This is a genomic window from Pseudomonas sp. BJa5, from assembly GCF_030272875.2.
GTDB lineage: Bacteria > Pseudomonadota > Gammaproteobacteria > Pseudomonadales > Pseudomonadaceae > Aquipseudomonas.
On record NZ_JALRNG020000033.1, the window covers coordinates 1 to 56145 of the forward strand.

The following is a 56145-nucleotide window of genomic DNA, read 5'->3' on the forward strand; positions in this document are numbered from 1 at the left end:
GATTCTCAAGGAGTTTTCCGTTTCGACTGCGCCGGAAGTGGGGCGAATTATAGAGAGATAAAACGGGGCGTCAAGGGTTTATTTCAAACTCATGACAACAAGCCGCTGACGCGCCGTTCCTATATAGAAGGGAATGCCGTTACAGCACACCCGCACCACGCAGGCGCTCGATATCCGCGCCTGCCAGCCCCAGCACTTCGCCCAGCACCTGCTCGGTATGCTCACCCAACAGCGGTGGCGCATTGCGATACTCCACCGGCGTCTCGGACAGGCGAATCGGACTGGCCACCTGCGGTACATGCCCGGCCAGCGGATGCGGAATCTCGATCGCCAGCCCCCGCGCCTTCACTTGCGGGTCGGCGAACATCTGCGCCAGATCATTGATCGGCCCACATGGCACACCGGCCTGTTCCAGTTGCGCCACCCACTCGGCAGTGGTCTTGAACACCGTTGCCTGGCGGATCAGGGGAATCAGCTCGGCCCGGTTGGCCACCCGCAGCTTGTTGGTGGCAAAGCGCGGATCATCCGCCCACTGCGGCTGACCGGCGACTTCGGCGAACTTGCGGAACTGCCCGTCGTTGCCCACTGTAAGGATGAAGTCGCCATCGGCCGTAGGAAAGTCCTGGTACGGCACGATATTGGGGTGCGCATTCCCGAGACGCTTGGGAGGCGTACCGGTGGTGAGGTAGTTCATTGCCTGGTTGGCCAGGCAGGCTACCTGCACGTCGAGCAGCGCCATATCGATGTGCTGGCCGCCACCGTCGTGGTCACGATGGGCGAGGGCGGCCAGGATCGCTACCGTCGAGTACAGACCGGTGAGAATGTCCGTCAGCGCTACACCGACCTTGACCGGCCCGGCACCTTCGTCGCCTTCAGGGCGCCCGGTCAGGCTCATCAGCCCGCCCAGCCCCTGAATCATGAAATCGTAGCCCGCACGCTTGGCATAGGGCCCGGTCTGGCCGAAGCCGGTGATCGAGCAATAGACCAGCTGTGGGTTGATCGCCTTCAGGCTTTCATAGTCCAGCCCGTAGGCGGCCAGGCCGCCCACCTTGAAGTTCTCGATCACCACATCGGACTTCGCCGCCAGCTCGCGCACCAGACGCTGGCCCTCGGGCTGAGTGAAGTCGATGGTCACCGACCGCTTGTTGCGGTTGGCCGAGAGGTAGTAAGCCGCCTCGCTGGTGTTCTCGCCGTAGGCATCCTTCAAGAAGGGCGGGCCCCAGGCGCGCGTGTCATCGCCGGTCCCCGGACGCTCGACCTTGATGACTTCGGCCCCGAGGTCAGCGAGGATCTGCCCGGACCACGGCCCGGCCAGCACTCGCGACAGATCCAGTACCCGCAGATGAGATAGCGCGCCCATGGGCTGGCTCCTTGATCAGTAGAAGGCCTGGATGCCGGTTTGCGCACGACCGAGGATCAGCGCGTGGACGTCGTGGGTACCTTCATAGGTATTGACCACTTCCAGGTTGACCAGGTGACGGGCGACGCCGAATTCGTCGGAGATGCCATTGCCACCGAGCATGTCACGGGCCAGGCGGGCGATATCCAGGGCCTTGCCGCAGGAGTTGCGCTTCATGATCGAGGTGATCTCGACGGCGGCAGTGCCTTCGTCCTTCATCCGCCCCAGGCGCAGGCAGCCTTGCAGAGCCAGGGTGATTTCGGTCTGCATGTCGGCCAGCTTCTTCTGGATCAGCTGGTTGGCAGCCAGTGGGCGACCGAACTGCTTACGGTCCAGGGTGTACTGGCGAGCGGTGTGCCAGCAGGCCTCGGCGGCGCCCAGCGCACCCCAGGAGATGCCATAACGGGCCGAGTTCAGGCAGGTGAACGGCCCCTTCAAGCCGCGCACATCCGGGAAGATGTTCTCTTCCGGCACGAAGACGTTGTCCATGACGATTTCACCGGTGATCGAAGCGCGCAGGCCGACCTTGCCGTGAATGGCCGGGGCACTCAGACCCTGCCAGCCTTTCTCCAGCACGAAACCGCGGATATCGCCGGCATCGTCCTTGGCCCAGACCACGAACACATCGGCGATCGGGCTGTTGGTGATCCACATCTTGTTGCCGGTCAGGCGATAGCCACCGTCGACTTTCTTTGCCCGGGTGATCATCGAACCCGGATCGGAGCCATGATCAGGCTCGGTCAGGCCGAAGCAGCCGATCCACTCGCCGCTGGCCAGCTTGGGCAGGTACTTCTGTTTGGTGGCTTCAGAGCCGAACTCGTTGATTGGCACCATGACCAGGGAAGACTGCACGCTCATCATCGAGCGGTAGCCGGAATCGATACGCTCGACTTCGCGGGCGATCAGGCCGTAGCACACGTAGTTCAGGCCGCTGCCGCCGTATTGTTCGGGGATGGTCGCGCCCAGCAGGCCGACTTCGCCCATTTCGCGGAAGATCGCAGGATCGGTCTGCTCATGACGGAAGGCCTCCAGCACGCGCGGGGCCAGCTTGTCCTGGGCGAACTGATAAGCGCTGTCACGCACCATGCGCTCTTCTTCAGTGAGCTGTTGGTCCAGCAACAGCGGGTCGATCCAGTTGAAGCTTGCTTTACCGGCCATGAGCGAATCCTCGAAAAATGAGACCAGAGTTGTTGTGCATTGATCCTAGGCCTGTTCCGGTGACGAGACAAACGAGGAATACGCATAGTCTTGTGATAATTTCTCACTCCGTAATGACCGGAAAGGCCATCTTTACGCCAGATTAGTGAGGTTGACGTACATGCGCCGCAAGATCCCCAGCACTGCAGCCCTGGTCTGCTTCGAGGCGGCGGCCCGCCACGAGAGCTTTACCAAGGCTTCCCAGGAACTGTCCCTGACCCAGGGCGCCGTATGTCGGCAAATCGCCGGTCTGGAGGAGTTCCTCAATGTCGAGCTGTTTCGCCGCTCGCGCCGCGGGGTGAAGCTCACCGAAGCCGGGCTTTCCTATAGCCGCCGTGTGGCTGCACAGCTCGATGCCGTGGAGCGCGACACCTTGTCGGTGATGGGCCAGCAGGGCGCCAATGTCATCGAACTGGCGGTGGTACCGACCTTCGGCACGCAATGGCTGCTGCCCAGGCTCAAGGACTTCCAGCAGCGTCACCCGGAGGTCACGGTCAACCTGACCAACCGCACCCGGCCCTTCCTGTTTGCCGATACCGACTTCGACGCCGCCATCTATTTCGGCGACGCCGACTGGCCCGGTACTCACTCTCATCGGCTGATGGGCGAAAACCCGGTGCCGGTCTGCAGCCCGTCCTGGCTGGACGGGGAAGGGCAGCTCGATGCCGGACGCATCGCCCAACTGCCGCTACTGCAGCAGACCACGCGGCCCTACGCCTGGCGCCAGTGGTTCAACAGCCTGGACATGAACGTGCCACGGGACATGACGGGGCCGCGCTATGAGCTATTCTCAATGTTGGCCCAGGCCGCCATGCACCAGATGGGCGTGGCCTTGATTCCGCCGTTCCTGATCCAGCGGGAACTGGCAGAAGGGCGCCTGGTGGTGGCCAACCGGCATGCGCTGTCGAGCATCAAGGCGTATTACCTGATGATCCCCGAGCGCAAGGTCGAGTCGGCCTCGCTGCGCGCCTTTCGTGACTGGCTGGCGGCCGAAGCCGACCGCTATGCCGCCGAACACAAGGATGACAGCTATAACCTGACCCCGTAGTCAGCAAAATTGCAACCCTACAGATATAAGGAAATGTCGCATTTCATATAACTGTTTCCCCACCCCTGCCGACACCCCTTAACCCTGCTGATTATGCGGCTTTCACAGCATAAATCGCGTTTTGAACAGCGCATTCAGCGAATTCGGCGGATTTTTTTCAAAATTTGCCGTAATCTCCCTGAAGCCCGCAGTTGACGGGCTCCAGGCATGTTCTTGCGACATTCGGTCACAGGGTGACTTGTAGTTTAGATCTCGTCACCCTTCAAAACTGGTTGAAGACGCTCAGGAATCACCTGCAAAATGCCGCGCCCCGCCTGAATTCGGCGGGATCGTGCTGATCGGCCGCCCCAGCTGCACCATCCGCAGTGCGCTGGTTTACCTACAAAAGATCACGCAGGAGATTTGACGTGCACATTGGTGTTCCTCTCGAAACGCAGACGGGCGAAACACGGGTTGCTGCAACCCCCGAAACCATCAAGAAACTGGTGGGGCAGGGGCATAAGGTCACCGTCCAGAGCGGCGCCGGCATCAACGCCAGCGTTCCGGACAGTGCCTATGAAGCAGCAGGCGCCATTATTGGCAGCGCCGCCGATGCGTTTGGTGCTCAACTGATTCTTAAAGTTGTAGCACCCAGCGACAGCGAACTGGCCCTGATCAAGAGTGGCACCGTCCTGGTGGGGATGCTCAACCCGTTCAACAACGCCATCATTGCCAAGATGGCCGAATGCGGCATTACCGCCTTTGCCCTCGAAGCCGCGCCGCGCACCTCGCGGGCGCAGAGCCTCGACGTGCTGTCCTCGCAGGCCAACATCGCCGGCTACAAGGCCGTGCTGCTGGCTGCCCACCACTATCCGCGCTTCATGCCGATGCTGATGACCGCCGCCGGCACCGTCAAAGCCGCGCGCGTGCTGATTCTCGGTGCCGGCGTGGCCGGGCTGCAGGCCATCGCCACGGCCAAGCGCCTGGGTGCGGTGATCGAGGCCTCGGACGTGCGTCCGGCGGTGAAGGAGCAGATCGAGTCGCTGGGCGCCAAGTTCATCGATGTGCCGTACGAGACCGATGAGGAACGCGAGTGCGCCGAAGGCGTCGGCGGCTATGCCCGTCCGATGCCGGCCAGCTGGATGCAGCGTCAGGCCCAGGCCGTGCACGAGCGCGCCAAACAGGCCGATATCGTCATCACCACCGCACTGATCCCCGGCCGCAAGGCGCCGACCCTGCTCAGCGCCGAAACCGTGGCGCAGATGAAGCCAGGCTCGGTAGTCATCGACCTCGCGGCCGCCCAGGGTGGCAACTGCCCGCTGACCGTCGCCGACCAGGTGGTGGTGGAGCAGGGCGTGACCATCGTCGGCCCGACCAACCTGCCGGCGCAGGTGGGTGCCGACGCCTCGGCGCTGTATGCACGCAACCTGCTCGACTTCATGAAGCTGCTGTTCGACAAGGACGGCACGCTGGTGATCAACCTCGAAGACGATATCGTCGCCGCGTGCCTGATGTGCCGCGACGGCCAGATCATCCGCAAGAACGGATAAGGAGCCAGACAATGGAAGACATGCTGATCTCTCACGGCGTCTATAACCTGATCATTTTCGTGCTGGCGATCTACGTCGGTTATCACGTGGTGTGGAACGTCACCCCGGCACTGCATACCCCCCTGATGGCGGTTACCAACGCCATTTCCGCCATCGTCATCGTCGGCGCCATGCTGGCCGCCGCCCTGACCGTTACGCCGCTGGGCAAAGTCATGGGCACCCTGGCGGTGGCCCTGGCAGCGGTCAACGTATTCGGTGGTTTCCTGGTCACCCGGCGCATGCTGGAGATGTTCAAGAAGAAAGCCGCAAAGGCTGAGGGGAAGCAGTAATCATGAGCATGAACCTGGTAACACTTCTCTACCTTGTCGCCTCGGTGTGCTTCATCCAGGCGCTCAAGGGCCTGTCGCACCCGACCACGTCGCGACGCGGCAATCTGTTCGGCATGCTCGGCATGGCCCTGGCGATCGTCACCACCGTCGGTCTGATCTACAAGCTCGGCGCGGAACTGGCCAGCGATGGCATCGGCTACGTGATCGTCGGCCTGCTGGTGGGCGGTACGGCGGGCTCGATCATGGCCAAGCGCGTTGAAATGACCAAGATGCCTGAGCTGGTAGCCTTCATGCACAGCATGATCGGTCTGGCCGCGGTGTTCATCGCCATTGCCGCCGTGGTCGAACCACAGTCGCTGGGCATCGTCTCCAGCATCAGCGATCCGATCCCGACCGGTAACCGCCTGGAGCTGTTCCTCGGTGCTGCCATCGGTGCGATCACCTTCTCCGGTTCGGTCATCGCCTTCGGCAAGCTCTCGGGCAAGTACAAGTTCCGCCTGTTCCAGGGCGCACCGGTACAGTTCAGCGGCCAGCACAAGCTGAACCTGATCCTGGGCCTGGCGACCATTGGCCTGGGGCTGATCTTCACCTTCACCGGCAGCTACAGCGCCTTTGCCCTGATGCTGATCCTGGCGTTCGTCATGGGCGTGCTGATCATCATCCCGATCGGCGGCGCCGACATGCCGGTGGTGGTGTCGATGCTCAACAGCTACTCGGGCTGGGCGGCGGCCGGTATCGGCTTCTCGCTCAACAACTCGATGCTGATCATTGCCGGCTCCCTGGTCGGTTCGTCCGGTGCCATCCTCTCGTACATCATGTGCAAGGCGATGAACCGTTCGTTCTTCAACGTGATCCTCGGCGGCTTCGGTGGCGCGGCAGATGCCGGCGGCCCGGCGGGCGCCCAAGAAGCCCGTCCGGTGAAATCCGGCTCGGCCGACGACGCGACCTTCCTGCTGAGCAACGCCGATTCGGTGATCATCGTCCCTGGCTACGGCCTGGCGGTGGCCCGCGCCCAGCACGCGCTCAAGGAACTGACCGAGAAGCTGACCCACAACGGCGTGACCGTGCGGTACGCGATCCACCCGGTGGCAGGACGCATGCCCGGGCACATGAACGTACTGCTGGCCGAAGCCGAAGTGCCGTACGACCAGGTGTTCGAGATGGAGGACATCAACTCCGAGTTCGGCCAGGCCGACGTGGTGCTGGTGCTCGGCGCCAACGACGTGGTCAACCCGGCCGCCAAGAACGATCCGAAGTCGCCGATCGCCGGCATGCCGATCCTCGAAGCCTTCAAGGCCAAGACCATCATCGTCAACAAGCGCTCCATGGCCAGCGGCTATGCCGGCCTTGATAACGAGCTGTTCTACCTGGACAAGACCATGATGGTCTTCGGCGACGCCAAGAAGGTCATCGAAGACATGGTCAAGGCTGTCGATTAAGACAACTCCAGCCTGTGACAATAAGCCCCAGCGCGGTACCGGCTGGGGCTTTTTCGTCCCCAGCCAGCCGACAGAAGGCTCTATTTCAAGGCTTCGCATTCGACCTTGGTCGTGGGACGCGGCGTTGCTAAATCACTAGACTGCGCATCTAGCTTTAGTAGCCCGAGATAACAATCCATGTACCGTGATCGTATCCGCTTGTCCTCCCTGCACAGCAAGGTAATGAGTGCGGCTGATGCCGCTGGCCTGATCCAGGACGGCATGACCGTCGGCATGAGCGGCTTTACCCGCGCCGGCGAAGCCAAGGCCGTGCCCCATGCGCTGGCCGAACGCGCCAAGCAGTCGCCCCTGCAAATCAGCCTGATGACCGGTGCCAGCCTGGGCAACGACCTCGACAAACAACTGACCGAAGCCGGTGTACTGGCCCGTCGCATGCCGTTCCAGGTCGACAGCACCCTGCGCAAGGCCATCAACGATGGCAAGGTCATGTTCATCGACCAGCACTTGTCGGAAACTGTCGAGCAACTGCGCAACCAGCAACTGAAGCTGCCGGACATCGCGGTCATCGAAGCGGTCGCCATCACCGAGCAGGGCCACATTGTGCCGACCACCTCGGTGGGCAACTCGGCCAGCTTCGCGATCTTCGCCAAACAGGTGATCGTCGAGATCAACATGGCGCACAATGCCAACCTCGAAGGCCTGCACGACATCTATATCCCGACCTACCGTCCGACCCGCACGCCGATCCCGCTGGTAAAAGCCGATGACCGCATCGGCAGCACCGCGATCCCGATCGACCCGGCCAAGATCGTCGGCATCGTCATCACCGAGCAGCCGGACTCGCCGTCCACTGTGCTGCCGCCGGATGACGAAACCCAGGGCATCGCCAACCACCTGATCAACTTCCTCAAGCAGGAAGTGGCGGCAGGGCGCATGACCAACAAGCTCGGCCCGCTGCAGGCCGGTATCGGCAGCATCGCCAACGCGGTGATGTGCGGCCTGATCGACTCGCCGTTCGAAGACCTGACCATGTACTCCGAAGTACTGCAGGACTCGACCTTCGACCTGATCGACGCCGGCAAGCTGAGCTTCGCCTCGGGCAGCTCGATCACCCTGTCGACCCGTCGCAACGCCGATGTGTTCGGTAACCTGGAGCGCTACAAGGACAAACTGGTCCTGCGCCCGCAGGAAATCTCCAACCACCCTGAAGTGGTGCGTCGCTTAGGGATAATCGGCATCAACACCGCCCTCGAGTTCGACCTGTACGGCAACGTCAACTCCACCCACGTCTGCGGCACGCGGATGATGAACGGCATCGGTGGCTCCGGCGACTTCGCCCGCAACGCCCACCTGGCGATCTTCGTCACCAAGTCCATCGCCAAGGGCGGCGCGATCTCCAGCGTGGTGCCGATGGTCAGCCACGTCGATCACACCGAGCACGACGTCGACATCCTCGTCACCGAGCAAGGCCTGGCCGACCTGCGTGGCCTGGCGCCACGGGAACGTGCGCGGGTGATCATCGACAACTGCGTGCACCCAGACTACCGCGAGGCGCTGAACGACTACTTCACCCGCGCCTGCGAGAAGGGCGGGCATACCCCGCACATCCTGCGCGAAGCCCTGGCCTGGCACGAAAACCTGGAAGAAACCGGGCGCATGCTCGCCAGCTAAGCCACACAGTACTCAGCCGACGACGTGCAATGCGCGTCGGCTGAGCAACTGACACAGTTAAACTTTCACAAACTGTTCTACTGTACCGGTGATTTCACCCCGGTTTTCCGCTCGCACCTTCCCCAACCTGACAAAAACGCACCATACAGGTGCAGACCAGTACAGTTACGCCTGTTTCGAGTGCAACAGTGCCTCAAAACAGTTAACTGGACCATCACAATGTAGGTGAACTGTATCTACTGTTCTGGACGACAGAGGAGGATCATTGGCATCAGTTAAATCACTACCTAATGCCGCCACAAGCGGAAGGATGACACATCATGGAACGTACCCTCAGTTCCGGTCTCGTTTTCGAAAGCTCCACCGAACAATCCAAAGCTGCACTGCCACTGCGCCTGCTGGCCAACCTGATGCTCTGGCAACGCCGCATCGCCAGCCGCCACCAGCTGGCTCGCCTGGATTCGCGCCTGCTGGCCGACGCTGGCATCAGCGAAGCACAGCGCTACGAAGAGCTGAGCAAGCCGTTCTGGCGTTGATGCAGGGCTCGCCGGCCAAGGCCGGCACCTCGAATTCTCCAAAACCCGTCGCAGGTGACTGCTGACGGGTTTTGTCGTTCTGGAGCCGCGGAATAGAGCGGCTGGCAACGTGACAGGTACAGTTTTAAAAGAGTTATTTTTGACAGGTACAGTTGATAAAATTCGCTATTATCCTGTCTAAGCCACAGACACAATCGCGTGATACCCTTGAAGCACCCAGTTTGGTAAACAAGTAGCGTAACCAGCTGAGTGTGCGTCCGACACACAGAAACAGCTTAATCAGGAGATCGACCATGTTCCGTTCCCGCTTGTTTGGCGCCGCCGTGCTGCTGGCCCTGGCTTCCACCGCCAACGCCACCAGCTTCGTGGTGACCACCGATGCCGTGGTAGGCGCCGTTGCCGCCTCCACCGACGCCACCTCCGATGTGTCCTCGTCGTTCCGCGACGACAAGATCGTGCGCGCTGCCCGTGACGACGCTGCCAGCTTCGTTGCCAGCCAGGGCGATATCCGCGGCGTGAAGCTCGAAAGCGCGTTCGCCCACATCCGCCAGCAGGCCCCAGGCTTGCAAGCCAGCGACGCCCAACTGGCCCAGGCCATCCTGGCACTCTGAAGGTGCCCGCCGCCGGTTTCAGCATGTAACACCATGCAATGAAACCGGGCTCCCTGCGCTGGTCCCGGCCAGCGCATTGGGATAGCCTTTGCCGCCGGATCAACCTGCCTGCGAGCGTCATGCGTTATCTGTCACCAGCAAGGTGACCTCGGCGCCCTTCGATAACAAACTGTTGCTCGATGCCCATGATGACGCCGCCGTGTTCCTCGCCAGCGACGGACAACTGCGCGGTGCCCTGCTGCAGGCCGCCTTGAGCCGGTTGCGCCTGGACCACCCCCAACTTCATGGTGGCAACCTTGAACTGGCGCAAGCAATTCTCGTCCAATGATTACCCTGTTCCTTCCGGAGATGTTCCATGCGTAACCCGCTGATTGCCGCCACCCTAGGCCTTCTGTTGCTGGCCGATGTAGCCCAGGCGCAAACCCTGGTGGCCACCAGCAACATTATCGTGCGCGCTTTCGGTCGCTCGATCGACTTCACCTCCGATACCACCACCTCGATCCGCGACTCCAAGGTCGTGCGCGAAGCCCGCGACGATGCGGCCAGTTATGTCGCCAGCCGCGGTGAAATCCGTGGTGCCCAGCTGGAAGCCGCATTCGACACCCTGCGCCAGCGTGTGCCTGAAGCACGCGAGGCCAGCGACCAGGTACTGGCCGAAGCCATCCTCGCCCTGTGAAGACCCTGCGCGCCTGGCTGCTGGGCGGCCTGCTGATCCTGTTGGGCGGCCCCGCACTGGCCGACCTGCGACTGCACCTTGAAACCGACGGGCTGACACCCGCCCAGCAGGACGCCAGCCAGGCGCTGCTGGATGAGGCGCTGCGAGCGCTGCCGCCCAGTTTCAAGACCCGCCTGGACCGGCGTATCCGCGTCAGCTGGGGCACGAAAATGCCCGAAGACGCTTACGGCCAGGCATCGCTGGTATCCACCCTCGAGCTCAACCGTAAGTTGCTGCCCGCACTCACCGATGGCAGCGCCGCCACCAGCAAGACCGGCCGCCCCCATGGCACCGTGCGCCAGGAACTGCTGGCCACCGTGCTGCACGAACTGACCCATATCTATGACCGCGCCCGGCTCTGGCAGGGTGACGAGCGACGCCTGATCAGCCAGTGTGCCCGGCAGTTGAACAGCCTGGGCAAGGTCGGCCTGCCGGAGCAGTGCCGTGGCCAGACTGAACGACGCTTCACCCTCAGCGACGATCCGCGCCTGCTTGACCTGGCCGGCTGGCCGCAGTACGTGGGCCGGCGAGGGGAGCGCGAACAGCACAACCGCCAGGTGGCGCGCAGCCCCGACAGCTATGAGCTGAGCAGCCCCAAGGAATTCGTTGCGGTCAATATGGAGTACTTCCTCCTTGACCCCAGCTTCGCCTGCCGGCGACCTGCACTGCAGGCCTACCTCAAGGCGCATTTTGACTGGGCGCCGGAGCATCCGGCCTGCCCGCAGGCACTGCCGTTCCTCAATGCCGGCAACGACTTTGCCAAAGCGCCGTTAGGGGAGATCGATCCGGAGCGGGTCTACTCGGTGGACTACCTGCTGGCCGAGGCCAACCAGAACTGGGTCAGCCGCTGGGGCCACAGCATGCTGCGCCTGGTGATCTGCGCCCCGGGACGTCCGCGCGGGCCGGACTGCCGCCTCGACCTCGACCAGCACCTGGTGCTGTCGTACCGGGCCTTCGTCAACGATGTACAGCTGTCGAGCTGGGACGGACTGACCGGCGCCTACCCGTCACGCCTGTTTGTCCTGCCCCTGGCCCAGGTCATCGACGAATACACCAAGACCGAACTGCGCAGCCTTGCCTCGATCCCGCTCAAGCTCGATCGCAACGAGGTGGAAAGCCTGGTTCGCCAGGCGGCCGAGATGCATTGGAGCTACGACGGCAACTACTACTTCCTGTCCAACAACTGCGCGGTGGAAACCCTCAAGCTGCTGCGCAGCGGCACGGACAACCCGCGCCTGGCGGACCTGGACAGCATCATGCCCAATGGCTTGCTGGAGGTGCTGCAAGGACGCGGGCTGGCGGATGCCAGCGTGCTCGACGATCCGCGCGAGGCGCTGCGCCTGGGCTATCGCTTCGACTCCTACCGCGACCGCTACCAGGCGATGTTCCTGGTGCTCAAGCAACAGTTGCCGATTCCCCAGGACAGTGTCGAAGCCTGGCTGGAGCAATCTGCCCGGCAGCGCCAGCAATGGTTCCCACAGGCCGACCTGCGCACCAGCGCCGCCTTGCTCCTGCTGGAACAAGCCAGCCTGCGCCGGCAACTGCTGCTGGCCCAGGACGAAGTCAAACAGCGCTACCTGACCGGACGGGAGGCCAACGACGCCAGCGTGTCCAAGGCCAACAGCACCCTGCAGCAGATCCTCGCCAACAGCGGTTTTCTCAGCCGCCCGGCAGAGCTGCTCGGCAGCAAGGGCTACGGATTGCCACAAGCGAGCGAGCGCACGCTGCTGATCAACGAGTCCAGCCAGCGGCAGAAGCAGTTACAGACCCTCAGCGCCGACCTGGACAAAGAGGTACGCGCGCTGCTCGGCCCGGAGCGGGCGGCGGAAATTGCTGCGGTCGAAGCCAACATCAAGCAGGTCGGTGAACACCTGCGTGCCCTGCACAAGGCCGCTGGCGGCTTGCAACTGCCCTGAGGCTAGAGGGTTTCCCCCGGCTCACCTGGCAGTTTCTCATCCAGGTGTAGCCAGGGTAGGCGATTGGCAGTCCAGATATGCCGCTTCGGCTCGGCCAGCTCCGGCCGATCCAGAGTGGTGACGGTAATGTCGATGGTTTCCGGGCTCAGGTCCGTGGTCAGCGCCACATGCGCCCCGCAGCGGCTACAGAAGTACCTCACGCAGCTGGGTGAGGAGTCATAGCGTTGCGGTGTGCCGCTGAGCCACTGGAAATCTGCACAGGGCAGGGTCAGCCAGGTGATCAGCAGGCCGCCACTGACCCGTCGGCAGACCGAACAATGACAGTGGGCAACATCCGACAACGACCCTTGAATCCGGTAGCGCAGGGCGCCGCAATGGCAGCCCCCTTCGTAGGTATTGCGCATCGCTTCCTCCTCCAGGCCGCAGGCCGATAGCCAACAATGCGCCTCTCGTCGCCTTTCGGCCAGCGAAAGCTGGCTGAAAGCTTGCCGACTTAGGATTGCCTCCACTACCGGCACAGACCGGTCAGCCAGGGCGCCTGCTTTCTCCTGCAGCGCCCGGCCCAATTAACAACAACAATGGTGATTCCGATGTCCGCTTACAACCGCCTCTTCGCTGCACACCCTCCGCGACTCCCTGCACCGCGCCTCGCGCGCTGATCCGCCCGACTCGTTCCCCCTTTTCGACGCGATACGCCTGGAGTACGCCCATGCTGACCTTCCTCGGCTTTGCCATGGTCATCACCTTCATGTACCTGATCATGACCAAGCGCCTGTCGGCCTTGATCGCCCTGATCCTGGTACCGATCCTGTTCGCCCTGTTCGGCGGCTTCTCGGGCGAAATCGGCCCGATGATGCTGCAAGGCATCACCAAATTGGCCCCGACCGGGGTGATGCTGATGTTCGCCATCCTGTATTTCGGCCTGATGATCGACTCCGGCCTGTTCGACCCGGCCGTGCGCAAGATCCTCAAGCTGGTCAAGGGTGACCCGCTGAAGGTCTCGGTCGGCACTGCCGCGCTGGCCCTGATCGTCTCGCTCGATGGCGACGGCGCCACCACCTACATGATCTGCGTGGCCGCCATGCTGCCGCTGTACAGCCGCCTGGGCATGAGCCCACGGATCATGGCCGGCCTGATCATCCTCGCCGGCGGGGTGATGAACATGACCCCCTGGGGCGGCCCGACCGCCCGCGCCGCCAGCGCCCTGCATGTCGACCCTTCGGATATCTTCGTGCCAATGATCCCGGCCATGCTCTTCGGCGTGGTGGCGATCCTGGGTATTGCCTACATGTACGGCAAGCGCGAGCGTGCACGCCTGGGTGAACTGCACCTGCCGGGTGACGAAATCGACCACAGCGAAATCAGCGTGTCGCAGTTCCCTGAAGCGCGCCGGCCGAAAATGCTCTGGTTCAACGGTGCCCTGACTGCCGCCCTGATGGTCGCCCTGATCGCCGGTCTGCTGCCGCTGCCGGTACTGTTCATGGTCGCCTTCAGTATCGCCATGATCGTCAACTACCCCTGCCTGCAGCAGCAGAAGGACCGCGTTGCGGCTCACGCCGGTAGCGTGCTGGCAGTGGTCGGGCTGATTTTCGCCGCGGGTATCTTCACCGGCATCCTGTCGGGCACCGGCATGGTCGAAGCCATGTCCAAGAGCCTGCTGGCGGTGATCCCGGATGCCCTGGGCCCGTACCTGGCGGTGATCACCGCGATCGTCAGCATGCCGTTCACCTTCTTCATGTCCAACGACGCCTTCTACTACGGTGTTCTGCCGGTACTCGCGGAAGCGGCCAGCCACTACGGTATTTCACCGGTGGAAATGGCCCGTGCGTCGATCGTCGGCCAGCCGGTACACCTGCTCAGCCCGCTGGTACCCTCTACCTACCTGTTGGTGGCCCTGGCCGGTATCGAGTTCGGCGATCACCAGCGCTTCACCCTGAAGTGGGCAGTGCTGGTCTGCCTGTGCATAATGCTCGCCGCGCTGCTCATGGGAATTTTCCCCCTGTTCAGCAGCCTATAAGACAACAGGTTCATCCAATCGCAACGCGCCCCTTGCCCGGGCGCGTTGCACTTATCGCGCGAAGGAATACACATGGAATGGCTGACCAGCCCAGAGATCTGGGTTGCCTTTTTTACCCTGACGGCCCTTGAGATCGTTCTTGGCATCGACAACATCATCATGATCTCGATCCTGGTCAGCCGCATGCCCAAGCACATGCAGCAGCGCACCCGGATTTTCGGCCTGGCCCTGGCCATGGTCACCCGTATCCTCCTGCTGCTGTCGATCACCTGGGTCATGCGCCTGACGGCCGACCTGTTCGTGATCTTCGAGCAGGGTATTTCCGGTCGCGACCTGATCCTGTTCTTCGGCGGCCTGTTCCTGCTGTGGAAAAGCTCCCAGGAGATCTACCACGGCCTGGAAGGCGAAGATGAAAGCCAAGAGGAGCCGACCGGCAAGGGTGGCAAGTTCCTCTACACCATCATCCAGATCGCCATCATCGACATCGTGTTCTCCCTCGACTCGGTGATCACCGCGGTGGGCATGGTCTCCCACGTACCGGTGATGATCGCTGCGATCATCGTGGCCGTCCTGGTGATGATGCTCTGCGCCGGCACCATCAGCAATTTCATCGACAAGCACCCGTCGCTGAAGATGCTCGCCCTGTCGTTCCTGATCGTGGTCGGTACCGTGCTGATCGCCGAAGCCTTCGACGTGCACGTGCCAAAAGGCTACGTCTATTTCGCCATGGCCTTCTCCCTGGCGGTCGAGGCCATCAACATCAAGATGCGCTCGGCCATCGCCCGCAAGAAAAACCAGGAGCAGGGCGAGCCTGTGAAACTTCGCAAGGACATTCCTGGTCAGTAAGCAACATGCACCTGCAAAAAGGGTCCTGCGGGGCCCTTTTTGCTTTTCTTTCATGACGGTTTAGTTTCAAAGGCCGCGCCGGCTATGCGATGCTGGCGCCCTGGCTTGTGGCCAACTACAGCTTAAGTGAGCACTGGAAAAAACGCCTGCAATCAGGCCAGGCTCACGGCGCCATCCATTGGCCCCGCTTGGGGCATGTATAACAGGGGCCTGTTCAATGCTGACCCTGCTCAATCTGCTCTCCGCCGTGGCGTTGCTGATCTGGGGCACGCACATCGTGCGCACGGGAATTCTGCGGGTCTTTGGCTCCAACCTGCGGCGTGTGCTGAGCCAGAACATGGCCAGGCGGCCGCTGGCCTTCGTCGCCGGTATCACCGTGACCGCCATGGTCCAGAGCAGCAACGCCACGGCGATGCTGGTGACGTCCTTCGTCGGCCAGGGCCTGATGTCTCTGACCCCGGCCTTGGCGATCATGCTCGGCGCCGATGTCGGTACCGCGCTGATGGCGCGGGTTCTCACCTTCGATCTGTCGTGGCTGTCACCGCTGCTGATATTTCTCGGGGTGATCTTCTTTCTTTCCCGCAAGCAGACCCGCGCCGGCCAGCTGGGTCGCGTCAGCATCGGCCTGGGCCTGATCATCCTCGCCCTGCAACTGATCGTCGAAGCCGCAGCGCCCATTACCCAGGCCCAGGGCGTGAAGGTGCTGTTCGCCTCATTGACTGGCGATATCCTGCTCGATGCCCTGGTCGGTGCGCTGTTCGCCCTGATTTCCTATTCCAGCCTGGCGGCCGTGCTGCTGACCGCCACCCTGGCCGGTGCCGAGCTGATCAGCCTGCCGGTGGCCATCGGCCTGGTCATTGGCGCGAATATCGGCAGCGGCCTGCTGGCGTTTCTCAGCACCAGCATGCAGAACGCGGCCGGGCGCCAGGTGGCCCTGGGCAGCCTGCTGTACAAGCTGATCGGCCTGGTGCTGATCATCCCGGTGCTCAACCCGCTGGTGCGCTGGATGGACGGTCTGAGCTTCAGTCCCCAGGAACTGGTGATCGGCTTCCACCTGCTCTACAACACTTTGCGCTGCCTGCTGATGTTGCCAACCGTGACGCCGATGGCACGTGTCTGCAGCTGGTTGCTGCCGGAACGCGCCGAAACCAACGGCCGCGCCCGCCCCCGTCACCTGGACCCGGCAGCCCTCGGCACCCCCAGCCTGGCCCTGGCCAACGCCGTCCGCGAGACCCTGCGCGTAGGCGACCTGATCGACAACATGCTCGATGCCATGCAGGGCGCGCTCAGTGGCACCCACACGGCCATGACCCAGCAAGTACGCAGCCTGGGCGAAGATGTCGAGGCATTGAACAACGCCATCAAACTGTACCTGGCGCAGATGCCCCGCGAAGACCTCAGTGACCAGGACAGCAAGCGCTGGGCCGAAATCATTGAACTGGCGATCAACCTGAAGCTTGCCAGCGACCTGATCGAGCGCATGCTGCGCAAGGTCCAGCAGCAGAAAACCGCGCAACGCCGGGAGTTTTCCGATGTCGGCCTGGAGGAACTGAGCGGGCTGCACAGCCAGTTGCTCGCCAACCTGCGCCTGGGCCTGTCGGTGTTTCTCAGCGCCGACCCGGAGAGTGCGCGCCAGTTGCTGCGGGAAAAACGTCGTTTTCGCGCCCAGGAAAGGCGCCTGACCCACGCCCATGTCAGCCGGCTGCAACGTAAAGTGGTGCAAAGTATCGAGACCAGTGCCTTGCACCTGGAGCTGATTGCCGATATGAAGCGTTTGAACTCCTTGTTCTGCAGCAGTGCCTACGTTGTATTGGGCGGCTCCGATACCGGTGGCCTGCTGCTCGACAGCGTGCCGGACGATGCCCATTCACCTTGACCGCTACTCTCAACGAACTCCCGCAAGGAAGCTCGCCATGCGTTGCCTGATGTTCCTGTGCCTGCTGCTGGGCGCCATGCCCGGCTTTGCCCTCGACCGCTCAAAGGTCGAAGGCTACCTACTGCCCAACGGCCTGCAGGTGCTGCTCAAACCAGGCTATGAACGCAACCATGTATCGATCCGCCTGGTGGTCGGTGTCGGCTTCGACGACTTCCCCTGTGAGCAGCAGGAACTGCCGCACTTGCTGGAACACCTGCTGTTCAGTGGCATCGACGACGCCGGCGAAGGTGGCCTGGAAAAACGCATGCAGGCCCTGGGCGGGGAGTGGAACGCCTACACCAGCAGCGCCGACACCACCTTCGTCATCGAAGCCCCCGCGCGCAACCAGCGCAAGGTGCTCGACCTGCTGCTGGCGGTGATCAAGGACACCAGGTTCGATGAAAAGGCCCTGGCGCTGTCGAAGAAGATCGTCGAGCGTGAGGACGGCGGCCACTATTCGCACCTGCAGCGCTGGCTGGATCGCCAGGACCTGGGCCACCGTGCCAGTGACCAGCTGGCCGTGGAGCTGGGGCTCAAGTGCGCCGAGCGCTCGGCGGTCGCCGACATGACCCTGGAGCAGGTCAACAACCTGCGCCAGCACTGGTATGCCGCCAACAACATGAGCCTGATCGTGGTCGGTGGCCTGGACAAACTGCTGCCGGCCTATCTGGAGCGCACCTATGCCCACTTGCAGCCGGCTGAACCTGGCGAACGCCGGACCCTGGACGGGGTTACCCACAAGGCCGAAGCCCGGCGCGAACTGATCCGCGGCTGGGTCGGCGACAGCGCGAAGCTGCATTGGCTGTTCCTTGAGCCGGTGCTGGACAATGAACACGGCCAGACCTACGACCTGCTGCAGCATTATCTGGACTGGGCCCTGTATGAAGAACTGCGGCTCAAGCATGGCCTGTCCTACGGGCCGACCAGCCAGCGGGAGAGCTTCGGCGACACGGGCATGATGAGCCTCAATGCCGACCTGGACCGCGCCGACATCAAGCGGGCCGAGCAGGTGCTGGGCGACATGCTCGATCAACTGCGCAAGAACGGCCTGGACCCTGTGACCTTCCAGCGGGTCAAGCAAGCGACGATCGACCGCGAAGCCTGGACCACCCAGGGCAATGCGGCCCTGGCGGATTACTACTGGGGCGGATTGAACGACTACCTCGACGGTCGCTTCTCCGATCCGGTGCGCACCCTGCGCCGGGTCAGCCTTGAAGATGCCAACCAGGCCTTGCGCCAGCTGCTGGCCAAGCCCGGGTATGTGCGTATCGAGCAGCCGTTGATCAGCTATGACGCACTCTATGGCCTGGTCGCCCTACTGGTGGGACTGATTCTGGCGGGTGGCGTGATCTGGAGCCGACGCCGCAATACACGGTAGGAGCGGGCTGGCCCCGCGATGCGATGTAACCTGCAGACCGCAATCGCGGGGCAAGCCCGCTCCTACAGGTCGATCGCAGCGTACTGTCATCGTGCTATCGGGTATCCTGTTGGCGTTTTTCCTCACTCTGCGAACACCCTGATGCCTCATTTCCTCCAGCGCCTGCTCGAACTGATCAAGCGTTACCCCGGAGTCATCGCCCTCGGCGGTTTCATTTCCGGTATTGCCAGCTTCATTCTGGTCGACCGCCAGGAAGGCCTGGCCAGCTGGATCGCCATCCTGATGCTGATCAGCTGGATCTGGCTGATGCTGGAAAACACCTTCACCCAACTGTTCGCCAAGGTGTTCAAGCGCGAGATCCCGCAGCCGTTGCTGCGCTATGCCACGCAGATGATCCACCAGGAAAGTCTGTTCTTCGTCTTGCCGTTCTTCTTCGTCACCACCACCTGGAACAGCGGCCAGCTGGTGTTTACCGGCCTGCTGGGCGCCGCCGGGCTGATCTCGATCATCGACCCGCTGTACTACAAGTGGCTGGCCCCGCGGCGCTGGCTGTTCCTCGCCCTGCATACCCTGACCCTGTTCGCCGCGCTGCTCACCGCGCTGCCGATCATCCTGCACCTGACCACCTCGCAGAGCTTCAAGCTGGCCCTGGGCATCGCCATGCTGCTGTCGTTCCCCAGCCTTGCCAGCAGTTTCCCGATCAGCCACTGGCGACGTGGGGCGATGCTGGTGGTGATGACCCTCGCGGTGGGCGCCAGCGGCTGGCTGCTGCGCTCCTGGGTGCCGCCTGCCACCTTGTGGATGACTGAAGTGGCGGTCAGCACCCAGGTCGAGAACCGCACGCCCGGCAAGCCCCTTGAACAGATCAAGGCCAGCGAAATACGCGCAGGGCTGTATGCATTCACCGCGATCAATGCGCCGCGCGGCCTGAACGAGCGCATCTACCATGTCTGGCGCTTCAACGGCAAAGAGGTCGACCGCATTGCCCTGGACATCCACGGCGGGCGCAAGGAAGGCTACCGGGCCTGGACCCACAAGCAGAATTTCCCGGGTAATCCCGTGGGCCGCTGGCAGGTCCAGGTGCTGACCGAAGATGGCCAGGTCATCGGCGTGCTGCGTTTTCGCGTGATTGACGATGGTCAAGCACCCGCCAGCCAGTAGCGCTATGCTCTGAGGCGGCGCAGTGCCGCGCCGCCAGACTGCATGGAGCCTATGATCAACTCGCCTGGCGCATTACTGGACACCTCGAGCACCCCGGCACGGCTACGGATCGTGGGTGACTGGACCCTGGCCCACTACGCCGATCTCAAGCAGCACAGCGCCAACCTGCTGGGGCACTATGAGCCCGACACCGAAATCGACCTCAGCCAGCTCGGCCGCCTGGATACCGCAGGCGCCGCCTTGCTGGTCGAACTGCTCGGCCCCGAGCGCCTGGCGCGCCTGAGCGAAACAACGCAACTGCCCGAGGCCAGCCGCGCGCTGCTGCAGACGGTGTATTGCTCGGTGCAGGACTACTGTATTCCGGAAAAACAGCCAGAACAGTCCGTGCTGATCCAGCTGCTCAGCCGCATTGGCTGCGCGGTGGATACCCTCTGGCAGGACTCCCTGCAGATCCTCGGTTTTATCGGCCTGATCCTGCAGACCCTGGTGCTGCGCCTGTTCCAGCCGCGGCGCTGGCGGGTGACCTCGGTGGTCGCCCACATTGAACAGACCGGCCTGGATGCTGCCCCGATCGTTGCCTTGCTGACGTTCCTGGTCGGCGCCGTCGTGGCCTTTCTCGGTGCCACGGTGCTGGCCGGCTTTGGTGCCAGTATCTTCACGGTCGATCTGGTCGCGTTCTCCTTCCTGCGCGAGTTCGGCGTACTGCTCACCGCCATTCTCATGGCCGGCCGCACCGCCAGTGCCTTTACCGCGCAGATCGGCTCGATGAAGGCCAACGAAGAGCTCGATGCCATCCGCACCCTCGGCCTGGACCCGGTGGAGCTGCTGGTGGTCCCGCGGGTGTTGGCACTGCTGATCGCCCTGCCGCTGCTGACCTTCCTCGCCATGCTCTGCGGCATCATCGGTGGTGCGGTGGTCTGCGCCCTGTCGCTGGATATCTCACCGGCGATGTTCCTGTCCCTGCTGCAAAGCGATATCGGCGTGCAGCATTTTCTCGTCGGCCTGGCCAAGGCGCCGTTCTTTGCCTTCCTGATCGCCGCCATTGGCTGCCTGGAAGGCTTCAAGGTCAGTGGCAGCGCCGAATCGGTGGGGGCCCACACCACCTCCAGCGTGGTCCAGTCAATTTTTGTGGTGATCGTCCTCGATGCGGTGGCCGCGCTGTTCTTCATGGAGATGGGCTGGTGAAGCAGACAAGCACCCCAGGTGAAGCCGTTATCGAAGCGCGTGGTATCTGTAACCGCTTCGGCACCCAGAGTGTGCACGAGCAGCTGGACCTGGACTTGTATCGCGGCGAGATCCTCGCCGTGGTCGGTGGCTCGGGCAGCGGCAAGTCGGTGTTGCTGCGCAGCATCGTCGGCCTGCGCCGTCCCAATGAGGGCCAGGTCAAGGTGTTTGGCCAGGACCTCGGCGGCTTGAACGACGAACAGCGCTCGCAGGTCGAGCGGCGCTTTGGCGTGCTGTTCCAGAAGGGCGCGCTGTTCTCCTCGCTGACCGTCACCGAGAACGTCGCCTTGCCGCTGATCGAGCATGCCGGCCTGTCCCGGGCCGACGCCGAACACCTGGCCGGGGTCAAGCTGGCCTTGGCCGGCCTGCCGATTTCCGCCGCCGACAAATACCCCGCGTCACTCTCCGGCGGCATGATCAAGCGCGCCGCGCTGGCCCGGGCCCTGGCCCTGGACCCGGACATCCTGTTTCTCGATGAGCCTACCGCCGGCCTCGACCCGATCGGCGCCGCCGCCTTCGACCAGTTGATCCTGACCCTGCGCGATGCCCTGGGCCTGAGCGTGTTCCTCATCACCCATGACCTGGACACGCTCTACACCATCACCGACCGGGTGGCGGTGCTGTCGCAGAAGAAGGTGCTGGTGGCCGGCCCGATCGCCCAGGTCGAAGACACCGACGACGCCTGGATTCACGACTATTTTCATGGCCCTCGGGGCCGCGCGGCCTATCAGGCCGCCACAGCGACCAAGGAGCACTGAGATGGAAACCCGTGCGCATCACGTGCTGATCGGCCTGGTGACGGTGATCGTGATCACCGGCGCCATGCTGTTCGGCCTGTGGCTGACCAAATCCAGCGTCGACAGCACCTTCAAGGATTACCAGGTGGTGTTCAACGAAGCGGTCTCCGGCCTGTCCCGGGGCAGCTCGGTGCAGTACAACGGCATCAAGGTAGGTGATGTCACCAGCCTGCGCCTGGACCCCAAGGACCCGCGCCGGGTGCTGGCGCGGGTGCGCTTGAGCGCCGATACCCCGATCAAGGAAGACACCCGGGCCAAGCTGACCCTGACCGGCATCACCGGCACCTCGTTCATCCAGCTCAGCGGTGGTACACCGCAGAGCCCCGAGCTCAAAGGCAAGGACGGCAAGCTGCCGGTGATCATCGCCTCACCTTCGCCCATCGCCCGCCTGCTGGATGACGGCAGTGACCTGCTGAGCAATATCAACATGCTGGTGCACAACGCCAACCTGGTGTTTTCCGAAGACAATGCCGCGCAGCTGACCAAGACCCTGAGCAACCTGGAGCAGACCACCGCAGCGTTCAGCGACCAGCGCGGCGATATCCGCACGGCAATCCAGCAACTGGCTCAGGTCGGCAACCAGGCCAGCGCCATGCTCGAACAGACCAGCGAACTGATGCGCAACGCCAACGGCCTGCTCAACAGTCAGGGCAAGCAGGCCTTCGGCAGCGCCGAGCAGGCCATGCAGTCCCTGGCCCAGAGCGCGGCCACCCTCAACAGCCTGCTCAACGACAACCGCGATGCTCTCGATGGCGGCGCCCAGGGCCTGAACCAGTTGGCACCGGCGATTCGGGAGCTGCGCCAGACCCTGACCTCGCTCAAGGCGATCTCCCAGCGCCTGGAAGCCAACCCCAGCGGCTACCTGCTCGGCCGTGACACACACAAGGAGTTCGAGCCATGAGCCGCCTTTACCGCGTTGTGACCCTGGCCGCGGCCCTGAGCCTTGCCAGTGCCTGCTCGATCCTGCCCAAGGCCGAACCTGCCGACGTCTATCGTTTGCCTTCGACCCAGGCCAGCCGCGTGGCGCCCCAGGGTGGCGAAGTCAGCTGGTCGCTGCGGGTCAACAAGCCCCTGGCCAGCGACATCCTCAACAGCCCGAAGATCGCCGTGGTGCCCCAGGGCGACCTGATCAGTACCTACAAGGGCGTGCGCTGGAGCGATCCGGCCCCCTTGCTGCTGCGCAACCGCATGCTCGATGCCTTCCAGCGCGATGGCCGGGTGCCGCGCCTGAGCGCCGACGACAGCAACCTGCAGGCCGACTACGAGCTGGCCGGCGAGCTGCAGGCGTTCCAGAGCGAGTACAGCGCCGAGGGTCTGGTGGTGCTGATTCGCTATGACGCGCGCCTGGTGCAGGGGCGCACCCAACGCATTCTCGCCAGCCAGCGCTTCGAAGTGCGTCAGCCGCTAGGCGACAAACAGGTGCCTGCCGTGGTCAGCGGTTTCGGTGCGGCCAGCGACCGCCTGATGGCGCAACTGGTGACCTGGACCCTGGCCCAGGCCAACCAGGCCCAGGTTCAGGTTCAGGCAAAGAACCAGTAGCAGACGAAGATCGCCGCGATCACCCCGGCCAGTTCCGCGAGCAGGGCACAGCCCACCGCATGGCGGGCGCGCTGGATGCCGACGGCACCGAAGTAGACCGCCAGCACGTAGAAGGTAGTCTCAGTGCTGCCCTGGATGGTGGCGGCGACCAGGGCCGGGAAGCTGTCGACACCGTGGGTCTGCATGGTCTCGATCAGCATCGCCCGCGCCGCGCTGCCGGAGAACGGCTTGACCAATGCGGTCGGCAGGCCCTCGACGAAGCGGGTATCCCAGCCCAGCCATTCGACGATATGGCGGATGCCATCCAGGGCCAGCTCCAGAGCGCCTGAGGCGCGCAGCACGCCGACGGCGCAGAGCATGGCGACCAGGTAGGGCAACAGGCTCTTGGCGACGTCAAAGCCCTCCTTGGCGCCTTCCACGAAGGTTTCATAGACCTTCACCCGCTTGAACGCGCCGATCACCAGGAACAGGATGATCAGGCCGAACAGGGTCAGGTTGCCCATGATCGACGACAGGCTGGCCAGCGCGGTGGCCGACAGGGTGCCGAGAAACGCCATGAAGCCGCCCAGCAGCAGCGCGCCTGGCACCAGGTAGGCCAGTACCACCGGGTCCCACAGGCGCAGGCGCTGCATGACCGCGACCGACAGCAGGCCGACCAGGGTCGAGGCGCTGGTGGCCAGCAGGATGGGCAGGAACACCAGGGTCGGGTCCATGGCGCCTTGCTGGGCGCGGTACATGAAGATGGTCACCGGCAGCAGGGTCAGTGACGATGCGTTGAGCACCAGGAACAGGATCTGCGCGTTGCTGGCGGTGTTCGAGCTGGGGTTGAGCTCCTGCAGGGCGCGCATGGCCTTCAGGCCAATGGGCGTGGCGGCATTGTCCAGGCCCAGGCCGTTGGCGGCGAAGTTCAAGGTGATCAGGCCCAGGGCCGGGTGGCCGGGCGGCACTTCCGGCATCAGGCGGGCGAACAGGGGGCCCAGCACCTTGGCCAGCCACTCGACGACGCCGGCCTTCTCGGCGATCTTCAGAAAGCCCAGCCAGAGGGTCAGGGTGCCGAACAGCAGGACCATCACCTCGACCGACAGCTTGGCCATGGCGAAGATGCTCTCGACCATGGCGGCGAAAACCCCGGCATTGCCACCTACCAGCCATTGCGCCAGCGCGGAGATGGCCGCGACCAGGAAAAAGCCAAGCCAAAGGCCGTTGAGCATCCGTTGTTCCCCCACAAAGTTGCGACGCATGATAACGGCGCGGGTCGACTACGCGCCACCTTGTAGGAGCGGGCTTGCCCCGCGATCGCGCGTTCAAATCCGCTACATCGAATCGCGGGGCAAGCCCGCTCCCACACTCGCGATAATCTCCGGAAACGAAAAAGCCCCGACCAGGTCGGGGCTTTTCCTTCAACTGCACTGCACCTTAGTGGTTGGCAGTCTTGCCGGCAGGTACAGCTTCTTTGCTGCGCCAGTGCGGCAGGGAGTTCCAGTAGCGCTGGCCCTTGGCATCGTCGTACATGCCTTCCCAACGAGCGATAACCAGTACCGCCAGGGCGTTGCCGATCACGTTCAGGGCAGTACGCGCCATGTCCATGATGCGGTCGACACCGGCGATGAAGGCCAGGCCTTCCAGCGGGATACCGACGCTGCCCAGGGTAGCCAGCAGGACCACGAAGGACACGCCCGGCACGCCGGCGATACCCTTGGAGGTGACCATCAGGGTCAGGACCAGCAGCAGCTGCTGGCTCAGCGACAGGTCGATGCCGTACAGCTGGGCGATGAAGATGGCCGCGATGCTCTGGTACAGGGTCGAACCGTCAAGGTTGAACGAGTAGCCGGTCGGTACCACGAAGCTGCAGATGGCTTTCGGCGCACCGTAGGCTTCCATCTTCTCGATCACGCGCGGCAGCACGGTCTCGGAGCTTGCGGTGGAGTAGGCCAGGACCAGTTCGTCCTTGAAGATGCGCATCAGCTTGAGGATCGAGAAGCCGAACAGGCGCGCGATCAGGCCCAGCACCATGAAGCCGAAGAAGGCGATGGCGAAGTACACCAGCAGCACCAGCTTGGCCAGCGGCAGCAGCGAGGCGAAGCCGAAGTTGGCGACGGTCACGGCGATCAGGGCGAATACACCGATCGGCGCGTAGTTCATGATCATGTGAGTGACCTTGAACATGGTTTCGGACACGCCCTGGAAGGTTTTCACCAGCGGGTCGCGGATGTCTGCCTGCAGGCTCGACAGGCCCAGGCCGAACAGTACCGAGAAGAAGATGATCGGCAGCATTTCACCGCGCATCAGCGCCGCGAAGATGTTCGACGGGATCAGGTTGAGGATGGTCTCGATGAACGCATGCTCATGCTGAACCTCGGCCGCAGTAGCCTGGTACTTGGAGATATCGACGGTACCCAGGGTGCTCATGTCGATGCCGGCGCCCGGGTGGAAGAGGTTGGCCAGGACCAGGCCGACCACGATCGCGATGGTGGTGACCACTTCGAAGTAGATGATGGTCTTCAGGCCGATACTGCCGAGTTTTTTCGCATCGCCTACCCCGGCGATACCCACGACCAGCGACGAAATCACGATCGGGATGACGATCATCTTGATCAGGCGAATGAAGATGTCACCGGCAGGTTGCAGGACGTTACTGATCCACCATGCCTTTTCTGCACTGAAATGATTCAGTACAGCGCCGATGGCAATCCCGAGTACCAGACCGATGAGGATCTGCCAGGCGAGGCTTAGCTTTGCCTTCTTCATGTCGTTACCTTTTCTTCAAGTGGAAACGGGCACCTGGCTGATAACCGCGACCCAGAGCTGTTTAATGCGACTGGTTGTCGAAATCGGCTATCGACTGGCACGCCGTAAAAGGTCACCGCAAGCGAGCGTAGGAACGCTCCGGCCAGCGAAAAAAGGCGCAACTATTCCGACGCGGGGGGGCTCCGTCTAATGCCGTAAACGACTACCCTATGCCGAATCGGCATGATATTTCTGCACCAAAACGGGCGTCCCAGAGGGTTGATTCCAGAGCGTTCGGAATTCCGACTATGGCCAAAGCGCCATATTTCGGCAGATTTGGACGTATCCACCTGAGTGCAAAACGCCGTTGTTCGACAATCCGAATGCGTGAAATCACCTCGGTGCGCACATCGATTGGGGGTGAAAAAATATCGATGTACGGTTGCGTGGAAATATGCCTCAAGGCGGGAGGGGAAACATTTCAGCAGGCGGGGGAGTGAAATCCGTTTGCCAAAAGCGACGCGGAAGCCAGATCAGAAATGCTCCGGCGAACCGGGACATCCAACCTGTAACTTCCGCTGCCACTGCACCTGACCCGGCCCTCATCGGGGGCACTCCCTGTACCCCTAGGCCCCTCCGATCCTGGAACAATCAGAGCAGCCCGGCCCCTTGGTCATGCGCCAGCCTTCCTCGGGCGGGCGCATCATAGAAGCTCGAAACGGCAAAAGGTTCAGCCTCTATCGCTGTACATGAATGCCCGGACGCATCCAGTACCTGTTCGATTGACGCTTGGGTTGCGCCATCAACTGATGAATTCGCGGTCCATGGCCAACCGTGGTTGGCCCGGACCTGGCCGTCATTGGCCGCCATTGCCGCTGTACTGCCATCCAGTGATAAGGGTGGTAGCCAGGGCTCTGTAAAGCGTCTCTTGCATGATCAACCTCTACCGCGGCGACCGAAGATGAAGGAAGCCACGAACAGCACCAGGAAGACGATGAAGAGAATCTTCGCGATACCGGTAGCGGCGCCGGCGATACCACCGAAGCCCAGCACGGCAGCGACAATGGCGATAATCAGGAAGGTGATGGCCCAACTCAACATGGTGATTCTCCTTTGCGTTGTTGAACGAATCCTCTGTGCAACCTCAGAACACCCAGCGCTCACGCGGCACCGGCGCCTCGATCGTGACGGTGGTGGTCGCCATCGGCCGGGTTTGCATCAATACACTGGCAGTGGGTACAGGCACCTTCACCACCAGGACTGATCGGGTAGGAACGGCGCGGGCGTCGTGCGCAACCTGCCAGGTGTGATGAAGCTGACCGGCAACCAGGGTCAGCAGCAGTGCCAGGCTGAAGAACAGCCCCTGGCGCAGCGCAAGCTGGGAAATCTGCACGAAAGTGGCGATGTGGCGGCTCATGCCGTGCTCCTCCTGCTGCAGTCTGATTGTTGTCTCAGAACAGTCGTTGCAGCGCGCATGCCAACCACAGGTAGACAAAATAGCTATTTAATTCAATAGGTTAGATTCAATGTAAATCAATAGGAGCACGTATCCTGCACGATTGCCCCGGCAGGGTCGTGCGATTTGCATGATCGACCTCGCCCCTTGGTCAGGAGCTAGTATGCAAAGACGGGAAGGAATCGGAATGAACCATGCAACTTGCCCGATTTTTCCGACACTAACCAAGACCATTCTTATAAAGGAGCGTAGGAGATGGAATCAGCCCAGGACCACCAAGGCCGTATCCTGTTGGTCGACGACGAGTCCGCCATCCTGCGCACCTTCCGCTACTGCCTGGAGGATGAAGGCTACAGCGTGGCCACCGCCAACAGCGCAGCGCAAGCCGAAACCCTGTTGCAGCGCCAGGTCTTCGACCTGTGCTTTCTCGACCTGCGCCTGGGTGAAGACAATGGCCTGGATGTCCTGGCGCAGATGCGCGTCCAGGCACCCTGGATGCGGGTGGTCATCGTCACCGCCCATTCGGCGATCGATACCGCAGTCGATGCCATCCAGGCCGGCGCTGCCGACTACCTGGTCAAACCCTGCAGTCCCGACCAGTTGCGCCTGGCCACCGCCAAGCAACTGGAAGTTCGCCAGCTGTCGGCACGACTCGAAGCGCTGGAAGGCGAATTGCGCAAATCCAATGACGGCCTGGACTCCCACACCCCGGCCATGATGGCGGTGCTGGAGACGGCCCGCCAGGTCGCCGGCACCGATGCCAATATCCTCATACTCGGCGAGTCGGGCACCGGCAAAGGCGAACTGGCCAGGGCCATTCACGGCTGGAGCAAGCGTGCGCGCAAAGCCTGTGTGACCATCAACTGCCCGTCCCTGACCGGCGAGCTGATGGAAAGCGAACTGTTCGGCCACAGCCGGGGCTCATTCACCGGGGCCAGCGAAAGCACCCTGGGCCGGGTCAACCAGGCGGATGGCGGCACCCTGTTCCTCGATGAGATCGGCGATTTTCCCCTGACCCTCCAGCCCAAACTATTGCGCTTCATCCAGGACAAGGAATACGAGCGAATTGGCGACCCGGTGACCCGCCGCGCCGACGTGCGCATTCTGGCTGCGACCAACCTCAACCTGGAGGACATGGTGCGCGAGGGGCGCTTTCGCGAAGACCTGTTGTACCGGCTCAACGTCATCACCCTGCACCTGCCGCCGCTACGCGAACGCAGCGAGGACATCCTGGCCCTGGCCGACCGCTTCCTCGCCCGTTTCGTCAAAGACTATTCACGCCCTGCCCGTGGCTTCAGCGATGATGCCCAGGCGGCGCTGCTCAATTACCGCTGGCCGGGCAACATTCGCGAACTGCGCAACGTGATCGAGCGTGCCAGCATCATCTGCACCCAGGAACGGGTCGAAATCAGCCACCTGGGCATGACCGAACAACCGGCGGGCAATACACCGCGCGTCGGCGCCGCCCTGAGCCTGGATGAACTGGAACGGGCACACATCGAAGCCGTGCTGGCGACCAGCGAAACCCTCGACCAGGCGGCCAAGACCCTGGGGATCGATGCCTCGACCCTGTACCGCAAGCGCAAGCAATACAACCTATGAAATGGGCGATGAGGCTGCGCACGCGGCTTTTTCTCAGCATTTCGGCGCTGATGACCGTCGCCCTGTTCGGCCTGTTGCTGGGACTGGTCAGCGTACGGCAAATGGCCAGCTCGCAGCAGGCCATGATCCAGGACAACTCCGCGACCCTGGAGCTGGGCCTGAAGCTGCGGCAGAACCTCGGCGAGCAACTGACGCTGATACTTGACGACGCGGCAAAGGTGCAAGCCCTCGAGCCCTTGCAACAGCAGTTTCAGCAATTGCTCGACGAAGGCATCGAGCAGGAAAGCGATAGCGACAGCCAGACAGCATTCGCCAGCGCCAGACGCCACTACCAGGACTACCTGCAGGCCTTGCGCAACAGCGGCGCATCCCCCCGCAATCTCGATGCCGACCAGCCGCTGGGCAAGGCCTTCAATGCCCTGCGCAGCGACCTGGTCAACGCCCACAAGCATGCCCTGGAGCAGCTCAGCCAGAGTGAACAGCAGGCCCATGATCGCGCACTGCTGATATCAGGCCTGCTCGGGCTGCTCGGCCTGGCGGTGCTGATCCTGGGCTTTGTCACCGCCCATGGCATCGCCCGGCGTATCGGCCAGCCCATCGAGGCCCTGGCCAAGGCCGCCGACCAGATCGGCCAAGGCGACTTCAAGGTGACCCTGCCGGTATCCCAGACCCTGGAGCTGAATCAGCTGACCCGTCGCTTTGGCCTGATGGCCGAATCGTTGCGCAAGCACCAGGCCACCAACATCGACGAACTGCTGGCCGGTCAGCAACGGCTGCAAGCGGTGCTCGACAGCATCGATGACGGCCTGCTGATCATCGATCGCAAAGGCCACCTCGAACACATCAACCCGGTGGCCCAGCGGCAACTGGGCTGGGACGAGCGTCGCCTGGGCAGCGGCCTGGGTGAAGCCTTGCAGCGCCCGGAGCTCGATGAGCAACTACGCCTGGTGCTGCGTGGCGGCAGCCTGGACCGGGTGCCGGACGACCTGAGCCTGGAGATAGATGAAGAACCCCGTTTGCTGACCTACAGCCTGACCCCGGTCTGTCATCCCGAAGGGCAGATTCTCGGCGCGGTCATGGTGCTCCATGACGTCACCGAGCAGCGCGCGTTCGAACGGGTGCGCAGCGAGTTTGTCCTGCGCGCCTCCCACGAGTTGCGCACGCCGGTCACCGGCATGCACATGGCCTTCGGTCTGCTGCGTGAACGCCTGACCTTTGCCCAGGAATCCCGGGAGGCCGACCTGCTGACGACCATTACCGAAGAGATGCAGCGCCTGACCCAATTGATCAACGACCTGCTGAATTTCTCCCGCTACCAGAGCGGCCAGCAGAAGCTCGAACTGATCCCCTGCGCGGTCAGCGAACTGTTGGCCCGTGCCTGCGAGCGCTTTGCCGAGGCGGCGGAGGCCAAGCAGATTGAGCTGAAAGTGGAGCTGGCCACGCCGTTGCCACATATCCAGGTCGATCCGGCACAGATGGACCGGGTGATGGATAACCTGCTGGACAATGCCGTGCGCCATACTCCGGTGGCCGGCTGCATTCGCCTGCACGCCAGGCGCCATGCCGAGCGGGTGATCATCAGTATCGAAGACAATGGCGAGGGCATTGCCTACGGCCAACAGGCGCGAATCTTCGAACCTTTCGTCCAGGTCGGACGCCAGAAAGGCGGAGCCGGCCTGGGGCTGGCGCTGTGCAAGGAGATAGTCCTGCTGCACGGTGGACGCATGGGCGTTTACTCCCGCCCAGGGCAGGGCTCGCAGTTCTACATGGCCCTGCCGGTCTGACGCTGCCCGGGTTCAGGCCTCATCATCGATCCGTCGGGGCATCACCCGGCGGCCGCGGGTGATCAGTTCGACGAACTGACGTGCACTGAGCGGGTGGGCGAACAGCCAGCCCTGACCGTAATTCACCCCCTCGCTGTTGAGCAGCATGGCCTGGTCCTCATACTCGATACCTTCGGCAATCACCCGCAGTTGCAGTGCATGGGCCATGCGGATGATATGGGGTGCCACACCGCTGCTGGCAGCGTCATGGCCGAGGGCATCGATAAAGGCCTTGTCGATTTTCAGGCAGTCCACCGGCAGGGTTTGCAGGTAGGCGAGGCTGCAATAGCCGGTACCGAAATCATCGATCAACACCTGGTGGCCGACCGCACGCAAGGCCTGCAGGTTGTCGCGAGCGACGACCACGTCGATCAGGCCACGCTCGGTAACCTCGAAGGCAATCTGGCTGGCCGAGACATGGTGCAAGGCCAGCAGCCGCGCCGCGACCCGCCCGATCCTGGGCACCATCACATCGCAGGCCGCCAGGTTGACCGAAATATAGAGTTGCCGGTTGGCCCGCAGTACCTGCCCGAGCTGTTCAAGCACCCGCTGCAGGACAAAATCGGTAATCTGGCGGATCTGCCCGGTATTTTCCGCCAGGGGAATGAACAGTTCGGGGCTGGTCAGGGTGCCATCGGGCCGACGCCAGCGCACCAGGGCTTCGGCACCGACACAACGGCGGCTGTTCAGTTCGAATATCGGTTGATACAACACCTGCAGCTCGCCGCGGCGCAGTGCCCCCTGCAACTCGGAACTCATCGAGCGACGCTGGCGCACCAGTTGCAGCACCAGCCAGCCGATGCACCAGGACAGCACCAGGCTGCCGGGAAACAACAGCCAGAGCACACCGTTCATCTTCAGCGGCAGGCTGGCCCGAGGGGCGATCAGCACCAATTGGTAGTCGGGCGACTTGGTCGGCATGCGGTAGATCAACCGGTCCGGCAGCTCCAGTAGCGCATCCCGGGACTTCGGCGGCCAATCGACCGACGGCGGCCAGGTCTGTGGCGGGCCCAGTACCGGCACCGCGCGGGTGCCGTTATCCAGCACCACCAGCAAACTACCCTCCGGCGGCAGGTCGACCACATCGGTCAGGTGACCACGGGAGGTGGCCACGAGAAACTTGCCGCGCCCGAGCATCAGCGCAGCGATGTTGTCGTCCGGCTCGGTGGTGGTGTTCAGCCAATAGCTGTAGGTCGGCCCCTTGATGTCTGGTGGCCGCAAGGGTTTGATCGTACGTTCGCCGATCCGGTTGGAGCAGGCCATTGTGCCGTCGACATAGGCCGCCTCATAAACGAAGCGATAGTTGAAGCCGACCTGCTGCAGGGCTCGTAGCATATTGGCATCACAGCCGCGCAAGGGCTGCAGCTGCAGCTCATCGACGCCTTCGCGCAACTGTCCGAAAATCTGCTCCAGCCGGGCCAGGAAACGTTCGCCCTTGGCATTCATCTGCTCGCTTTCGCTTTGCTGCACCTGGTGCATGGCCACCCCGACGCTGGCTAACAGCAACAGGATTGCGCTGGATACGGCCGCGAGCGCGGCCAGTAGCCAGGGGCGATACAACACGTGGCGCAACAAGGACAAGGCAGCTGACATCAAGAAACATCCAGTTGAATACCAAGATGTATAGCAACTGCCAGCGCAATCGGCCTGTCCGTTGGGCGGCGCCGTTCAATCAACGCGTGTTGAGCACCTGCAACATGGCGGCAGTCTGGGCGTCTGGCACGCCATCGAAGCGCTGTGGACGGAAGCGCATCTGGAACGCTGCCAGTACATGTTTGGTGCTGACGTCGTACACGCCGGTCTGCTCGATTGCATAGCCGAAGCGGGCCAGCTGCTGCTGATACCAGGTGATACTCGGCGGGTTGGCGCTGAAGCGGGCCTGCTCCCGGGCGACGGCCTGCGCCTGTGGCCAGACGCCAATGCCGGCGTCGGCCAGGCGTTTCCAGGGGAACAACGGGCCGGGGTCCAGCTTGCGCAATGGCGCGATGTCGCTGTGACCAATGATGTAACGAGGCTGGATGTTATTGCGCTTGACGATGTCCTTGAGCAGCGCAATCAGCGCCTCGACCTGTGCTTCTGTGTAGGGATGCCAGACCCGCCCGTTCGGGGTATCGGTAAAGCCTGGGTTGACGATTTCGATACCAATGGAGCTGGAATTGAGCCAGGTGCGGCCGTCCCACTGACTGTCGCCGGCATGCCAGGCACGACGGCTTTCATCGACCAACTGATAGATGGTCGCCGGAGAGTCACCGACCAGGTAATGGCTGCTGACTTCACCTTGCGTCAATAACTTCAGGGAACGCTCCTGCGAAGCATTGGTGTAATGCAGGATTACGAACTGGATGCGGTTGTCCTGGTTGACCGACGGGTGGCTGCGGTCGATCCGCAAGCCATTGCTGCAGCCTGCCAGGGTCAACAGCAGGAGCGCGGTGAAAAACGCTTTCATGGGATGGGCACATGTGATGATTTGCAATGCAATAGCATAACGTATCTACGGGTCGGCCACTTATCCCTGTTCGACCCGATTTCTACCCAGATGTTTCGCCCGGTACAACGCTTCGTCCGCGCGCTTGAGCACCACCTCGCTGCGCTCGCCGGTGCGAAACGCACTGATGCCGATCGACAGGGTGATGGTGACGCGCTCGCCCTTGAAGTGGAACGGGCAGGCCTCGACCACCTGGCGCAGGTTCTGCGCCAGCTGATAGCCGTTGGCCAGGGAGGTCTGCGGGATCAGCAAGACGAACTCCTCACCGCCGAACCGAGCGATGAAGTCCCGCGCACGCAGGCGCTTGCGCAGCTCGTTGGCGACGATCTTGAGCACCTTGTCACCGGCCAGGTGGCCATAGCTGTCGTTGATCCGCTTGAAATGATCGAGGTCGAGTATGGCCATCAGCAGGTGTCCACCCTGTTCCTGCCATTGCAGGACCTCCTGGTCTACCCGCTCGGACCAGGCGGCGCGGTTGGGCAGGCCGGTGAGGGGGTCGATCAGGGCCTTCTGCCGCTGCTCCTCCAGGTGCTCGCGATAGCCCATGGCTTCCTGTTCCATGCTGGCTACCCGCTCGGCCAGTCCCTGCAGGCGGCCGGCCATCTCCTGCTCACGCTGGTCACGCTGCTGCTGGTGCTGGTCCATGGTGCCCAGCAGGCCTTCGAGGCGGTTTTCCAGAATGTGCTTGAGGCTGTCCAGGTCGGCTGCGCCCTGGACACTGCTCTGCAGGCCATCGACCTGTTCGCGCAACTGACTGTCCAGGTCACGGGACGCCGTGCTGTTATCGGCATGACCGGCACTGGCTTCCTGCAGGTGGCTCTGGAAGGACTCGAGGCGCTCGTTCAGTTGTTGCAGGTAGGCTTCGAACTCATGCTGGCCGCTGTCGTTGATGGCCAGCATGAGCACGGCCAGATCATCCAGTACCGGCAGCAATTCATACCAGTTCAGGCCATGTTCCAGACGCTCGCGCACAGATTGCGCCTGGGCCTTGTAGCGCTCCGGCAAGCTCAGGTCATCGAGCAGGCCCAGCAAAGTGTCTTCGATATGCTCGGCCACCGAGCTGTAGGACGGCTCGGTACCATCGGGCAGGGCATAGTGCGCGGCTTCTTCAGGTGCTTCGCTGGCCTCGGGCAGGGGGGCTTCAGTGGTGGTTTCGACGACAACCTCATCGTCCTCCGGCACCAAGGGCGCCTCTTCAGCGGCTTCGCACACCTGCGGTTCGACGGTCGGCGCCTGGGCTTGAGCAGCCTGCTCCTCATCCAGGTGCTGCAGTTCGTCGATGTCCACCGGCTCACTGTCCCTGGGCGCCAGTTCTACCGCGGGTAGCGCTTGGGCGACGACCGGGGCGGCACCGGCCAGCACCGGCTGCAACAGGGCTTCCGGCTCCTCCTCGCGCACGCCGAACAGGCGCTGCAGCAGGCCGGGGCGCTGCGCTTCCTCGGGTCGCTCCAGCGCTGCCAGTGCCTGGCCCTGCAAACCACTGAGCTCACCCAGCAGCAACGGCATCTCGCGGGACTGGCCGGCACGGGCATCCAGCTGCTTGGCGAACTTCTTCAGGGGTCGGCTGACTTCACTGGGCAGGGGCAAACGCTGCAGTTGCGCCACCAGTGCGTTGAGCGCAATGCCCACCTGGGCAATACGGGTGGCGCGGCGCTGCTCGGAGTCGAGCACGGCTTTTTCCAGGCGCGGAATCAGGCCGGCCAGGGCGGCATCCATATTGTCGGTGCGGATGACTTCGCGCATTTCCTTCATGCACTGGTCGACCGCCCGGTCGCTACCCTCGGCGGCCAGGGTGCTGCGTACCAGGCCACGGCGCAACAAGTCGAGGCGGGCTTCCCAACGGCGCTCCAGCTTTTCCTGCTGTTCGATACTCTTGAGGTACTTTTCTTTCCAGCGCTGGGCTTCGTCGGTCATGCCTGGGTCCGCAACGGGGTGATGGCAATTAGCTCAAAGCGGGCAGCGTATCCACAGTCAGTGCATCAGGCAAACGAATCTCAACAGCGACCGGTAGATGATCGGAAATAGGCTGGGCCAGGACCTCGACCTTCTCCAGGGTCAAGCTCGGGCTGAGCAGAATATGGTCGAGGCAGCGCTGCGGCCGCCAGCTGGGGAAGGTGGCTTGCACCTGTGGGGCGATCAGGCCCAGATCGCGCAGGGGCGAGTGTTCGAGCAGGTCGTTGGCGTGGGTGTTCATGTCGCCCATCAGCACTTGATGACGGTAGCCGCCGATCAGTTCGCGGATGTAGGCCAGTTGCAGGGCTCGCGTTTTCGAACCCAGCGCCAGGTGCATCATGACCACGACCAGGGCATCCTCGCCCTCGCCAAAGCGCACCAGGATCGCCCCGCGTCCTGCCGGGCCGGGCAGGGGGTGATCTTCGAGCAGTTGCGGCTTGAGCCGGCTGAGAACGCCATTGCTGTGCTGGGCAAACCGCCCGAGGTTGCGGTTGAGCTGCTGGTACCAGTAGGGGAAGGCACCGAGCTGGGCCAGGTGCTCGACCTGGTTGACGTAGCCGGAGCGCAGGCTGCCGCCATCGGCCTCCTGCAGCGCCACCAGGTCGAAATCACCGAGCAGGCTACCGATCTTTTGCAGGTTGCCGGCACGCCCGTGGTGCGGCAGCAGGTGCTGCCAGCTTTTGGTCAGGTAGTGCCGGTAACGCTCGGTGCTGATGCCGACCTGGATATTGAAACTGAGCAGGCGCAGCCGGCCATCCTCTGGCAGGCCGTTGGCCTGCAGGTGATGTTCGTTGACCTGCGGGTGGTGCAGGCCCACGCCTCGCTCGGTTCTCCAGCGGCGCATGATGGGCGCCGCTTACTTGGCGGCGCGCTCCTTGGCAATCAGCTGGTCGGCGACGTTGATGACGCCTTCCGGACCGCCGGCGGTGCCCAGGTCGAAGCGGTACTTGCCATTGACGACCATGCTCGGTACGCCGGTGATTTCATACTTCTTGGCCAGCTCTTTGGCCTGGTTGACCTGGCCCTTGATCGCGAAGGAGTTGAACGTGGCGAGGAATTTGTCCTTGTCGACACCTTGGGTGGCAAGGAAATCGGCCATTTCGTTTGGATCGGTCAGCTTCTTGCGTTGAACCTGGATAGCTTCGAACACGGCAGCATGGACCTTGTGTTCCACACCCATGGCTTCCAGGGTCAGGAACATTTGACCATGGGCATCCCATGGGCCGCCGAACATGGCCGGAACACGTTTGAAGTTGACGTCCTTGGGCAGTTTCTCGGCCCATGGATTGACGGTTGGCTCAAAGCTGTAGCAGTGCGGGCAGCCGTACCAGAACAGTTCTACCACCTCGATCTTGCCAGGCACCGAGACCGGTACCGCGTTGCTCAGCTCGACATACTCCTTGCCCGCTACAGGCTCGGCGGCCTGGGCGGTCATACCGAACACGCTGGCGGCGACCAGCGTGGCGCTGAGAATCAGATTACGCATGCTTCACTCCTGAGCAGTCTATTTGGTCGCCTCGACACGACCTGGATTAAGACAGGTCGAAGCGGGCCCGAGTTCGTTAGTGTAACGGCAGCGGGCACAAAAAAGGGCGACCGAAGTCGCCCTTTTCATCATTACGCCGCAGTATTAACCCAGCGTTAACGTCGCGAGCCGCGATCAGTGCAGGCCCTGGATGTAGCTGGACAGCGCTTCGATGTCCTTGTTGCTGAGCTTGGCCGCGATGGTCCGCATGGTCATGGCATCGCCGTCGTTGGTACGGTTGCCTTCGCGGAAGTCGGTCAGCTGCTTGGTAACGTATTGCGAGTGCTGGCCGCCCAGGTGCGGGAAGCCGGCCAGGGCAATACCTGCGCCGTTCGGCGAGTGGCAGCCGGTGCAGGCAGGCATGCCATTTTCCAGGTTGCCGCCGTTGAACAGGGCCTTGCCACGCTCGACCAGCTTCGGATCGGCCGCGCCCACGCTGCCTTTCTGGCTGGAGAAGTAGGCGGCGATGTCCGCCAGGTCCTGGTCGCTGAACGCGGCGAGCATGCCGGTCATTTCCAGCACGGTGCGCTTGCCCGACTTGATATCGTGAAGCTGTTTCTCCAGGTACCGCTGACCCTGGCCTGCAAGTTTCGGGAAGTTCGGCGCCAGGCTGTTGCCGTCCGGATTGTGGCAAGCGCCACATACAGCAGTTTTGGCCTGACCAGCAGCGGCATCGCCCTTGATACTGTCAGCGGCACTGGCGACACCAGTGACACCCAAGGTCAACAGCAGACTCACGAGTAGTTTGTTCATCAGCTAATCCAACTACGGCTAAGGGTGAAAGAGTTATGTATCGGGACGCTGGCTCATCCAGTGGATGATTGCCTGGTAGTCCTCGGCACTGCAGTCCATGCACAATCCACGCGGCGGCATAGCCTTGAAACCCTGGGTGACACGCACCACCAGTACCTCCATACCCTGCGCCAGCCTTGGCTCCCAGGCCGCACGGTCACCCGCTTGCGGTGCCTGTGGCAGCTGCCCGGCGTGACAAGCCGCGCAACTGCGGTTGTACAACACCTCGGGATCCTGTGTAGCCTGAGCGCTGAAAAACGGTATCAAGACACCGACAACAAGCAGCCATTTCGTCATGCGAACGACCTTTCAGGGTTGGGGGCTGCACTGCGTTCTACTGCGCAAGCTTGAATCCGACGCCCCCGTGCACATCTTCCTACGCTGGGATAATGCGCACACAAAAACTGGGGCATTATATACTCCCGTTGCTGAAACGGAAACGACACCACCTGCCGAGACCCCCTCGCGCAACGCCCAACCGGATAAACCATGCAAGTCAAAAACCCCATCCTCGGTCTCTGCCAACAGGCCAAATTCGCACTCAGCGCTGCCAAGGTCGATCAGTGCCCGCAAGACCAGGGTTACGAAGTAGCCTTCGCCGGCCGCTCCAACGCCGGCAAGTCCAGCGCACTGAATACCTTGACCCACGCCAGCCTGGCGCGTACCTCGAAAACCCCGGGGCGCACCCAGCTGTTGAATTTCTTCAGTCTGGACGATGAACGGCGTTTGGTCGACTTGCCGGGCTACGGTTATGCAAAAGTTCCGATTCCGCTCAAGCAGCACTGGCAGAAGCACCTGGAGGCCTACCTGGGCAGCCGCGAGTGCCTCAAGGGCCTGATCCTGATGATGGACGTGCGCCATCCGATGACCGACTTCGACAAAATGATGCTCGACTGGTCCCAGGCCGCCGGCATGCCCATGCATATTCTGCTGACCAAGGCCGACAAACTGACCTTCGGCGCAGCCAAGAACACCCTGCTCAAGGTGCAGTCAGAAATCCGCAAGGGCTGGGGCGATGCCGTGACCATCCAGCTGTTCTCGGCGCCCAAGCGCCAGGGCGTGGAAGAGGCCTACGGCGTGCTGGCCAACTGGATGGAACTGCCTGACAAGCCCGCCGAATAAGGGCTGCCCGGCAAACGCCGGGCAAAAAAAACCCCGGACTTCGTATGGGGAGGGGGAAGTTCGGGGTTCAAGTTCCGGACCGCTAGGGCGGGGTCCAGATATCTGCCAACACTTAACACAACATAGGAGCATCGAAGGGCTTCACCAGCCATTCAGTTACTCTGAGTCGTGGTTCATCAAATTAGTTCCGGGCGTTTAGAAACTATTTGCGATAGACGGTAAATTTCTGACGCCGACGCGCCATAAGGGCTGAAAAGCCGCGACGATATGCCGCAGCTTTTCCCGGCAGTTAGCCGCATTTTTAATGCGCTTCGTCCCAATTCGCTCCCACACCGACTTCCACCAGCAGCGGAACATCGAGTTGTGCCGCATTGCTCATGTGCGGACGAATTTGTTCACGCACCTGCTCGACCAGGTCTTCGCGCACCTCCAGCACCAGTTCGTCGTGCACCTGCAGGATCACCCGGGCATCCAGGCCCGACTCAGTCAACCAGTTGTCCACCGCCACCATGGCCCGCTTGATGATATCGGCTGCGGTGCCCTGCATCGGCGCGTTGATGGCCGTGCGTTCGGCGCCTTTGCGCAGGGCCGGGTTCTTCGCGTTGATATCCGGCAGGTACAGCCGGCGACCGAACAGGGTCTCGACGAATCCTTGCTCGGCGGCCTGGGCGCGGGTGCGCTCCATGTAGGCTAGCACGCCCGGATAACGGGCGAAGTAGCGGTCGATGTAGGCCTGGGACTGCTTGCGGTCCACGCCGATCTGCTTGGCCAGGCCGAAGGCACTCATGCCATAGATCAGACCGAAGTTGATCGCCTTGGCGCTACGCCGCTGGTCGGTGGTGACATCGGCCAGTTCGACGCCGAACACCTCGGCCGCAGTAGCCCGGTGCACGTCCAGGTTGTTGCGGAAGGCGTGCAACAAGCCCTCATCCTTGGCCAGGTGGGCCATGATGCGCAGTTCGATCTGCGAATAGTCCGCCGCCAGCAGCTTGTAGCCGGGGGCGGCGATGAAGGCCTGGCGGATCCGCCGGCCTTCGGCGGTACGGATCGGAATGTTCTGCAGGTTCGGGTCGCTGGACGACAGACGGCCCGTGGCCGCCACCGCCTGCTGGTAGGACGTATGGATACGCCCGGTACGCGGGTTGATCTGCTCCGGCAGGCGATCGGTGTAGGTGCTCTTGAGCTTGCTCAGCGAACGGTACTGCATCAGCACCTTGGGCAGCGGGAAGTCCATGTCGGCCAGCTCCGCCAGCACGGCTTCGGCGGTGGAGGCCTGGCCCTTGGCGGTTTTATTGAGCACCGGCATGCCGAGCTTTTCATAGAGGATCACGCCCAGTTGCTTGGGTGAGCCGAGGTTGAATTCCTCGCCGGCGATCTCGAAGGCTTCACGCTCCAGCTCCACCAGCTTGTCGCCAAGCTCCACGCTCTGCACGCCAAGCAGCTTGGCATCGACCAGTGCGCCCTGGCGCTCGATCTTGGCCAGCACCGGCACCAGCGGTATTTCGATGTCGTTCAGCACCGGCAGCACGCTCGGGACCTTGGCCAGCTTCTGCTGCAACACCTGATGCAGGCGCAGGGTCACGTCGGCGTCTTCGGCGGCATAGGGGCCGGCCTGCTCCAGGGTGATCTGGTCGAAGGTCAGCTGCTTGGCGCCCTTGCCGGCGATATCCTGGAAGCCGATGGTGGTGTGGTTCAGGTACTTGAGCGCCAGGCTGTCCATGTCGTGGCGGGTGGCCGTGGAGTCGAGCACGTAGGACTCGAGCATGGTGTCGTAGGCCACGCCGCGCATCTGGATGCCATTGGCGATATCGCCACCGATGGCACAGTTGGCGAGGATGTTCATGTCGTACTTGGCGTTCTGCCCGACCTTGAGCTTGTTCGGGTCTTCCAGCAGCGGCTTGAGCGCCAGCAGCACGCTGTCGCGGTCCAGCTGCTCGGGCACGCCCATGTAGCTGTGGGTCAGCGGCACGTAGGCGGCCTCATGGGCCTGCACTGCGAACGACAGACCGACCAGTTGCGCCTGCTGGGCATCCAGCCCGGTGGTTTCGGTGTCGAAGGCGAACAGCGGGGCGGCGCGCAGCTTTTCCAGCCAGGCGTCGAAGCGGGCCTGGTCGAGGATGGTTTCGTACTTCGCCTCGACCGTTTCCTGCGGCTCGTCGGCAACGATCTCCTGGCCGGCACGCTTGGCATCGCGCTGCACTTCGTCGATCCAGCTCTTGAACTCCATCTCCGTGTACAGCGCCAGCAGCGCATCGCGGTCCGGCTCGCCGCACACCAGCGCGTCGACCTCAACCTCCAGCGGCACGTCGACCTTGATGGTCGCCAGCTCATAGGACAGGAATGCCGCGTCACGGTGTTCCTCAAGCTTGGCCGGCAGGGTCTTGGCACCGCGAATGGCCAGGCCCGGCACTTTGTCGAGGTTCTCGTACAGATCGCGCAGACCGCCACCGATACCGGTCAGCAGGCCAACGGCGGTCTTCTCGCCGACGCCCGGCACGCCCGGAATGTTGTCGACCTTGTCGCCCATCAGGGCGAGGAAATCGATGATGTGTTCAGGACCGACGCCGAATTTCTCGTGCACGCCAGGCACATCGAGCACGCTACCGGTCATGGTGTTGACCAGCGTAATGTGGCCGTCGACCAACTGCGCCATGTCCTTGTCGCCGGTGGAGATGATCACCGGGCGTCCGGCGGCGGCACTGCTGCGGGCCAGGGTGCCGATTACGTCGTCGGCCTCCACCCCTTCGACGCACAGCAGCGGGTAGCCCAGGGCACGCACGCTGGCGTGCAACGGCTCGATCTGTACGCGCAGATCGTCGGGCATGCTCGGCCGGTTGGCCTTGTACTCGGCGAACATCTCGTCACGGAAGGTGCCGCCCTTGGCGTCGAACACCACGGCGAACAGGCTGTCCGGGTACTGCTTGCGCAAACTCTTGAGCATGTTCAGCACGCCTTTGACCGCACCGGTCGGCATGCCCTTGGAGGTGGTCAGCGGCGGCAACGCGTGAAAGGCGCGGTAGAGGTATGAGGAACCGTCCACCAGGACGAGGGGAGCTTGGCTCATGAGCAGAATCAACCTTTTCGACGGGCCCGGCGCTAGAATGTCCGGAACATTGACGACAAAGGGACAAGGTTATCATGCGCACACTAAATCGCCTGTTGCTGCTGGGCCTGTTGGCAGTCACTCCGGTCGTCACCCTGGCGGCGGATGACGCGCCATCGGCTGATCCGGAAGTAACCATTCGCACGGAAGGCGACAAAACCATCCAGGAATACCGGCAAAATGGCTTCCTGTATGCAATCAAGGTCACCCCAAAAGGCGGCAAACCTTATTTCCTGGTACGCGCCGACGGTTCGGAGGGCAACTTCATCCGCTCCGACCAGCCGGACATGCTGATCCCCTCGTGGAAAATCTTCGAGTGGTAAGGCGTACCCTTAATATCAACCTGGCACTTCCCTGCAGAAGTGCCCGTATGGGCAATTTTTGATCATGTCAGTCTTCACCCCCCTGACCCGGCCTGAGCTGGAAACCTTTCTGGCGCCGTACGGCCTGGGTCGCCTGCGGGACTTCCAGGGCATTGCCGCCGGTACCGAGAACAGCAACTTCTTTGTCAGCCTGGAACAGGGGGAGTTCGTGCTGACACTGGTCGAACGCGGGCCGATCCAGGACCTGCCGTTCTTCATCGAGCTGCTGGATGTGCTGCACGAAGCCGACCTGCCGGTGCCCTACGCCCTGCGCGGTACCGACGGCGTGGCCCTGCGCGAACTGGCCGGCAAGCCGGCGCTGCTGCAACCGCGCCTGCCCGGCAAGCACATCAAGGACGTCAACAACCAGCACTGCGTGCAGATCGGCGAACTGCTCGGCCACCTGCACCTGGCGACCCGCGACAAGGTTCTGGAACGCAAGACCGATCGCGGCCTGGACTGGATGCTGGAGACCGGCGCCGAACTGATGCCGCGCCTGGGCCAGGCACAGCGCCAGCTGCTGCAGGGCTGCCTGGACGAGATCGCCGAGCACAAGGCGCAGATCATGGCGCTGCCACGGTCCAACCTGCATGCCGACCTGTTCCGCGACAACGTGCTGTTCGAAGGCACCCACCTGACCGGCCTGATCGACTTCTACAACGCCTGCTCCGGGCCGATGCTCTATGACCTTGCCATCACCCTCAACGACTGGTGCTGCGACGCGGAAGGGCGCATCGACGGCCCACGGGCGCGAGCGCTGCTGGGGGCCTATGCCGCGCTGCGTCCGTTCACTTCGGCAGAAGCCCACCTGTGGCCGGTGATGCTGCGCATTGCCTGCGTACGGTTCTGGCTGTCGCGGTTGATCGCGGCCGAGTCGTTTGCCGGGATGGACGTGTTGATTCACGATCCGGCTGACTTTGAAGTGCGCCTGGCGGCGCGCCAGCAGGTGGAAATCGCTCTGCCGTTTGCGTTGTAAGGATTGCAACGCATCGCGGGGCAAGCCCGCTCCTACAGCGTTGTAGGAGCGGGCTTGCCCCGCGATAGAGACGCTACAACTGCTCCAGGCACCCCGCCAGGTCATTGCCCAGCTTCTCCAGCAATTGCTCATAGCCTTGAGCACTGGCTGGCGCCGTTCCCCCCAGTGCATCCAGCTCCGCCAGGGTCACCGGCAAACCTGCCGTGAGGGTCTCGGCCAGGCGCGGACGCAGCGGCGGCTCACTGAACACACAAGTCTTGCCCACTTCCTGCAGGCGCTTGCGCATGGCCGCCACGTGCTGGGCGCCGGGCTGCACTTCGGCGGCCACGCTGAACACACCGGCGTGCTTGAGCCCATAGGCCGCCTCGAAGTAGTCGAAGGCTTCATGGAACACGAAGTAGGGCTTGGCGCTGATGCCGGCCATACGCTGCTTCAGCCGCAGGTCCAGGGCATCCAGGCGCTCGTTGAATGCCTTGAGGTTGCCCTGGTAGCGGGCCGCATTGGCCGGATCCGCCGCACTCAGGTCGCCGGCCATCTTGGCTGCAATCACCCGGGCATTGACCGTCGACAGCCACAGGTGGGCGTCCAGGCTGCCGGGGCGATGGTCGTGGTCATGCTCGCCGGCGTCGTCATCATGGTCATGATCGTGGGCGTGGCTGTCTTCGCCGAAGTGACGCAGCGACAGGCCGGGCAAGTCCTGCACGGCAACGCTGGGCTTGTCGCGGCCCTTGAGCACGCGCGGCAGGAAGCCTTCCATGTCCGGGCCGATCCAGTACAACAGCTGCGCGTCGCTGACCCTGCGCACGTCGGATGGGCGCAGGGCATAGTGATGCGGCGAAGCGCCCGGTGGCAGCAGCACTTCAGGGCTGCCGACACCGTCCTGGACCGCCGCCGCGATCTGTTGCAGGGGTTTGATGCTGGTAAGTACACGGACCTCGGCCTGTGCCTGGGCCATCACCAAGGTGGCGATAAAAGCGACAAAAAGGGCAAAAAATCGGGACACGATGACCACTCAAAAGGGCAGGAACAGGTAATATAATAACGTCTCTAATCAGAACCGTCGCCGCCCATGCCTAAAACCCCGCTGGCCAACCGCCCCCACGACCACTCCCATTGCGTGCACAGCGCCCTGGCCGAGGCCGACGCCCTGTGCGCACGCCAGGGCCTGCGCCTGACCGCCTTGCGCCGTCGCGTGCTGGAACTGGTCTGGCAGAGCCATAAACCGCTGGGCGCCTATGACATCCTCGCCGTGCTGAGCGAACAGGACGGCCGCCGCGCTGCGCCGCCGACCGTTTATCGGGCCCTGGACTTTCTCCTGGAGAACAGCCTGGTGCACCGCATCGCTTCGCTCAACGCCTTCATCGGCTGCAGTCACCCGGAGCACGCCCACCAGGGGCAGTTCCTGATCTGCCGGGCGTGCCACGTGGCGATCGAACTGGAGCAGACCAGCATCAGCAACGCCATTGTCGCCAGCGCCAAGGAAGTCGATTTCAGCGTCGAGGCGCAGACCGTCGAAGTGGTCGGCCTGTGCGGCAACTGCCGGAGCGCCGGATGAGCACTGCATTGATTCGCCTCGAACAGGTCGGCGTGGCGTTCGCCGGGCAGGCGGTGCTCGACAGCATCGACCTTGCGGTCGAGCCCGGGCAGATCGTCACCCTGATCGGCCCCAACGGCGCCGGCAAGACGACCCTGGTGCGCGCCGTGCTCGGCCTGCTCAAGCCCCATACCGGCAAGGTCTGGCGCAAGCCACGCCTGCGCATCGGCTACATGCCGCAAAAGCTGCAGGTGGACGCCACCTTGCCGCTTTCGGTCCTGCGCTTCCTGCGCCTGGTCCCCGGCGTCGATCGCGCCGCGGCCCTGGCGGCACTGGGCGAAGTCGGCGCCGAACAGGTGATCGACAGCCCGATCCAGGGGATTTCCGGTGGCGAGATGCAACGGGTGCTGCTGGCCCGGGCGCTGCTGCGCGAACCTGAGTTGCTGGTGCTCGACGAGCCGGTGCAGGGTGTCGACGTGGCCGGCCAGGCCGAGCTGTACAGCCTGATCACCCGCCTGCGCGACCGCCACGGTTGCGGCGTGCTGATGGTGTCCCACGACCTGCACCTGGTGATGAGCACTACCGACCAGGTGGTCTGCCTGAACCGTCATGTCTGCTGCTCCGGCCATCCGGAACAGGTCAGCGGCGACCCCGCCTTCGTCGAGCTGTTCGGCAATAACGCGCCGAGCCTGGCGATCTACCACCACCATCACGACCACACCCACGACCTGCACGGGTCGGTGATTGCGCCCGCCCAGGGCGGACATGTACACGGAGAACACTGCAAGCATGGCTGATTTCCTGCTTTACGCCCTGCTCGCAGGCCTGGCCCTGGCCCTGGTCGCCGGTCCCCTGGGGTCTTTCGTGGTCTGGCGGCGCATGGCCTATTTCGGTGACACCCTGTCCCATGCCGCCTTGTTGGGGGTGGCCCTGGGTTTCATGCTGGATATCAGCCCGGCCCTGGCGGTGACGGTCGGCTGCCTGCTGCTGGCGATCCTGCTGGTTACCCTGCAACAGCGCCAGCCACTGGCCTCCGACACCCTGCTGGGGATTCTTGCCCCCAGCACCCTGTCGCTCGGGTTGGTGGTACTGAGCTTCATGCACGATGTGCGCATCGACCTGATGGCCTACCTGTTCGGCGACCTGCTGGCGATCAGCCCCGGTGACCTGGCCTGGATCCTCGGCGGCAGCGCCGCGGTCCTGTTGTTGCTGGTGGTGCTCTGGCGCCCGCTGCTGGCGGTGACTGTGCACGAAGAACTGGCCATGGTCGAAGGCCTGCCGGTAACGGCCCTGCGCCTGGCGCTGATGCTGTTGATTGCCGTGGTGATCGCCGTGGCCATGAAGATCGTCGGGGTGTTGCTGATCACCTCGCTGCTGATCATTCCGGCCGCCGCGGCGCAACGCCACGCCCGCTCCCCCGAGCAGATGGCCCTGGGCGCCAGCCTGCTGGGGGTGACGGCAGTGTGTGGCGGCCTGGCGCTGTCGTGGTTCAAGGACACTCCGGCCGGCCCGTCGATCGTGGTCTGTGCGGCGGTGCTATTCTTGCTGAGCCTGGCCTTGCCCCGGCGCTGATGCCCAGGGTGCGACCCGGTCGGTCGCACCCTGCGACATTTAAATTGTGCAGGGCCCTGAAGAGTTATTCCTGAGTCTGCGGACTGGGTGTAGACTTGCTCGCTTTTTTGCGCAATTAGAGAGTCGCAGGAATGAAGCGTTTCGCCTCCCGTTATCTGCTCCTTGCCGCGTTTTCCCTGATCCTGGCCGCATGTTCCAGCGCTCCGGTCGACAACGCCGCCACACCTGCCCAGGCCGATGCCTGGCAGCAGCTGGAGCAAAGCATCGCCAGCAACGAGCTGGCCACCGCCGAAGACCAGCTGGCTGCCCTGCAAGCCCAGTACCCCAATGACAGCCGGGTCGAGCAGCACCAGCGGCAGTTGGCCGAAGCCTACCTGCAACGCAGCCAGATGGTTCTGCAAAAGGGTGACGTCAATGCTGCCGCCACCGCCCTGAGCCGCGCCCGTGCCCTGATGCCCAAGGCCCCGGCCTTGACTGGCGGCGTCAACGGCGCCATTGCCCAGGCCCGCAAGGCCGAACTGGAAAAGGCCGAAGCCGCCCTGAAGGCCGCCGAAGCCAAACCGCGCGCCAAGGTGATCGACCCCAGCGCGCCCAGCACCGTCGTTGCGCTGAAAACCCGCAACATTGCCGAGTTACGCAAGCAACTCGACGCCATCGCCAGCGATGTGGTGAATTTTCAGTGCGACGTGGTGTTCCAGGTACCGCGCAAGGATGATGCCCCCTGGCTCAAGACCCTGCTGGGCAAGCGGGTGAACAAGCTCGACAGCGAGTTCGCCTTGCAGCAAACCCACAAAATCCAGCGCAACCAGCCTGCCCAGGTGGTCCTGGTGCCACGCCAGCCCTGAGCGACCGGGTGCCCGGCGGGCACCCGCAGCGCATATTCCAGCTTTTATGCCCGGTTTCGACCACTGATCGCGTTATTCCCGCAGCATTGGTCAATTGCGAAATAAATGCTAAGAACCTCTATACGAACAGGCTAAAATGCGCCCCCCGGCTAACCGCTGACCCAAATTCCATGCGCCCCACAAGGTTCGCTACGTGATCGAGTTTCAAAATGTACATAAAACCTACCGCGTCGCCGGTAGGGACATCCCCGCGCTGCACCCGACCAACCTGAGCGTCGAAGACGGCCAGGTGTTCGGGCTGATCGGCCACTCCGGTGCCGGTAAAAGTACCCTGCTGCGCCTGATCAACCGCCTGGAAGCCCCAAGCGGCGGCAAGATCATCGTCGACGGTGAAGATGTCACCGCTTTCAACGCCAATGACCTGCGGCGCTTCCGCCAACAGGTCGGGATGATCTTCCAGCACTTCAACCTGCTGGCCTCCAAGACCGTGGCCGACAACGTCGCCTTGCCCCTGGTCCTGGCGGGCGAGCTGTCGCGCAAGGACATCGACACCCGCGTCAGCGAATTGCTGGCCCGGGTCGGCCTGTCCGACCACGCCAAAAAGTATCCGGCCCAGCTGTCGGGCGGCCAGAAGCAGCGCGTCGGCATTGCCCGCGCCCTGGCCACCAAGCCGAAGATCCTGCTCTGCGACGAAGCCACCAGCGCCCTCGATCCACAAACCACTGGACAAGTGTTGCAGCTGCTGGCCGAGATCAACCGCGAACTGAAGCTGACCATCGTGCTGATCACCCATGAAATGGACGTGATCCGCCGGGTCTGTGACCGCGTGGCAGTGATGGATGCCGGACAGATCGTCGAACAGGGGCCGGTAGCCGATGTGTTCCTGCATCCACAACACCCGACCACCAAGCGTTTCGTCCAGGAAGACGAGCAGATCGACGAAGACGAACAACGCGACGACTTCGCCCATGTACCAGGGCGCATCGTGCGCCTGACCTTCCAGGGCGATTCCACCTACGCGCCGCTGCTGGGCACCGTTGCCCGCGAAACCGGCGTGGACTACAGCATCCTTGCCGGTCGTATCGACCGCATCAAAGACACCCCGTATGGGCAGCTGACCCTGGCCGTCACTGGCGGCGACATGGAAGCGGCCTTCGCCCGCTTCACGGCGGCTGATGTTCATATGGAGGTACTGCGTTGATGGACGCCTTGAGTTTCTTTGCCAACGTCGACTGGGCCGAAATCTGGCTGGCTACCATCGACACCATGATCATGCTGTTCGGCTCGCTGTTGTTCACGGTGCTGCTCGGCCTGCCGCTGGGCGTGCTGCTGTTCCTCTGCGGTCCGCGCCAGTTGTTCGAACAGAAAGGCGTGTATGCGCTGCTGTCGCTGGTGGTCAACGTGCTGCGCTCGCTGCCGTTCATCATCCTGCTGATCGTGATGATTCCGTTCACCGTGCTGATCACCGGCACCTCGCTGGGGGTCGCCGGCGCCATTCCACCGCTGGTGGTAGGGGCCACGCCATTCTTCGCGCGCCTGGTGGAAACCGCCCTGCGCGAAGTGGACCGCGGCATCATCGAAGCCACCCAGTCGATGGGCGCCAGCACCCGGCAGATCATCATGAACGCCTTGCTGCCTGAAGCCCGTCCGGGCATCTTCGCCGCCATCACCGTCACCGCCATTACCCTGGTGTCGTACACCGCCATGGCCGGTGTGGTGGGTGCCGGCGGCCTGGGCGACCTGGCGATCCGCTTCGGCTACCAGCGTTTCCAGACCGACGTCATGGTGGTCACCGTGGTCCTGCTGCTGATACTGGTTCAAGTGCTGCAGAGCGTGGGCGACAAACTGGTCGTGCATTTTTCCCGTAAGTAACCCCGTGGGCCGGGGGCCGGATCGGCCCTCACAAGGAGTGATTTGATGAAAAAGCTGCTTGCTGTTGTCGCCGCCGCCGCGGCCTTCTCGGCCCAGGCCGAGACCCTGACCGTGGCCGCCACCCCGGTGCCACACGCCGAGATCCTCGAGTTCGTCAAACCGGTCCTGGCCAAAGAGGGCGTGGAGTTGAAGGTGAAAGTGTTCACCGACTACATCCAGCCGAACGTGCAGGTGGCCGAGAAGCGCCTGGACGCCAACTTCTTCCAGCACCAGCCGTACCTGGATGAATTCAACAAGGCCAAGGGCACCCACCTGGTCAGCGTTGCCGGCGTGCACCTGGAGCCCCTGGGCGCCTACTCGAGCAAGTTCAAGAAGCTCGATGAGCTGCCATCGACCGCCACCGTGGTCATCCCCAACGATGCCACCAACGGCGGCCGTGCCTTGCTGCTGCTGGACAAGGCCGGTGTGATCAAGCTCAAGGACAACACCAACATCCTGTCCGGGGTCAAAGACATCGCCGCGAACGGCAAGAACCTCAAGTTCCGTGAGTTGGAAGCAGCCACCATTCCACGTGTGCTGACCCAGGTCGACCTGGCGCTGATCAACACCAACTATGCGCTGGAAGCCAAGCTGGATCCGAGCAAGGATGCCCTGGTCATCGAAGGCAGCGACTCGCCTTACGTGAACATCCTGGTCACCCGTGAAGACAACAAGGATGCGGAGGCTGTGAAGAAGCTGGTTGCAGCCCTGCACACCCCGGAAGTGAAGAAGTTCATCGAAGAGAAGTACAAGGGCGCGGTCAAGCCGGCGTTCTAAGTAGTTCCAATCGCGGGGCAAGCCCGCTCCCACAGGTGATCTGTAGGAGCGGGCTTGCCCCGCGATGCATTCAATCCCGCTTAAGCAACACAGGCAGCTGGGCCACCAGCTTCTGATTGTTGAACGGCGCGCGAATAAACCCCCGCTGCTTGCCATCCGGGCCGATCACGGCCAGGTTGCCACTGTGATCGACCGTGTAGTTCGGCTTGCTGGTGTCGGCCGGAATAAACGGGATGCTCACCGCGTTGGCCAGTTTCTGGATGGTCTCCAAAGAGCCTGTCAGGCCACGGAAATCCTTGTCGAAATAGCCCAGGTACTGCTGCAGCTGCGCCGGGGTATCGCGGTTCGGGTCGACACTCACCAGCACCACCTGCAGGCGATCCACTGCTTCTTTAGGCAGCTCGCTCTTCACCTGACGCAATTGCGCCAGGGTGGTCGGGCAGATGTCCGGGCAGAAGGTGTAGCCGAAGAACAGCAACGACCACTTGCCCTTGAGCTCATCCACGGCGACGGCCTGGCCCTTCTCGTCGGTCATCTCCAGGCTCGGCACGGTGCGGCTCTGCGGCAGCAGGATGATGCCGGCATCGATCAGCTCGGTCGGATTGCCTTCGCTACGACCATTGAGCACCTTGTTGACGGTAAGCCCCAGGATCACAGCGACCAGGGCAACGAGGATGAAGACGGTTTTCTGGGTTCGAGTCATAGGTTCAACAGTAGGTAGTGGTCTACAAGCAGCGCGATGAACAACAGCAACAGGTACCAGATCGAGTACTTGAAGGTCTTGATCGCCGCGTGCGGCCTGCTGCCACGGTACAACACCCAGGCCCATTGCAGGAAGCGCACGCCCAGCAGCAGCGCACAGGCCAGGTAGAGCGGCCCGCTCATGTGGATGGCAAAGGGCAGCAGGCTGACCGCCAGCAGTACCAGGGTATAAAGCAGGATGTGCACCTTGGTGTAATGCTCGCCGTGGGTCACCGGCAGCATCGGGATGTCCGCCTTGGCGTACTCCTCCTTGCGGTGGATGGCCAGGGCCCAGAAGTGCGGCGGGGTCCAGGCGAAGATGATCAGCACCAGCAGCAAGGGCTCGGCGCTGATGTGGCCGCTGACCGCCACCCAACCCAGCAGCGGCGGCGCCGCACCGGCCAGGCCGCCAATCACGATGTTCTGCGGCGTGGCGCGCTTGAGAAAGCCGGTGTAGATCACCGCATAGCCCAGCAACGAGGCCAGGGTCAGCCAGGCAGTGAGGGCGTTGGTGAACAGCAGCAACAGCGTCATTCCCGCCAGCGCCAGCAGCAAGGCGAACGTCAGGGCGGCAGCGGGCGCTACCCGGCCTTCAGCCAGCGGGCGCTTATGGGTGCGCGCCATCAAGGCATCGATCCGCCGGTCCACCACATGATTGACCACGGCGGCGCCCGCCGCACAACAGGCGATGCCCAGGTTGCCGAACAGCAGCACAGCCCAGGGCACGCCGGCGCGGGTGGCGAGGAACATACCCACCAGCGAGGTGATCAGCATCAGCACCACCACCTTAGGCTTGGTCAGCTCCAGGTAGTCGCGCCAGCCCGCCCGACGCCTGCTAGCGCTCAGAAGCGTCGCCATGAGTTATCTCCCAGATAGTGAACGACACCGCTACTGCCGAGCGGCGTCAGGCGCCAGCCCTGGCTGACCCGGCGCGCCTTCGCCCTGGCCACCAGGCGAATGCGGTAATTGACCAGCACCATGCTCAGCAGCAGCAGGGCGCCACCGGCGTTGTGTGCCACGGCCACCGCCAGCGGCAGGTGAAACACTACATTGCTGATCCCCAGGCCGACCTGCACCGCCAGTGCCAGCAGTACCAGGCGGGCCAGCTTGCCCAGGCCATGGCGGTACAGCTTCCAGCTCAGCAACAGCAGTACGCAGGTCACCAGCAGGGCGCCCATCCGATGGCTGATGTGGATGGCCGTGCGCGCATCACTGTCCAGCTGTCCGCCCAGGTAATTGGGACCGATATGCTGGGTCAGGTGAAAGCCGTTGGCGAAGTCCGCCTGCGGCCACCACTGGCCATGGCAGGTCGGCAGATCGACGCACGCCACGGCGGCATAGTTGGCGCTGACCCAGCCGCCCAGGGCGATCTGGCCGATCACCACCAACAGCCCCAGCGCCGCCACCCGCCGCACGCTCAGCGGCAGCTTGGGCAGGGGCGCAAAGGCCCGGGACAACCGCAGGCTCAGGAGGAACAACAGGCTCAAGGTGGCAAAGCCGCCCAACAAATGGGCCGTGACCACCTGTGGCCACAGCTTGAGGGTCACGGTCCACATGCCGAAGGCCGCCTGGGCGAACACCACGCCAAGCAGCAGCAAGGGCAGGCGATAAGGTTGGCCGTCACGCCCATGGCGACGCCAGGCCTGCAGGGCGAGCAGGGTGATCACCAGCGCCAGGGTGCCGGCGAAGTAGCGATGGACCATCTCGTTGCGGCCCTTGTGCGCCTCCACCGGAGTGTCGGGGAAGTGCATTTCGGCATGGGCCAGCTGCGCTTCGGTCTTGGGCACGCTGATGAAGCCGTAGCACCCAGGCCAGTCCGGGCAGCCCAGCCCGGCGTGGGTGAGACGGGTGTAGGCACCGAGCAGGACAACAACCAGTGCCAGCAGGGTGGCGAATACAGCGAGGCGGTATCCAGGTCTGGCCATGGCGATGTCCTACCCGATATTGGACAGTTTCAGTAGGTGGCGCAGGTCGTTGAGCAGGTCCTTGCCCTTGACCCTGGCGTCATAGCGCAGCACCAGGTTGCCGTGTGGATCGACGATCCACAGTTGCGCCTCCTGTTTGCCCTGGCTGGCTGCAGCGTACTTGCCCAGGTCCAGTGGGTAGCGCTGCAACTGCGGGTACTCGCGGTCGAGCCGGGCCTGGTAATCGCTGCCCACGGCTTGGGCGGTGGCCAGGGCATGGCTGGCGCGGCTGGCGTCACGGCCCAGGCCGATCTGGACCTGCCGGGCCAGGTACACCAGTTGCTGGCAGTCCAGGGCACAGTCCCCCGGGGCGCTGACCAGCAACTGCCAGCGCTGCTCAGCGCTGTTCACCCCAAGATCGGCGCGGCTCTGGCCGTTGCCGATCATCTCGCCGTGATAACTGCGGCTATCCGGCACCCAGAACTGGAACTTGTACATGCCAGTCGCCAGGATCATCGGCCCGATCACCACCAGCAGGATCAGGATCAGTTGCAGGCGCCCCCGCGCCCGCCCGGAAGGCATCTTGCCTTCAGACATGTTGAGTGGATTGCTGACCGCTGCCATGCTGTTTCTCCTTGTTGTTATGCCAGCCGAAGTAGAGGTAAAGCAGCACCAGCGCCACGGCCAGGGCGAACCATTGCACGGCGTAGCCGAGGTGTTTTTCCGGGCCCAGGGCGACCACCGGCCAGTCCAGCCGGTAACTGGCAGGCCCCGCCTCCAGGCGTAGTTCATGGGCAAAGCCTTCGCGCGAAAGCTGCTGCCAGAGATGACCGGCATCGACCGCCGTCAGCAGCCTGGGCCAGTCGCCGCCTTCGGGATCGGCATGCAGCTGAAAGGTGGCGCCGGGAGCGACATAGACCCAGGCCGCAAGGCCAAGCGCCTGCGGCGGGGTGCTGAACTGCACCGGCCGGCGTCGATCCGGCCAGGGCAGCCAGCCGCGATTGACCAGCAGCCAGAGCCCGCTGGCCTGGTCGAAAAAGGGTTGCAGCAGCTCGACGCCTACCTGGCCGTCACGCATGCGGTTGTCCAGCAGCAGGCTGTGCCCGGCATCGAACTGGCCGAACAGGTGCACCCGGCGGTAAGCCGGGTCCTGTAATTCAGGCAGCTGTACCGCGCCCAATGGTTCGCTGGCCTGGCGCTCGGCATAGCTGGCGAGCAAGGCTCGTTTCTGTTCGGCACGCCCCAACTGCCAGCAGCCCAGGCCGATCAGCCCGGGCAACAGCATCAACACCACCAGGGTCGGCACCCAACCGGGGCGAAATGGCTTCACCCGGTCACCCCATGGTCTGTCGCTATACTTAAAGTCATCGATGCATCCCCACGGAGTTTCGCCATGCTCAAAGCCGCGATTGTCCTGATGCTGCTGGCCACCATTGCCAGCCTGTTCAGTGGCCTGTTCTTTCTGGTCAAGGACGACGGACACTCCACCCGCCTGCTCAAGGCCCTGACCGTGCGGGTCAGCCTCGCCGCCCTGACCCTGGCGCTGATCACCTGGGGCTTCTACAGCGGCCAGTTGGTATCCCACGCACCGTTCTGACGACGGCTACAGCACGTAAACGAAGATAAATAGCCCCACCCAGACCACATCCACAAAGTGCCAGTACCAGCTGGCCGCCTCGAAGCCAAAGTGTTTGTCGGGGTTGAAATGCCCGCGCAGAATGCGCATCAACATCACGAACAGAATCAAGGTACCCATGGTCACGTGGGCACCATGGAAGCCCGTGAGCATGAAGAAAGTCGCGCCGTAGATGCCTGAACCCAGGGTCAGGCCGAGCTTGGTGTATGCCTCGTGATACTCATAGGCTTGCAGCACCAAAAAGCTGATGCCCAGGGCAATGGTCAGCGCCAGCCAGAACTTCAGTGCGCCGCGGTGATCCTTGCGCAGGGCATGGTGGGCGATGGTCACGGTGACGCTGGAGCTGACCAGCAGGATGGTGTTGATCAGCGGCAGGTGCCAGGGATCGATGATTTCCCTGGGCGGCGGAAACAACTTCGGATCCGGGGTGTTGAGCAACGGCCAGGAAAACTCGAAGTTCGGCCAGAGCATGTGCGCCACGCCCTTGGCGCCTTCGCCCCCCAGCCACGGTCCGGCCAGGTTGCGGACATAGAACAGCGCGCCGAAGAAGGCGATGAAGAACATCACCTCGGAAAAGATGAACCAGGACATGCCCCAGCGGAACGAACGGTCCAGTTGCGAGCTGTAGAGCCCGGCGCGGCTTTCCTTGACTACCGCGCCGAACCAGCCGAACAGCATGTAGGCCAGGCACAAGGCACCGAAGAAGAAGATCCACGGTCCATGAGACTCGGGGCGACCGGCCTTGAGGTCGTTGAACCAGGTACCCAGGCCAAACACCGTGATGAACATGCCGACCGTGGCGATGATCGGCCACTTGCTTTGCGCCGGTACGTAGTAGTGCTCATGGGAAGCCATTGACGGTTCTCCTTATCGGGCGCCCTGTGGGTCCTGGCCTGCCAGTTGTGCAACCGGCGGGTGGCGGGCGGTGATATCGAACAACGTGTAAGCCAGCGTCAGGTGTTTCACGTCCCTGGGCAGGTCGCGGTCGACGATAAAGCGCACCGGCATCTCGATGCGTTGCCCCGGCTGCAGCACCTGCTGGGTAAAGCAGAAGCATTCGGTCTTGTGGAAATACGCTGCCGCCTCGGCCGGGGTGACGCTGGGGATCGCCTGGGCCGTCATGGGTTTGTCCGTCGGGTTGCGGGCAATGAACACCATCTCGTTCACCGCCCCCGGGTTGACGTCGATCTGGTCGGCGGTGGAGTGGAACTCCCAGACCATGTCGCTGGCGTTGGTCGACATGAACTGCACCTTCACCCTGCGGTCCGGATCGGTTTGCTGGGTCGCCTGGTACTGCCCGCCGGTCTTGCCGTTGATGCCGAAGGCCTTGCACATCACGTCGTAGATCGGCACCAGGGCAAAGCCGAAGGCGAACATCACCACGGTCAGCAGCAGTAGCCGCACGACCAGGCGCTTGAGCGAAATCCCTTCACTCATGACTGCATCCTCCGAAGGTCGCCGTTCATTTCACGTCCGGCGGGGTCTGGAAGGTGTGGTAGGGCGCCGGTGAAGGCACCGTCCATTCCAACCCATCGGCGCCATCCCAGGGTTTGGCCGGCGCGGGCGCACCACCGCGAATGCACTTGATGACGATGAACAGGAAGAAGATCTGCGTGGCGCCGAAGGTAAAGGCACCGATCGAGGAGACCATGTTGAAGTCGGCAAACTGCAGGTTGTAGTCGGGAATCCGCCGCGGCATGCCGGCCAGGCCAACGAAGTGCATGGGGAAGAAGGCCATGTTCATGCCGATGAACGACAACCAGAAGTGCAGCTTGCCCAGGGTTTCGTCGTACATGTGCCCGGTCCATTTCGGCAGCCAGTAGTAGGCCGAGGCGAAGATGCCGAAGATCGCCCCGGGTACCAGCACGTAATGGAAGTGGGCGACCACGAAGTAGGTGTCGTGGTACTGGAAGTCCGCCGGGGCGATGGCCAGCATCAGCCCGGAGAAGCCGCCGATGGTGAACAGGATGACGAAGGCGATGGCGAACAGCATCGGCGTCTCGAAGGTCAGCGAGCCTTCCCACATGGTACT

General features: G+C 63.0%; 56 protein-coding genes (1 of these 56 only partly in view). 32 read left to right on the forward strand and 24 right to left on the reverse strand.

All coding sequences use genetic code 11. From position 1 onward, the window contains the following. Nucleotides 1–139: 139 nt before the first annotated feature. On the reverse strand, nt 140–1360 hold the full coding sequence (locus M2D63_RS18380; protein WP_285864412.1) for a CaiB/BaiF CoA-transferase family protein: 1221 nt from the start codon (nt 1358–1360) through the stop codon (nt 140–142). 15 nt (nt 1361–1375) lie between these two features. Then, the gene (locus M2D63_RS18385; RefSeq protein WP_157190697.1) at nt 1376–2557 is read right to left on the reverse strand and encodes an acyl-CoA dehydrogenase; all 1182 of its coding nucleotides are present in this window, start codon (nt 2555–2557) and stop codon (nt 1376–1378) included. Between the two features lie 160 nt (nt 2558–2717). On the opposite strand from M2D63_RS18385, the gene M2D63_RS18390 reads away from it, so the two are divergent. The 10 genes from M2D63_RS18390 (at nt 2718) to M2D63_RS18435 (ending at nt 12390) form a co-directional block, all read left to right on the forward strand. Beyond that, on the forward strand, nt 2718–3644 hold the full coding sequence (locus M2D63_RS18390) for a LysR substrate-binding domain-containing protein (RefSeq protein WP_285864413.1): 927 nt from the start codon (nt 2718–2720) through the stop codon (nt 3642–3644). A 407-nt stretch (nt 3645–4051) separates the two neighbouring features. Continuing rightward, complete coding sequence (locus tag M2D63_RS18395) at nt 4052–5173, forward strand: Re/Si-specific NAD(P)(+) transhydrogenase subunit alpha (protein ID WP_285864414.1); 1122 nt, start codon at nt 4052–4054, stop codon at nt 5171–5173. Between the two features lie 11 nt (nt 5174–5184). Continuing rightward, nucleotides 5185–5502, forward strand: coding sequence for an NAD(P) transhydrogenase subunit alpha (locus M2D63_RS18400; RefSeq protein ID WP_133213363.1), 318 nt, complete (start codon nt 5185–5187; stop codon nt 5500–5502). Between the two features lie 2 nt (nt 5503–5504). Beyond that, a complete protein-coding gene (locus tag M2D63_RS18405; protein WP_285864415.1) occupies nt 5505–6941 on the forward strand; it encodes an NAD(P)(+) transhydrogenase (Re/Si-specific) subunit beta in 1437 nt (478 codons plus the stop codon). 177 nt (nt 6942–7118) lie between these two features. Next, a complete protein-coding gene (locus tag M2D63_RS18410) occupies nt 7119–8612 on the forward strand; it encodes an acetyl-CoA hydrolase/transferase family protein (protein WP_285864416.1) in 1494 nt (497 codons plus the stop codon). Between the two features lie 320 nt (nt 8613–8932). Continuing rightward, nucleotides 8933–9148 carry a DUF1127 domain-containing protein gene (locus tag M2D63_RS18415; protein WP_285864417.1) on the forward strand — a complete coding sequence of 72 codons (216 nt, stop codon included), beginning with the start codon at nt 8933–8935 and terminating at the stop codon, nt 9146–9148. A 293-nt stretch (nt 9149–9441) separates the two neighbouring features. Beyond that, nucleotides 9442–9759: a DUF2388 domain-containing protein gene (locus tag M2D63_RS18420; RefSeq protein WP_285864418.1), complete on the forward strand. Its 318-nt coding sequence runs from the start codon at nt 9442–9444 to the stop codon at nt 9757–9759. 88 nt (nt 9760–9847) lie between these two features. Beyond that, the gene (locus M2D63_RS18425; RefSeq protein WP_285864419.1) at nt 9848–10087 is read left to right on the forward strand and encodes a DUF2388 domain-containing protein; all 240 of its coding nucleotides are present in this window, start codon (nt 9848–9850) and stop codon (nt 10085–10087) included. A 27-nt stretch (nt 10088–10114) separates the two neighbouring features. Then, a complete protein-coding gene (locus M2D63_RS18430) occupies nt 10115–10435 on the forward strand; it encodes a DUF2388 domain-containing protein (protein ID WP_285864421.1) in 321 nt (106 codons plus the stop codon). Continuing rightward, complete coding sequence (locus M2D63_RS18435; protein WP_285864422.1) at nt 10432–12390, forward strand: DUF4105 domain-containing protein; 1959 nt, start codon at nt 10432–10434, stop codon at nt 12388–12390. The genes M2D63_RS18430 and M2D63_RS18435 overlap by 4 nt, the downstream gene beginning before the upstream one ends. Before the next feature lie 2 nt (nt 12391–12392). On the opposite strand, the gene M2D63_RS18440 is transcribed toward M2D63_RS18435, so the two are convergent. Then, entirely contained in the window at nt 12393–12794 is a 402-nt protein-coding gene (locus tag M2D63_RS18440; protein WP_285864424.1) for a GFA family protein, read from the reverse strand. A gap of 305 nt (nt 12795–13099) precedes the next feature. On the opposite strand from M2D63_RS18440, the gene M2D63_RS18445 reads away from it, so the two are divergent. The 9 genes from M2D63_RS18445 to M2D63_RS18485 all read left to right on the forward strand — a co-directional run bounded on the left by M2D63_RS18445 (nt 13100) and on the right by M2D63_RS18485 (nt 23267). Further along, nucleotides 13100–14407: a CitMHS family transporter gene (locus tag M2D63_RS18445; RefSeq protein ID WP_285864426.1), complete on the forward strand. Its 1308-nt coding sequence runs from the start codon at nt 13100–13102 to the stop codon at nt 14405–14407. Nucleotides 14408–14479: 72 nt separating this feature from the next. Beyond that, a complete protein-coding gene (locus M2D63_RS18450; protein ID WP_285864427.1) occupies nt 14480–15253 on the forward strand; it encodes a TerC family protein in 774 nt (257 codons plus the stop codon). A gap of 217 nt (nt 15254–15470) precedes the next feature. Next, nucleotides 15471–17129: a Na/Pi cotransporter family protein gene (locus tag M2D63_RS18455; protein WP_285864428.1), complete on the forward strand. Its 1659-nt coding sequence runs from the start codon at nt 15471–15473 to the stop codon at nt 17127–17129. A gap of 37 nt (nt 17130–17166) precedes the next feature. Next, complete coding sequence (locus tag M2D63_RS18460; RefSeq protein ID WP_285864429.1) at nt 17167–18546, forward strand: pitrilysin family protein; 1380 nt, start codon at nt 17167–17169, stop codon at nt 18544–18546. A 141-nt stretch (nt 18547–18687) separates the two neighbouring features. Then, on the forward strand, nt 18688–19707 hold the full coding sequence (locus M2D63_RS18465) for a DUF5924 family protein (protein ID WP_285864430.1): 1020 nt from the start codon (nt 18688–18690) through the stop codon (nt 19705–19707). Nucleotides 19708–19749: 42 nt separating this feature from the next. Further along, on the forward strand, nt 19750–20892 hold the full coding sequence (locus M2D63_RS18470; RefSeq protein ID WP_285864431.1) for an ABC transporter permease: 1143 nt from the start codon (nt 19750–19752) through the stop codon (nt 20890–20892). A 29-nt stretch (nt 20893–20921) separates the two neighbouring features. Beyond that, nucleotides 20922–21689 carry an ABC transporter ATP-binding protein gene (locus M2D63_RS18475; RefSeq protein WP_405310595.1) on the forward strand — a complete coding sequence of 256 codons (768 nt, stop codon included), beginning with the start codon at nt 20922–20924 and terminating at the stop codon, nt 21687–21689. Between the two features lies 1 nt (nt 21690). Next, the gene (locus M2D63_RS18480) at nt 21691–22629 is read left to right on the forward strand and encodes an MlaD family protein (protein WP_285864433.1); all 939 of its coding nucleotides are present in this window, start codon (nt 21691–21693) and stop codon (nt 22627–22629) included. Further along, complete coding sequence (locus M2D63_RS18485; RefSeq protein WP_285864434.1) at nt 22626–23267, forward strand: ABC-type transport auxiliary lipoprotein family protein; 642 nt, start codon at nt 22626–22628, stop codon at nt 23265–23267. The genes M2D63_RS18480 and M2D63_RS18485 overlap by 4 nt, the downstream gene beginning before the upstream one ends. Here the strand turns inward: M2D63_RS18485 and M2D63_RS18490 are convergent. The 4 genes from M2D63_RS18490 to M2D63_RS18505 all read right to left on the reverse strand — a co-directional run bounded on the left by M2D63_RS18490 (nt 23249) and on the right by M2D63_RS18505 (nt 27411). Then, nucleotides 23249–24478, reverse strand: coding sequence for a nucleoside recognition domain-containing protein (locus tag M2D63_RS18490; RefSeq protein WP_285864435.1), 1230 nt, complete (start codon nt 24476–24478; stop codon nt 23249–23251). The genes M2D63_RS18485 and M2D63_RS18490 overlap by 19 nt on opposite strands. Before the next feature lie 205 nt (nt 24479–24683). Next, nucleotides 24684–26015, reverse strand: a complete 1332-nt coding sequence (gltP, locus tag M2D63_RS18495; protein WP_285864436.1) for a glutamate/aspartate:proton symporter GltP — start codon at nt 26013–26015, stop codon at nt 24684–24686. A gap of 915 nt (nt 26016–26930) precedes the next feature. After that, on the reverse strand, nt 26931–27095 hold the full coding sequence (locus M2D63_RS18500; protein WP_285864437.1) for a DUF1328 domain-containing protein: 165 nt from the start codon (nt 27093–27095) through the stop codon (nt 26931–26933). Between the two features lie 43 nt (nt 27096–27138). Next, nucleotides 27139–27411, reverse strand: coding sequence for a hypothetical protein (locus M2D63_RS18505; protein ID WP_285864438.1), 273 nt, complete (start codon nt 27409–27411; stop codon nt 27139–27141). 294 nt (nt 27412–27705) lie between these two features. On the opposite strand from M2D63_RS18505, the gene algB reads away from it, so the two are divergent. Both algB and M2D63_RS18515 read left to right on the forward strand, forming a co-directional pair. Then, nucleotides 27706–29052, forward strand: a complete 1347-nt coding sequence (gene algB / locus M2D63_RS18510) for a sigma-54-dependent response regulator transcription factor AlgB (protein WP_285864440.1) — start codon at nt 27706–27708, stop codon at nt 29050–29052. After that, on the forward strand, nt 29049–30836 hold the full coding sequence (locus tag M2D63_RS18515; RefSeq protein ID WP_285864442.1) for a KinB sensor domain-containing domain: 1788 nt from the start codon (nt 29049–29051) through the stop codon (nt 30834–30836). Before algB ends, M2D63_RS18515 begins: the two co-directional genes overlap by 4 nt. Before the next feature lie 12 nt (nt 30837–30848). Here the strand turns inward: M2D63_RS18515 and M2D63_RS18520 are convergent, their stop codons facing one another. From M2D63_RS18520 to M2D63_RS18550, 7 genes are all read right to left on the reverse strand, one after another. After that, nucleotides 30849–32468, reverse strand: a complete 1620-nt coding sequence (locus tag M2D63_RS18520; RefSeq protein WP_285864443.1) for an EAL domain-containing protein — start codon at nt 32466–32468, stop codon at nt 30849–30851. Between the two features lie 79 nt (nt 32469–32547). Further along, on the reverse strand, nt 32548–33321 hold the full coding sequence (locus M2D63_RS18525) for an N-acetylmuramoyl-L-alanine amidase (RefSeq protein ID WP_285864444.1): 774 nt from the start codon (nt 33319–33321) through the stop codon (nt 32548–32550). A gap of 60 nt (nt 33322–33381) precedes the next feature. Beyond that, nucleotides 33382–35274 carry a GGDEF domain-containing protein gene (locus M2D63_RS18530; protein ID WP_285864445.1) on the reverse strand — a complete coding sequence of 631 codons (1893 nt, stop codon included), beginning with the start codon at nt 35272–35274 and terminating at the stop codon, nt 33382–33384. Nucleotides 35275–35302: 28 nt separating this feature from the next. Next, the gene (locus M2D63_RS18535; protein WP_285864491.1) at nt 35303–36160 is read right to left on the reverse strand and encodes an endonuclease/exonuclease/phosphatase family protein; all 858 of its coding nucleotides are present in this window, start codon (nt 36158–36160) and stop codon (nt 35303–35305) included. 9 nt (nt 36161–36169) lie between these two features. After that, nucleotides 36170–36799 carry a thiol:disulfide interchange protein DsbA gene (gene dsbA, locus M2D63_RS18540; RefSeq protein WP_285864446.1) on the reverse strand — a complete coding sequence of 210 codons (630 nt, stop codon included), beginning with the start codon at nt 36797–36799 and terminating at the stop codon, nt 36170–36172. 174 nt (nt 36800–36973) lie between these two features. After that, the gene (locus M2D63_RS18545; RefSeq protein ID WP_285864447.1) at nt 36974–37591 is read right to left on the reverse strand and encodes a cytochrome c; all 618 of its coding nucleotides are present in this window, start codon (nt 37589–37591) and stop codon (nt 36974–36976) included. Between the two features lie 33 nt (nt 37592–37624). Further along, complete coding sequence (locus tag M2D63_RS18550; protein ID WP_285864448.1) at nt 37625–37927, reverse strand: cytochrome c5 family protein; 303 nt, start codon at nt 37925–37927, stop codon at nt 37625–37627. 192 nt (nt 37928–38119) lie between these two features. Between M2D63_RS18550 and yihA the strand changes: the two genes are divergently transcribed. Then, nucleotides 38120–38752, forward strand: coding sequence for a ribosome biogenesis GTP-binding protein YihA/YsxC (gene yihA, locus M2D63_RS18555; protein ID WP_285864449.1), 633 nt, complete (start codon nt 38120–38122; stop codon nt 38750–38752). A 301-nt stretch (nt 38753–39053) separates the two neighbouring features. Here the strand turns inward: yihA and polA are convergent, their stop codons facing one another. Then, complete coding sequence (polA, locus tag M2D63_RS18560; RefSeq protein WP_285864450.1) at nt 39054–41816, reverse strand: DNA polymerase I; 2763 nt, start codon at nt 41814–41816, stop codon at nt 39054–39056. Between the two features lie 74 nt (nt 41817–41890). On the opposite strand from polA, the gene M2D63_RS18565 reads away from it, so the two are divergent. Further along, nucleotides 41891–42178 (forward strand): DUF2782 domain-containing protein, encoded by a 288-nt coding sequence (locus M2D63_RS18565; RefSeq protein ID WP_285864451.1) that lies wholly within the window; start codon nt 41891–41893, stop codon nt 42176–42178. A gap of 64 nt (nt 42179–42242) precedes the next feature. Further along, nucleotides 42243–43193 carry a homoserine kinase gene (locus M2D63_RS18570; RefSeq protein ID WP_285864452.1) on the forward strand — a complete coding sequence of 317 codons (951 nt, stop codon included), beginning with the start codon at nt 42243–42245 and terminating at the stop codon, nt 43191–43193. 73 nt (nt 43194–43266) lie between these two features. On the opposite strand, the gene M2D63_RS18575 is transcribed toward M2D63_RS18570, so the two are convergent. Continuing rightward, entirely contained in the window at nt 43267–44196 is a 930-nt protein-coding gene (locus M2D63_RS18575; protein WP_285864453.1) for a zinc ABC transporter substrate-binding protein, read from the reverse strand. A 66-nt stretch (nt 44197–44262) separates the two neighbouring features. On the opposite strand from M2D63_RS18575, the gene zur reads away from it, so the two are divergent. The 7 genes from zur to M2D63_RS18610 all read left to right on the forward strand — a co-directional run bounded on the left by zur (nt 44263) and on the right by M2D63_RS18610 (nt 49832). Then, complete coding sequence (gene zur, locus M2D63_RS18580) at nt 44263–44748, forward strand: zinc uptake transcriptional repressor Zur (RefSeq protein WP_285864454.1); 486 nt, start codon at nt 44263–44265, stop codon at nt 44746–44748. After that, nucleotides 44745–45524 carry a zinc ABC transporter ATP-binding protein ZnuC gene (znuC, locus tag M2D63_RS18585; protein WP_285864455.1) on the forward strand — a complete coding sequence of 260 codons (780 nt, stop codon included), beginning with the start codon at nt 44745–44747 and terminating at the stop codon, nt 45522–45524. Before zur ends, znuC begins: the two co-directional genes overlap by 4 nt. Continuing rightward, entirely contained in the window at nt 45517–46299 is a 783-nt protein-coding gene (gene znuB, locus M2D63_RS18590; protein ID WP_285864456.1) for a zinc ABC transporter permease subunit ZnuB, read from the forward strand. The genes znuC and znuB overlap by 8 nt, the downstream gene beginning before the upstream one ends. Nucleotides 46300–46430: 131 nt before the next feature. Beyond that, nucleotides 46431–47144 carry a PA5502 family lipoprotein gene (locus tag M2D63_RS18595; RefSeq protein WP_285864457.1) on the forward strand — a complete coding sequence of 238 codons (714 nt, stop codon included), beginning with the start codon at nt 46431–46433 and terminating at the stop codon, nt 47142–47144. A 193-nt stretch (nt 47145–47337) separates the two neighbouring features. Beyond that, on the forward strand, nt 47338–48345 hold the full coding sequence (locus M2D63_RS18600) for a methionine ABC transporter ATP-binding protein (protein WP_285864458.1): 1008 nt from the start codon (nt 47338–47340) through the stop codon (nt 48343–48345). After that, nucleotides 48345–49016, forward strand: a complete 672-nt coding sequence (locus M2D63_RS18605) for a methionine ABC transporter permease (protein WP_285864459.1) — start codon at nt 48345–48347, stop codon at nt 49014–49016. Before M2D63_RS18600 ends, M2D63_RS18605 begins: the two co-directional genes overlap by 1 nt. Nucleotides 49017–49061: 45 nt before the next feature. Further along, nucleotides 49062–49832 carry a MetQ/NlpA family ABC transporter substrate-binding protein gene (locus M2D63_RS18610; RefSeq protein WP_285864460.1) on the forward strand — a complete coding sequence of 257 codons (771 nt, stop codon included), beginning with the start codon at nt 49062–49064 and terminating at the stop codon, nt 49830–49832. Between the two features lie 70 nt (nt 49833–49902). On the opposite strand, the gene M2D63_RS18615 is transcribed toward M2D63_RS18610, so the two are convergent. The 5 genes from M2D63_RS18615 to M2D63_RS18635 are packed head-to-tail and all read right to left on the reverse strand — an operon-like array spanning nt 49903 to nt 53807. Beyond that, nucleotides 49903–50535, reverse strand: a complete 633-nt coding sequence (locus tag M2D63_RS18615) for an SCO family protein (RefSeq protein WP_285864461.1) — start codon at nt 50533–50535, stop codon at nt 49903–49905. Continuing rightward, nucleotides 50532–51431 carry a heme o synthase gene (gene cyoE, locus M2D63_RS18620; RefSeq protein ID WP_285864462.1) on the reverse strand — a complete coding sequence of 300 codons (900 nt, stop codon included), beginning with the start codon at nt 51429–51431 and terminating at the stop codon, nt 50532–50534. The genes M2D63_RS18615 and cyoE overlap by 4 nt, the downstream gene beginning before the upstream one ends. Continuing rightward, nucleotides 51416–52498 carry a heme A synthase gene (locus tag M2D63_RS18625; RefSeq protein WP_285864463.1) on the reverse strand — a complete coding sequence of 361 codons (1083 nt, stop codon included), beginning with the start codon at nt 52496–52498 and terminating at the stop codon, nt 51416–51418. Before M2D63_RS18625 ends, cyoE begins: the two co-directional genes overlap by 16 nt. A gap of 9 nt (nt 52499–52507) precedes the next feature. Then, the gene (locus M2D63_RS18630) at nt 52508–53101 is read right to left on the reverse strand and encodes a hypothetical protein (RefSeq protein WP_285864464.1); all 594 of its coding nucleotides are present in this window, start codon (nt 53099–53101) and stop codon (nt 52508–52510) included. Next, nucleotides 53067–53807: an SURF1 family protein gene (locus M2D63_RS18635; protein ID WP_285864465.1), complete on the reverse strand. Its 741-nt coding sequence runs from the start codon at nt 53805–53807 to the stop codon at nt 53067–53069. Before M2D63_RS18635 ends, M2D63_RS18630 begins: the two co-directional genes overlap by 35 nt. A gap of 63 nt (nt 53808–53870) precedes the next feature. On the opposite strand from M2D63_RS18635, the gene M2D63_RS18640 reads away from it, so the two are divergent. Continuing rightward, the gene (locus M2D63_RS18640; RefSeq protein ID WP_128322075.1) at nt 53871–54074 is read left to right on the forward strand and encodes a twin transmembrane helix small protein; all 204 of its coding nucleotides are present in this window, start codon (nt 53871–53873) and stop codon (nt 54072–54074) included. 6 nt (nt 54075–54080) lie between these two features. Here the strand turns inward: M2D63_RS18640 and M2D63_RS18645 are convergent, their stop codons facing one another. The 3 genes in view from M2D63_RS18645 to ctaD are tightly spaced (at most 25 nt apart) and all read right to left on the reverse strand, a layout consistent with a single transcriptional unit that may run on beyond the window. After that, nucleotides 54081–54968 carry a cytochrome c oxidase subunit 3 gene (locus M2D63_RS18645; RefSeq protein ID WP_285864467.1) on the reverse strand — a complete coding sequence of 296 codons (888 nt, stop codon included), beginning with the start codon at nt 54966–54968 and terminating at the stop codon, nt 54081–54083. A 12-nt stretch (nt 54969–54980) separates the two neighbouring features. After that, nucleotides 54981–55550, reverse strand: coding sequence for a cytochrome c oxidase assembly protein (locus tag M2D63_RS18650; RefSeq protein ID WP_285864469.1), 570 nt, complete (start codon nt 55548–55550; stop codon nt 54981–54983). Between the two features lie 25 nt (nt 55551–55575). Further along, nucleotides 55576–56145 carry the 3' portion of a cytochrome c oxidase subunit I gene (gene ctaD, locus M2D63_RS18655; protein WP_285864470.1) on the reverse strand. It continues 1023 nt past the right edge of the window, so only the last 570 of its 1593 coding nucleotides appear in the window; its start codon lies beyond the right edge, outside the window; its stop codon occupies nt 55576–55578.

What these genes read in the sequence shown, in the direction of transcription:
- M2D63_RS18380 (WP_285864412.1), bottom strand. Translation starts at nt 1,360, where the DNA reads ATGGGCGCGCTATCTCATCTGCGGGTACTGGATCTGTCGCGAGTGCTG.
- M2D63_RS18385 (WP_157190697.1), bottom strand. Translation starts at nt 2,557, where the DNA reads ATGGCCGGTAAAGCAAGCTTCAACTGGATCGACCCGCTGTTGCTGGAC.
- M2D63_RS18390 (WP_285864413.1), top strand. Translation starts at nt 2,718, where the DNA reads ATGCGCCGCAAGATCCCCAGCACTGCAGCCCTGGTCTGCTTCGAGGCG.
- M2D63_RS18400 (WP_133213363.1), top strand. Translation starts at nt 5,185, where the DNA reads ATGGAAGACATGCTGATCTCTCACGGCGTCTATAACCTGATCATTTTC.
- M2D63_RS18405 (WP_285864415.1), top strand. Translation starts at nt 5,505, where the DNA reads ATGAGCATGAACCTGGTAACACTTCTCTACCTTGTCGCCTCGGTGTGC.
- M2D63_RS18410 (WP_285864416.1), top strand. Translation starts at nt 7,119, where the DNA reads ATGTACCGTGATCGTATCCGCTTGTCCTCCCTGCACAGCAAGGTAATG.
- M2D63_RS18415 (WP_285864417.1), top strand. Translation starts at nt 8,933, where the DNA reads ATGGAACGTACCCTCAGTTCCGGTCTCGTTTTCGAAAGCTCCACCGAA.
- M2D63_RS18420 (WP_285864418.1), top strand. Translation starts at nt 9,442, where the DNA reads ATGTTCCGTTCCCGCTTGTTTGGCGCCGCCGTGCTGCTGGCCCTGGCT.
- M2D63_RS18430 (WP_285864421.1), top strand. Translation starts at nt 10,115, where the DNA reads ATGCGTAACCCGCTGATTGCCGCCACCCTAGGCCTTCTGTTGCTGGCC.
- M2D63_RS18440 (WP_285864424.1), bottom strand. Translation starts at nt 12,794, where the DNA reads ATGCGCAATACCTACGAAGGGGGCTGCCATTGCGGCGCCCTGCGCTAC.
- M2D63_RS18445 (WP_285864426.1), top strand. Translation starts at nt 13,100, where the DNA reads ATGCTGACCTTCCTCGGCTTTGCCATGGTCATCACCTTCATGTACCTG.
- M2D63_RS18450 (WP_285864427.1), top strand. Translation starts at nt 14,480, where the DNA reads ATGGAATGGCTGACCAGCCCAGAGATCTGGGTTGCCTTTTTTACCCTG.
- M2D63_RS18455 (WP_285864428.1), top strand. Translation starts at nt 15,471, where the DNA reads ATGCTGACCCTGCTCAATCTGCTCTCCGCCGTGGCGTTGCTGATCTGG.
- M2D63_RS18460 (WP_285864429.1), top strand. Translation starts at nt 17,167, where the DNA reads ATGCGTTGCCTGATGTTCCTGTGCCTGCTGCTGGGCGCCATGCCCGGC.
- M2D63_RS18465 (WP_285864430.1), top strand. Translation starts at nt 18,688, where the DNA reads ATGCCTCATTTCCTCCAGCGCCTGCTCGAACTGATCAAGCGTTACCCC.
- M2D63_RS18470 (WP_285864431.1), top strand. Translation starts at nt 19,750, where the DNA reads ATGGAGCCTATGATCAACTCGCCTGGCGCATTACTGGACACCTCGAGC.
- M2D63_RS18480 (WP_285864433.1), top strand. Translation starts at nt 21,691, where the DNA reads ATGGAAACCCGTGCGCATCACGTGCTGATCGGCCTGGTGACGGTGATC.
- M2D63_RS18485 (WP_285864434.1), top strand. Translation starts at nt 22,626, where the DNA reads ATGAGCCGCCTTTACCGCGTTGTGACCCTGGCCGCGGCCCTGAGCCTT.
- M2D63_RS18490 (WP_285864435.1), bottom strand. Translation starts at nt 24,478, where the DNA reads ATGCTCAACGGCCTTTGGCTTGGCTTTTTCCTGGTCGCGGCCATCTCC.
- gltP (WP_285864436.1), bottom strand. Translation starts at nt 26,015, where the DNA reads ATGAAGAAGGCAAAGCTAAGCCTCGCCTGGCAGATCCTCATCGGTCTG.
- M2D63_RS18500 (WP_285864437.1), bottom strand. Translation starts at nt 27,095, where the DNA reads ATGTTGAGTTGGGCCATCACCTTCCTGATTATCGCCATTGTCGCTGCC.
- M2D63_RS18505 (WP_285864438.1), bottom strand. Translation starts at nt 27,411, where the DNA reads ATGAGCCGCCACATCGCCACTTTCGTGCAGATTTCCCAGCTTGCGCTG.
- algB (WP_285864440.1), top strand. Translation starts at nt 27,706, where the DNA reads ATGGAATCAGCCCAGGACCACCAAGGCCGTATCCTGTTGGTCGACGAC.
- M2D63_RS18515 (WP_285864442.1), top strand. Translation starts at nt 29,049, where the DNA reads ATGAAATGGGCGATGAGGCTGCGCACGCGGCTTTTTCTCAGCATTTCG.
- M2D63_RS18520 (WP_285864443.1), bottom strand. Translation starts at nt 32,468, where the DNA reads ATGTCAGCTGCCTTGTCCTTGTTGCGCCACGTGTTGTATCGCCCCTGG.
- M2D63_RS18525 (WP_285864444.1), bottom strand. Translation starts at nt 33,321, where the DNA reads ATGAAAGCGTTTTTCACCGCGCTCCTGCTGTTGACCCTGGCAGGCTGC.
- M2D63_RS18530 (WP_285864445.1), bottom strand. Translation starts at nt 35,274, where the DNA reads ATGACCGACGAAGCCCAGCGCTGGAAAGAAAAGTACCTCAAGAGTATC.
- dsbA (WP_285864446.1), bottom strand. Translation starts at nt 36,799, where the DNA reads ATGCGTAATCTGATTCTCAGCGCCACGCTGGTCGCCGCCAGCGTGTTC.
- M2D63_RS18545 (WP_285864447.1), bottom strand. Translation starts at nt 37,591, where the DNA reads ATGAACAAACTACTCGTGAGTCTGCTGTTGACCTTGGGTGTCACTGGT.
- M2D63_RS18550 (WP_285864448.1), bottom strand. Translation starts at nt 37,927, where the DNA reads ATGACGAAATGGCTGCTTGTTGTCGGTGTCTTGATACCGTTTTTCAGC.
- yihA (WP_285864449.1), top strand. Translation starts at nt 38,120, where the DNA reads ATGCAAGTCAAAAACCCCATCCTCGGTCTCTGCCAACAGGCCAAATTC.
- polA (WP_285864450.1), bottom strand. Translation starts at nt 41,816, where the DNA reads ATGAGCCAAGCTCCCCTCGTCCTGGTGGACGGTTCCTCATACCTCTAC.
- M2D63_RS18565 (WP_285864451.1), top strand. Translation starts at nt 41,891, where the DNA reads ATGCGCACACTAAATCGCCTGTTGCTGCTGGGCCTGTTGGCAGTCACT.
- M2D63_RS18570 (WP_285864452.1), top strand. Translation starts at nt 42,243, where the DNA reads ATGTCAGTCTTCACCCCCCTGACCCGGCCTGAGCTGGAAACCTTTCTG.
- zur (WP_285864454.1), top strand. Translation starts at nt 44,263, where the DNA reads ATGCCTAAAACCCCGCTGGCCAACCGCCCCCACGACCACTCCCATTGC.
- znuC (WP_285864455.1), top strand. Translation starts at nt 44,745, where the DNA reads ATGAGCACTGCATTGATTCGCCTCGAACAGGTCGGCGTGGCGTTCGCC.
- znuB (WP_285864456.1), top strand. Translation starts at nt 45,517, where the DNA reads ATGGCTGATTTCCTGCTTTACGCCCTGCTCGCAGGCCTGGCCCTGGCC.
- M2D63_RS18595 (WP_285864457.1), top strand. Translation starts at nt 46,431, where the DNA reads ATGAAGCGTTTCGCCTCCCGTTATCTGCTCCTTGCCGCGTTTTCCCTG.
- M2D63_RS18605 (WP_285864459.1), top strand. Translation starts at nt 48,345, where the DNA reads ATGGACGCCTTGAGTTTCTTTGCCAACGTCGACTGGGCCGAAATCTGG.
- M2D63_RS18610 (WP_285864460.1), top strand. Translation starts at nt 49,062, where the DNA reads ATGAAAAAGCTGCTTGCTGTTGTCGCCGCCGCCGCGGCCTTCTCGGCC.
- M2D63_RS18615 (WP_285864461.1), bottom strand. Translation starts at nt 50,535, where the DNA reads ATGACTCGAACCCAGAAAACCGTCTTCATCCTCGTTGCCCTGGTCGCT.
- cyoE (WP_285864462.1), bottom strand. Translation starts at nt 51,431, where the DNA reads ATGGCGACGCTTCTGAGCGCTAGCAGGCGTCGGGCGGGCTGGCGCGAC.
- M2D63_RS18625 (WP_285864463.1), bottom strand. Translation starts at nt 52,498, where the DNA reads ATGGCCAGACCTGGATACCGCCTCGCTGTATTCGCCACCCTGCTGGCA.
- M2D63_RS18630 (WP_285864464.1), bottom strand. Translation starts at nt 53,101, where the DNA reads ATGGCAGCGGTCAGCAATCCACTCAACATGTCTGAAGGCAAGATGCCT.
- M2D63_RS18640 (WP_128322075.1), top strand. Translation starts at nt 53,871, where the DNA reads ATGCTCAAAGCCGCGATTGTCCTGATGCTGCTGGCCACCATTGCCAGC.
- M2D63_RS18645 (WP_285864467.1), bottom strand. Translation starts at nt 54,968, where the DNA reads ATGGCTTCCCATGAGCACTACTACGTACCGGCGCAAAGCAAGTGGCCG.
- M2D63_RS18650 (WP_285864469.1), bottom strand. Translation starts at nt 55,550, where the DNA reads ATGAGTGAAGGGATTTCGCTCAAGCGCCTGGTCGTGCGGCTACTGCTG.